Annotated in this window: 52 protein-coding genes (1 of these 52 cut by a window edge); 27 read left to right on the top strand and 25 right to left on the bottom strand. The window is 60.8% G+C overall.

The genetic code is table 11. The features are described 5' to 3' along the window. Positions 1-202 carry the 5' portion of a homoserine kinase gene (locus J3P81_RS24655; protein WP_434561458.1) on the bottom strand. It extends 749 nt beyond the left edge of the window, so 202 of the gene's 951 nt are visible here — the first part of the coding sequence; it begins with the start codon at positions 200-202; its stop codon lies off the left edge, out of view. 59 nt (positions 203-261) lie between these two features. Continuing rightward, positions 262-549: a DUF2782 domain-containing protein gene (locus J3P81_RS24650; RefSeq protein WP_030138994.1), complete on the bottom strand. Its 288-nt coding sequence runs from the start codon at positions 547-549 to the stop codon at positions 262-264. Positions 550-623: 74 nt separating this feature from the next. Between J3P81_RS24650 and polA the strand changes: the two genes are divergently transcribed. Further along, positions 624-3,392 (top strand): DNA polymerase I, encoded by a 2,769-nt coding sequence (gene polA / locus J3P81_RS24645; protein ID WP_434561456.1) that lies wholly within the window; start codon positions 624-626, stop codon positions 3,390-3,392. Positions 3,393-3,866: 474 nt separating this feature from the next. On the opposite strand, the gene yihA is transcribed toward polA, so the two are convergent. After that, positions 3,867-4,508, bottom strand: coding sequence for a ribosome biogenesis GTP-binding protein YihA/YsxC (gene yihA, locus J3P81_RS24640; protein WP_434561454.1), 642 nt, complete (start codon positions 4,506-4,508; stop codon positions 3,867-3,869). Between the two features lie 191 nt (positions 4,509-4,699). On the opposite strand from yihA, the gene J3P81_RS24635 reads away from it, so the two are divergent. From J3P81_RS24635 to J3P81_RS24605, 7 genes are all read left to right on the top strand, one after another. Continuing rightward, positions 4,700-4,990: a c-type cytochrome gene (locus J3P81_RS24635; RefSeq protein ID WP_420766022.1), complete on the top strand. Its 291-nt coding sequence runs from the start codon at positions 4,700-4,702 to the stop codon at positions 4,988-4,990. Between the two features lie 45 nt (positions 4,991-5,035). Next, positions 5,036-5,647 carry a c-type cytochrome gene (locus tag J3P81_RS24630; RefSeq protein WP_420766021.1) on the top strand — a complete coding sequence of 204 codons (612 nt, stop codon included), beginning with the start codon at positions 5,036-5,038 and terminating at the stop codon, positions 5,645-5,647. Positions 5,648-5,834: 187 nt separating this feature from the next. After that, on the top strand, positions 5,835-6,476 hold the full coding sequence (locus tag J3P81_RS24625; RefSeq protein WP_420766020.1) for a thiol:disulfide interchange protein DsbA/DsbL: 642 nt from the start codon (positions 5,835-5,837) through the stop codon (positions 6,474-6,476). A gap of 15 nt (positions 6,477-6,491) precedes the next feature. Then, a complete protein-coding gene (locus tag J3P81_RS24620) occupies positions 6,492-7,370 on the top strand; it encodes an endonuclease/exonuclease/phosphatase family protein (RefSeq protein WP_420766019.1) in 879 nt (292 codons plus the stop codon). Beyond that, complete coding sequence (locus J3P81_RS24615; RefSeq protein WP_434561452.1) at positions 7,367-9,400, top strand: diguanylate cyclase; 2,034 nt, start codon at positions 7,367-7,369, stop codon at positions 9,398-9,400. The genes J3P81_RS24620 and J3P81_RS24615 overlap by 4 nt, the downstream gene beginning before the upstream one ends. A gap of 90 nt (positions 9,401-9,490) precedes the next feature. Beyond that, complete coding sequence (locus tag J3P81_RS24610) at positions 9,491-10,270, top strand: N-acetylmuramoyl-L-alanine amidase (protein ID WP_434561450.1); 780 nt, start codon at positions 9,491-9,493, stop codon at positions 10,268-10,270. 75 nt (positions 10,271-10,345) lie between these two features. Then, positions 10,346-11,959: an EAL domain-containing protein gene (locus J3P81_RS24605; protein WP_420766122.1), complete on the top strand. Its 1,614-nt coding sequence runs from the start codon at positions 10,346-10,348 to the stop codon at positions 11,957-11,959. 7 nt (positions 11,960-11,966) lie between these two features. Here the strand turns inward: J3P81_RS24605 and J3P81_RS24600 are convergent, their stop codons facing one another. Together J3P81_RS24600 and algB are read right to left on the bottom strand one after the other, a co-directional pair. After that, positions 11,967-13,757: an ATP-binding protein gene (locus J3P81_RS24600; protein WP_434561448.1), complete on the bottom strand. Its 1,791-nt coding sequence runs from the start codon at positions 13,755-13,757 to the stop codon at positions 11,967-11,969. Positions 13,758-13,767: 10 nt separating this feature from the next. Further along, positions 13,768-15,114: a sigma-54-dependent response regulator transcription factor AlgB gene (algB, locus tag J3P81_RS24595; protein WP_420766015.1), complete on the bottom strand. Its 1,347-nt coding sequence runs from the start codon at positions 15,112-15,114 to the stop codon at positions 13,768-13,770. 437 nt (positions 15,115-15,551) lie between these two features. Here algB and J3P81_RS24590 point away from each other — a divergent pair, with 437 nt between their 5' ends. From J3P81_RS24590 to J3P81_RS24570, 5 genes are all read left to right on the top strand, one after another. Then, positions 15,552-15,839, top strand: a complete 288-nt coding sequence (locus tag J3P81_RS24590) for a hypothetical protein (protein WP_434561446.1) — start codon at positions 15,552-15,554, stop codon at positions 15,837-15,839. A gap of 78 nt (positions 15,840-15,917) precedes the next feature. Next, positions 15,918-16,082, top strand: a complete 165-nt coding sequence (locus J3P81_RS24585) for a DUF1328 domain-containing protein (RefSeq protein WP_003177151.1) — start codon at positions 15,918-15,920, stop codon at positions 16,080-16,082. 1 nt (position 16,083) lies between these two features. Beyond that, entirely contained in the window at positions 16,084-16,548 is a 465-nt protein-coding gene (locus J3P81_RS24580; protein WP_434561444.1) for an inhibitor of vertebrate lysozyme family protein, read from the top strand. Between the two features lie 692 nt (positions 16,549-17,240). After that, entirely contained in the window at positions 17,241-18,572 is a 1,332-nt protein-coding gene (gltP, locus tag J3P81_RS24575) for a glutamate/aspartate:proton symporter GltP (protein ID WP_434561442.1), read from the top strand. 190 nt (positions 18,573-18,762) lie between these two features. Continuing rightward, entirely contained in the window at positions 18,763-19,992 is a 1,230-nt protein-coding gene (locus tag J3P81_RS24570; RefSeq protein WP_434561440.1) for a nucleoside recognition domain-containing protein, read from the top strand. 43 nt (positions 19,993-20,035) lie between these two features. Here J3P81_RS24570 and J3P81_RS24565 read toward each other — a convergent pair whose 3' ends face one another. The 5 genes from J3P81_RS24565 to J3P81_RS24545 form a co-directional block, all read right to left on the bottom strand. Continuing rightward, on the bottom strand, positions 20,036-21,043 hold the full coding sequence (locus tag J3P81_RS24565) for a DUF5924 family protein (RefSeq protein ID WP_420766010.1): 1,008 nt from the start codon (positions 21,041-21,043) through the stop codon (positions 20,036-20,038). Positions 21,044-21,099: 56 nt separating this feature from the next. Continuing rightward, positions 21,100-22,488, bottom strand: coding sequence for a M16 family metallopeptidase (locus J3P81_RS24560; RefSeq protein ID WP_434561438.1), 1,389 nt, complete (start codon positions 22,486-22,488; stop codon positions 21,100-21,102). A 72-nt stretch (positions 22,489-22,560) separates the two neighbouring features. Next, positions 22,561-24,219 carry a Na/Pi cotransporter family protein gene (locus tag J3P81_RS24555; protein ID WP_420766008.1) on the bottom strand — a complete coding sequence of 553 codons (1,659 nt, stop codon included), beginning with the start codon at positions 24,217-24,219 and terminating at the stop codon, positions 22,561-22,563. A 336-nt stretch (positions 24,220-24,555) separates the two neighbouring features. Then, complete coding sequence (locus tag J3P81_RS24550) at positions 24,556-25,323, bottom strand: TerC family protein (RefSeq protein WP_420766007.1); 768 nt, start codon at positions 25,321-25,323, stop codon at positions 24,556-24,558. Between the two features lie 77 nt (positions 25,324-25,400). Next, positions 25,401-26,708 carry a CitMHS family transporter gene (locus J3P81_RS24545; RefSeq protein WP_039593443.1) on the bottom strand — a complete coding sequence of 436 codons (1,308 nt, stop codon included), beginning with the start codon at positions 26,706-26,708 and terminating at the stop codon, positions 25,401-25,403. Between the two features lie 564 nt (positions 26,709-27,272). On the opposite strand from J3P81_RS24545, the gene J3P81_RS24540 reads away from it, so the two are divergent. Further along, a complete protein-coding gene (locus tag J3P81_RS24540) occupies positions 27,273-27,932 on the top strand; it encodes an NAD(P)-dependent oxidoreductase (protein WP_434561436.1) in 660 nt (219 codons plus the stop codon). Positions 27,933-27,937: 5 nt separating this feature from the next. Here J3P81_RS24540 and J3P81_RS24535 read toward each other — a convergent pair whose 3' ends face one another. Further along, entirely contained in the window at positions 27,938-28,888 is a 951-nt protein-coding gene (locus J3P81_RS24535; protein WP_420766005.1) for a choline sulfate utilization transcriptional regulator, read from the bottom strand. A 114-nt stretch (positions 28,889-29,002) separates the two neighbouring features. Here J3P81_RS24535 and betC point away from each other — a divergent pair, with 114 nt between their 5' ends. The 3 genes from betC to J3P81_RS24520 all read left to right on the top strand — a co-directional run bounded on the left by betC (position 29,003) and on the right by J3P81_RS24520 (position 33,179). Next, positions 29,003-30,511: a choline-sulfatase gene (betC, locus tag J3P81_RS24530; RefSeq protein ID WP_434561434.1), complete on the top strand. Its 1,509-nt coding sequence runs from the start codon at positions 29,003-29,005 to the stop codon at positions 30,509-30,511. Between the two features lie 23 nt (positions 30,512-30,534). Next, positions 30,535-31,455: a choline ABC transporter substrate-binding protein gene (gene choX, locus J3P81_RS24525; protein WP_434561432.1), complete on the top strand. Its 921-nt coding sequence runs from the start codon at positions 30,535-30,537 to the stop codon at positions 31,453-31,455. A gap of 155 nt (positions 31,456-31,610) precedes the next feature. Next, positions 31,611-33,179: a SulP family inorganic anion transporter gene (locus J3P81_RS24520; RefSeq protein ID WP_434561430.1), complete on the top strand. Its 1,569-nt coding sequence runs from the start codon at positions 31,611-31,613 to the stop codon at positions 33,177-33,179. Positions 33,180-33,258: 79 nt separating this feature from the next. On the opposite strand, the gene aroE is transcribed toward J3P81_RS24520, so the two are convergent. Together aroE and hemF are read right to left on the bottom strand one after the other, a co-directional pair. After that, on the bottom strand, positions 33,259-34,080 hold the full coding sequence (gene aroE / locus J3P81_RS24515) for a shikimate dehydrogenase (RefSeq protein ID WP_434561428.1): 822 nt from the start codon (positions 34,078-34,080) through the stop codon (positions 33,259-33,261). A gap of 13 nt (positions 34,081-34,093) precedes the next feature. Continuing rightward, positions 34,094-35,008, bottom strand: a complete 915-nt coding sequence (hemF, locus tag J3P81_RS24510) for an oxygen-dependent coproporphyrinogen oxidase (protein ID WP_420766000.1) — start codon at positions 35,006-35,008, stop codon at positions 34,094-34,096. Positions 35,009-35,170: 162 nt separating this feature from the next. On the opposite strand from hemF, the gene J3P81_RS24505 reads away from it, so the two are divergent. After that, a complete protein-coding gene (locus tag J3P81_RS24505; protein ID WP_434561426.1) occupies positions 35,171-36,148 on the top strand; it encodes an NADPH:quinone reductase in 978 nt (325 codons plus the stop codon). Between the two features lie 262 nt (positions 36,149-36,410). Here J3P81_RS24505 and J3P81_RS24500 read toward each other — a convergent pair whose 3' ends face one another. The 3 genes from J3P81_RS24500 to J3P81_RS24490 all read right to left on the bottom strand — a co-directional run bounded on the left by J3P81_RS24500 (position 36,411) and on the right by J3P81_RS24490 (position 39,229). Next, positions 36,411-36,968 (bottom strand): L-threonylcarbamoyladenylate synthase, encoded by a 558-nt coding sequence (locus tag J3P81_RS24500; protein ID WP_434561424.1) that lies wholly within the window; start codon positions 36,966-36,968, stop codon positions 36,411-36,413. A gap of 60 nt (positions 36,969-37,028) precedes the next feature. Then, complete coding sequence (dprA, locus tag J3P81_RS24495) at positions 37,029-38,123, bottom strand: DNA-processing protein DprA (RefSeq protein ID WP_434561422.1); 1,095 nt, start codon at positions 38,121-38,123, stop codon at positions 37,029-37,031. An 80-nt stretch (positions 38,124-38,203) separates the two neighbouring features. After that, positions 38,204-39,229 (bottom strand): LysM peptidoglycan-binding domain-containing protein, encoded by a 1,026-nt coding sequence (locus tag J3P81_RS24490; protein WP_434561420.1) that lies wholly within the window; start codon positions 39,227-39,229, stop codon positions 38,204-38,206. A 155-nt stretch (positions 39,230-39,384) separates the two neighbouring features. On the opposite strand from J3P81_RS24490, the gene def reads away from it, so the two are divergent. From def to J3P81_RS24450, 8 genes are all read left to right on the top strand, one after another. After that, positions 39,385-39,891: a peptide deformylase gene (def, locus tag J3P81_RS24485; RefSeq protein ID WP_053126951.1), complete on the top strand. Its 507-nt coding sequence runs from the start codon at positions 39,385-39,387 to the stop codon at positions 39,889-39,891. A gap of 71 nt (positions 39,892-39,962) precedes the next feature. Then, a complete protein-coding gene (fmt, locus tag J3P81_RS24480) occupies positions 39,963-40,922 on the top strand; it encodes a methionyl-tRNA formyltransferase (protein ID WP_434561418.1) in 960 nt (319 codons plus the stop codon). Next, positions 40,919-42,229 (top strand): 16S rRNA (cytosine(967)-C(5))-methyltransferase RsmB, encoded by a 1,311-nt coding sequence (gene rsmB, locus J3P81_RS24475; RefSeq protein ID WP_434561416.1) that lies wholly within the window; start codon positions 40,919-40,921, stop codon positions 42,227-42,229. Before fmt ends, rsmB begins: the two co-directional genes overlap by 4 nt. A 24-nt stretch (positions 42,230-42,253) precedes the next feature. Next, positions 42,254-43,627, top strand: coding sequence for a Trk system potassium transporter TrkA (gene trkA / locus J3P81_RS24470; RefSeq protein WP_420765993.1), 1,374 nt, complete (start codon positions 42,254-42,256; stop codon positions 43,625-43,627). A 176-nt stretch (positions 43,628-43,803) separates the two neighbouring features. Continuing rightward, positions 43,804-44,115: a tetratricopeptide repeat protein gene (locus tag J3P81_RS24465; protein ID WP_434561414.1), complete on the top strand. Its 312-nt coding sequence runs from the start codon at positions 43,804-43,806 to the stop codon at positions 44,113-44,115. A gap of 225 nt (positions 44,116-44,340) precedes the next feature. Beyond that, positions 44,341-44,583 carry a hypothetical protein gene (locus tag J3P81_RS24460; RefSeq protein WP_434561412.1) on the top strand — a complete coding sequence of 81 codons (243 nt, stop codon included), beginning with the start codon at positions 44,341-44,343 and terminating at the stop codon, positions 44,581-44,583. 62 nt (positions 44,584-44,645) lie between these two features. After that, entirely contained in the window at positions 44,646-45,353 is a 708-nt protein-coding gene (locus J3P81_RS24455; protein WP_434561410.1) for a DUF2459 domain-containing protein, read from the top strand. 166 nt (positions 45,354-45,519) lie between these two features. After that, a complete protein-coding gene (locus tag J3P81_RS24450; RefSeq protein ID WP_434561408.1) occupies positions 45,520-47,712 on the top strand; it encodes a TonB-dependent receptor in 2,193 nt (730 codons plus the stop codon). A gap of 606 nt (positions 47,713-48,318) precedes the next feature. Here J3P81_RS24450 and J3P81_RS24445 read toward each other — a convergent pair. From J3P81_RS24445 to J3P81_RS24425, 5 genes are read right to left on the bottom strand one after another with little or no spacing between them, the layout of a single operon-like run. Continuing rightward, entirely contained in the window at positions 48,319-48,954 is a 636-nt protein-coding gene (locus tag J3P81_RS24445; protein ID WP_434561406.1) for an SCO family protein, read from the bottom strand. Beyond that, entirely contained in the window at positions 48,951-49,850 is a 900-nt protein-coding gene (cyoE, locus tag J3P81_RS24440) for a heme o synthase (protein ID WP_434561404.1), read from the bottom strand. Before cyoE ends, J3P81_RS24445 begins: the two co-directional genes overlap by 4 nt. Further along, the gene (locus J3P81_RS24435; protein ID WP_434561402.1) at positions 49,838-50,917 is read right to left on the bottom strand and encodes a COX15/CtaA family protein; all 1,080 of its coding nucleotides are present in this window, start codon (positions 50,915-50,917) and stop codon (positions 49,838-49,840) included. Before J3P81_RS24435 ends, cyoE begins: the two co-directional genes overlap by 13 nt. A 10-nt stretch (positions 50,918-50,927) precedes the next feature. Next, positions 50,928-51,521: a hypothetical protein gene (locus J3P81_RS24430; protein WP_434561400.1), complete on the bottom strand. Its 594-nt coding sequence runs from the start codon at positions 51,519-51,521 to the stop codon at positions 50,928-50,930. After that, entirely contained in the window at positions 51,487-52,224 is a 738-nt protein-coding gene (locus J3P81_RS24425) for an SURF1 family protein (protein ID WP_434561398.1), read from the bottom strand. The genes J3P81_RS24430 and J3P81_RS24425 overlap by 35 nt, the downstream gene beginning before the upstream one ends. A 70-nt stretch (positions 52,225-52,294) precedes the next feature. On the opposite strand from J3P81_RS24425, the gene J3P81_RS24420 reads away from it, so the two are divergent. Beyond that, a complete protein-coding gene (locus tag J3P81_RS24420; RefSeq protein WP_420765983.1) occupies positions 52,295-52,498 on the top strand; it encodes a twin transmembrane helix small protein in 204 nt (67 codons plus the stop codon). A gap of 24 nt (positions 52,499-52,522) precedes the next feature. Here J3P81_RS24420 and J3P81_RS24415 read toward each other — a convergent pair whose 3' ends face one another. The 4 genes from J3P81_RS24415 to coxB form a co-directional block, all read right to left on the bottom strand. Then, complete coding sequence (locus J3P81_RS24415) at positions 52,523-53,410, bottom strand: cytochrome c oxidase subunit 3 (RefSeq protein ID WP_420765982.1); 888 nt, start codon at positions 53,408-53,410, stop codon at positions 52,523-52,525. Between the two features lie 24 nt (positions 53,411-53,434). Continuing rightward, on the bottom strand, positions 53,435-53,986 hold the full coding sequence (locus tag J3P81_RS24410; protein ID WP_420765981.1) for a cytochrome c oxidase assembly protein: 552 nt from the start codon (positions 53,984-53,986) through the stop codon (positions 53,435-53,437). A gap of 121 nt (positions 53,987-54,107) precedes the next feature. After that, a complete protein-coding gene (ctaD, locus tag J3P81_RS24405) occupies positions 54,108-55,694 on the bottom strand; it encodes a cytochrome c oxidase subunit I (protein WP_420765980.1) in 1,587 nt (528 codons plus the stop codon). A gap of 82 nt (positions 55,695-55,776) precedes the next feature. Continuing rightward, positions 55,777-56,904: a cytochrome c oxidase subunit II gene (gene coxB, locus J3P81_RS24400; protein ID WP_434561396.1), complete on the bottom strand. Its 1,128-nt coding sequence runs from the start codon at positions 56,902-56,904 to the stop codon at positions 55,777-55,779. Between the last annotated feature and the right edge of the window lie 39 nt (positions 56,905-56,943).

Below are 56,943 nucleotides of genomic sequence, written 5' to 3'. Positions count from 1 at the left end.
GCAGCTCGATGAAGAACGGCATTTCCTGCACCGGGCCGCGCTCGACCAGGGTCAGGACGAATTCGCCCCGCTCAAGGCTGATGAAAAAATTGGTGTTTTCGCTGCCAGCGGCGATCCCCTGGAAGTCAAGCAGGCGGCCGAGCCCGTAAGGGGCGAGAAAGGTTTCCAGCTCGGGCCGAGCCAGGGGCGTGAACACAGACATGGTTAAAACTGCCAGTACGGGCGCTCTTCAGCGAGCGCCGGTTGAAGTCGAGAGCGGCATTACCACTCAAAGATTTTCCACGAAGGGATCAGCATATCCGGCTGGTCCGAGCGGATGAAATTTGCATCGGTGCCGTCGGCGCGTACCAGGAAATAAGGCTTGCCGTTCTTGGGCGTGACCTTGATCGCGTACAAAAAGCCGTTTTGCCGATATTCCTGGATGGTTTTATCGCCTTCGGTGCGGATGGTGACATCCGGGTCCGCCGAGGGAGCGTCATCCGCCGCCATGACGGCTATCGGGGTGAATGCAAACAAACCAGCGAGTAACAGGCGATTTAGTGTACGCATGATAACCTTGTCCCTTTGTCGTCAACGGTCCCGCTATTCTAGCCCCGGACCCGCCGAAAAGGTTGATCCTGCTCATGAGCCAAGCCCCCCTCGTCCTGGTGGACGGTTCTTCTTATCTGTACCGCGCCTTTCACGCGCTGCCACCGCTGACCACCTCCAAAGGCCTGCCGACCGGTGCGGTCAAGGGCGTGCTGAACATGCTCAAGAGCCTGCGCAAGCAGTATCCGGACAGCCCATTCGCGGTGGTATTCGACGCAAAGGGTGGGACATTTCGCGATGCGCTGTACGCTGAATATAAAGCCAACCGCCCAAGCATGCCCGACGACATGCGCGTGCAGATCGAACCGCTGCACGCCAGCGTCAAGGCCCTGGGTTTCCCACTGCTATGCGTGGACAACGTCGAAGCCGACGACGTGATCGGCACCCTGGCCCGTAGCAGTGCCGCCGCCGACCGGCCCGTGGTGATCTCCACTGGCGACAAGGACATGGCGCAACTGGTCGATGGGCACATTACCTTGGTCAATACGATGACCGGTAGTGCGCTGGACGTGGCTGGCGTGAAGGAGAAGTTTGGCGTCGCTCCAGAGCAGATCATCGATTACCTGGCGTTGATGGGCGATTCTTCCGACAACATCCCGGGCGTTCCGGGTATCGGACCGAAGACCGCGTCCGGCCTGTTGGTAGGCGTCAACGGCGGCCTGACCGAGCTGTATGCGCAACTGGACATCGTTGCCACGCTGCCGATTCGCGGCGCCAAGACGTTGGCTGCCAAGTTGGAAGAACACAAGGAAATGGCGTTTCTTTCCTACGAACTGGCGACCATCAAGACAGACGTGCCCCTGGATATCGGCCTTGACGACCTGCAGATGGGCTCGCCGGATCACGAAAAGCTCGCCGAGTTGTATACGCTGCTGGAATTCAAGAGCTGGTTCGAAGAGAACCAGCGCGACGCCAAGCGTGCCGGCCAGGATATCGTGGAAGTCAACGAAGAGCCGGCGGCGGGTATCGAGAAGAAGTACGAGGTCATCCTTGACCAGGCCAGCTTCGATGCGTGGCTGGCGAAGCTGGAGCAGGCGCCGCTGTTTTCCCTGGTGACACAAACCAATGGTGGGGATGCGCAGCACTCTCAACTGGTGGGGTTGTCGTTCTCCGTGGCCCCTTTCGAGGCGGCCTACATCCCGCTGACCCATTCCTACATGGGCGTGCCGGAGCAATTGGATCGCGACACAGTGCTCAAGGCGCTCAAGCCTTTGCTGGAAAATCCGCACAAGCTCAAAGTCGGTCAGCATGCCAAGTTCGAAACCAACATCCTGGCTAATTGCGCCATCGATGGCGACCAAAACAACGGCATCCTGGTGCAGGGCATCGTCTTCGACACCATGCTGGAGTCCTACGTACTGGATTCCACGGCGACCCGTCACGATATGGACAGCCTGGCGCTGAAATATCTGGGGCAGAGCAAGACCGATATCCAGGACATCGCCGGCAAAGGCGTCAAACAGCTGAGCTTCGACCAGATTTCACTTGAGCTGGCGGGCCCGTACGCGGCCGAAGACGCCGACGTGACCTTCCGCCTGCACCAGGCCTTGCAAGAAAAACTGGCCGTCACGCCAAGCCTGGGCAAGGTGCTCAACGAGATCGAAATGCCGTTGATGCCGGTCCTGGCGCGCATCGAGCGCCAAGGGGCGCTGGTGGATGCCAACCTGCTCGGCGTACAGAGTGTCGAGCTGGGTGACAAACTGGTGGCGCTGGAGCGTGAGGCGTTTGCCATTGCCGGTGAGGAATTCAACCTGGGCTCGCCCAAGCAATTGGGCGTGATCCTGTACGAAAAGCTCGGCTTGCCGGTGCTCAGCAAAACCGCCAAGGGCCAGGCATCGACCGCCGAAGCAGTGCTTGCCGAGCTGGCGGAGCAGGATTACCCGCTGCCCAAGGTGCTGATGCAGTACCGCTCGTTGAGCAAGCTCAAGAGCACCTACACCGATCGCCTGCCGGAGCAGATCAACAGCCGCACCGGACGCGTCCATACCAACTACCAGCAAGCCGTCGCCGCGACCGGGCGTTTGTCATCCATAGACCCGAACCTGCAGAACATTCCTATCCGCACCGCGGAAGGCCGTCGGATTCGTCAGGCATTCGTCGCGCCCAAAGGCTACAAGCTGTTGGCGGCGGACTACTCGCAGATCGAGCTGCGGATCATGGCGCACCTGGCTAAGGATGAAGGGCTGCTCCATGCCTTTCGCAACGACCTGGACGTGCACCGCGCCACTGCTGCCGAAGTGTTCGGCGTAGAGCTGGAGGCGGTGACCCATGATCAACGACGCAGCGCCAAGGCAATCAATTTCGGTTTGATCTACGGCATGAGCGCCTTCGGCCTGGCCAAGCAGATCGGTGTCGATCGCAAGCAGTCCCAGGCTTACATCGATCGCTACTTCACCCGTTATCCCGGTGTGTTGGAGTACATGGAGCGCACCCGCGCACAGGCCGCCGAACAAGGTTTCGTCGAAACCATTTTCGGACGCCGGTTGTACCTGCCGGACATCAACGCGAAAAACCCGGCCCTGCGCAAAGGCGCCGAGCGCACCGCCATCAACGCGCCGATGCAAGGCACGGCGGCCGACATCATCAAGAAAGCCATGGTTGCCGTGGATGGCTGGCTGAGCGCGTCAGGGCTGGATGCGAAAGTCATCCTGCAGGTCCACGACGAACTGGTGCTGGAAGTGCGTGAAGACTTGGTCGACCAGGTGAGTGTGGAAATCCGCCAGCACATGAGCGCCGCGGCTAAGTTGGACGTGCCGCTGCTGGTGGAAGTGGGCGTGGGCAATAACTGGGACGAGGCACACTGATTCCTCCGTGCTGAAACCTCCGAGCTCTTGTGGCGAGGGAGCTTGCTCCCGCTCGGCTGCGCAGCAGTCGTAAACCGGGCGATGCGGTCTACTGGAAAATGGACGGGCCTGCGGCGCAGGCCAGCGGGAGCAAGCTCCCTCGCCACAGGGGATTGGTGTAAGGATAGGGATATGGCCATCGCGAGCAAGCTCGCGATAGCGTCAGCCCAGGCAATCGATACCGCATTGAATCATCGCAAACCCAGGCGTGGCCTCGTTAGCTCTGAAATTTCCTACAGTTATTTCCAAAATAATCTGAACTAAAGTTGTGAATTACCACTCAGAGATTCTGAATGGCTGGTGAAGCCCTTCAATGCTCCTATGTTGTGTTAAGTGTTGGCAGATATCTGGACCCCGCCCTAGCGGTCCGGAACTTGGACCCCGAACTTCCCCCTCCCCATACGAAGTCCGGGGTTTTTTTTGCCTGCGATTTGGCTATTCAGCCGCCTCGCCGCCCTTGTCCGCCAGCTCCATCCAATCGGCCAATACCGTGTAGGCCTCTTCCAGCCCCATGCGCTTGGGGGCAGAGAACAACTGGATAGTAATCGTGTCGCCCCAACCCTTACGGATCTCCGATTGCACTTTGAGCAGGGTGTTCTTTGCCGCGCCGTAAGTGAGCTTGTCGGCCTTGGTCAGCACGATGTGCATCGGCATGCCGCTGGCAACGGCCCAATCGAGCATCAGCAGGTCGAAGTCGGTCATCGGATGGCGGATATCCATCATCAGAATCAGGCCTTTCAAACTCTCGCGGCTACCCAGGTAAGCTTCCAGGTGTCGTTGCCAGTGCTGCTTGAGCGGGATTGGCACCTTGGCATAACCGTAGCCCGGCAGGTCGACCAAACGGCGTTCATCGTCTAGCTTGAAGAAGTTCAAGAGCTGTGTGCGACCCGGGGTTTTCGAGGTGCGCGCCAGGCTTGCATGGGTCAGGGTGTTCAGCGCGCTGGACTTGCCAGCGTTGGAACGTCCGGCGAAAGCCACTTCGAAACCTTCGTCGTCAGGGCATTGATCGACTTTGGCAGCGCTGAGCATGAAGGTGGACTGTTGGCACAGGCCAAGGATGGGGTTCTTCAGTTGCATGGGATTTCCGATGTGGGCGGCGTCGGGAATGGACGCGGCAAGCTGTGTCGTTTCCGTTTCAGTGACGCCAGTATATAATGCCGCAGATTTTGTGTGCGCTTTGTCCCAGCGTAGGATGAAGCTCACGGGAGCGATAGAACTGAATTGCGCATCAGAACGCAGCTCGTTCCCAACCCTGAAAAGGTCGTTTTATGACGAAATGGCTGCTAGCTGCCGGTGTCTTGATGCCGCTTTACAGCGCTCAGGCTACACAGGATCCGGAAGCTGTGTACAACCGTGTTTGTGGTGCCTGTCATTCCGGCCAACTACCCATGGCGCCTCGCAAGGGTGACCAGGAAGCTTGGACGCCGAGGTTGGCGAAAGGTATGGGGACGCTGGTGCAACACGTGACCCAGGGTTTCAAGGCGATGCCGCCGCGTGGTTTGTGCATGGACTGCAGTGCCGAGGATTACCAAGCCATCATCCAGTGGATGAGCGAGTAAGCCCGGTCCATAACTCTTAACCCTTAGCCGTAGTTGGATTAGCTGATGAACAAACTGATCGTGAGTCTGCTGTTGACCTTGGGGATAACCGGCGTAGCCCACGCCGCTGGCGATGCCGCCGCCGGTCAGGCGAAAGCGGCCGTATGCGGGGCCTGCCACGGTCCGGATGGCAATAGCATGGCGCCCAACTTTCCAAAACTGGCGGGCCAGGGTGAGCGCTACCTGACCAAGCAGCTGAAGGAAATCAGGGATGGCAAGCGTGTCGTCCTGGAAATGACCGGCCTGCTGAACAACCTGAACGATCAGGATCTGGCGGACCTCGCGGCGTATTTCGCCAGCCAGAAGGGCAGCGTTGGCGCCGCCGATCCAAAACTAGTGGCTCGCGGCGAAGCGCTGTTCCGCGGTGGCAACCTGGAAAAAGGCCTCCCAGCCTGCACCGGGTGCCACTCCCCTGACGGCAAGGGCAATGCCGCTGCCGGTTTCCCACACCTGGGCGGCCAGCATGCCCAGTACATCACCAAGCAACTCACCGATTTCCGCAAGGAAGAAGGTGGTCGCGCCAACGATGGCGACGCGATGACCATGCGTACGATTGCTCGCAAGCTGAGCGACGAAGACATCGCGGCCGTTTCCAGCTACATCCAGGGCCTGCACTGAGGCCGTTGCAAGGGGGACATCTCTTGCAACGTTAACGCCCGATTAATCTATCGATGCAAACATCAAAAGGGTGGCTTTGGCCGCCCTTTTTTGTGGCCGCTGCCGTTACACTAGCGAAACTGAACCCGCCGGGCCCTGTCTGAAAAACACGCCTCGCGAGGCCACCTCATTTGTCCAGGAGTAAAGCATGCGTAATCTGATCATCAGCGCCGCGCTCGTCGCCGCCAGCCTGTTCGGCGTGACTGCCCAAGCAGCTGAAGCACCCGCCGCGCCTTATGTCGAATTGGCCAACCCGGTGCCGGTAGCAGTGCCTGGCAAGGTCGAGGTCGTGGAGCTGTTCTGGTACGGCTGCCCGCATTGCTACGCATTCGAGCCTGTGATCAATCCATGGGCTGAAAAGCTGCCTTCGGACGTGAATTTCGTGCGCATTCCCGCCATGTTCGGCGGCCCATGGGACGCTCACGGCCAGATGTTCCTGACCCTCGAGGCCATGGGCGTCGAGCATCAGGTTCACGCTGCGGTGTTCAACGCGATCCAGAAAGAAGGCAAGAAGCTCACCAAGAAAGAAGACATGGCTGAGTTCCTCGCAACCCAGGGCGTCGACAAGGATAAGTTCCTGGCCACGTTTGATTCCTTTGCTATTCAGGGACAGATCAAGAAGGCCCGTGAGCTGGCGAAGAAATACGAAATCACCGGCGTACCGACCATGGTCGTCAATGGCAAATACCGCTTTGACATCGGCTCCGCTGGCGGCGCGAACGAAGCGCTGCAACTGGCGGACACGCTGATCGCCAAAGAGCGAGCGGCCACCAAGGCTGCTGCCAACTAAGCCCGGCCCACGGCCATGGCCCGCTGGAGTACCGAGCGCATCGTTGGCCTGCACGAACCGCGGGTCAACGAGCACCATGTCGCCTCCACGGGCCTGCCGGCGGACAGCCGCCTGCGGTTGCTCAGTTTTAATATCCAGGTCGGCATCAGCACCGAGCGCTACCGGCACTACCTGACCCGGGGCTGGCAACATCTGCTACCCCATACGGGACGCGCCGGTAACCTGCAAAAGATAGGCGACCTGCTGAAAGACTTCGACCTGGTTGCCTTGCAGGAAGCCGATGGCGGAAGCCTGCGCTCCGGCTACATCAATCAAGTCGAACACCTTGCCCATCTTGGTGCGTTCCCCTACTGGTACCAACAACTCAATCGCAACCTCGGCCGGCTCGGCCAGCACAGCAACGGCGTGCTGAGTCGCCTGCGACCGTGGGCGATCGAAGACCATCCGCTACCAGGCCCCAAGGGGCGTGGAGCGATCCTGGCGCGCTTCGGCGAAGGTCCGGAGGCGCTGATTGTGGTGATGATGCACTTGGCTCTCGGGGCTCGCACCCGAACGATGCAGTTGGCCTACATTCGCGAACTGATCGGCGGCTACAAGCACCAGGTGCTGATGGGCGACATGAACACCCACGCCAATGACTTGCTCCAGACGTCGCCTCTGCGCGACCTTGGCCTGCTCGCCCCGCAGCTCGAAGCCACGTTTCCCAGCTGGCGCCCCCAGCGCTGCCTGGACCATATCCTGCTGAGCCCGACCTTGACCCTCGAACGCGTCGAAGTATTGGCCCAGCCCATTTCCGATCACCTGCCGGTCGCGGTCGAAATACGTCTGCCGGGTTCGCTCACGGCCGACGCATTCCCTGCGCTGAGTCCTTCCCCTTGCGGACCCGATGAATGAGCGACGACGCCGAACGCTGGAGAGAGAAGTACCTCAAGAGCATCGAACAACAGGAAAAGCTTGAGCGCCGCTGGGACGCTCGGCTCGACTTGCTGCGTCGAGGCCTGGTGCGCAGCACCTTGGCCGCCGAGGGTACCGACCGGGCCGTAGACCAGTGCATGAAAGAGATGCGCGAGGTGGTGCGCACCGACGACATGGACGCCGCCCTCGCCGCCTTGCTGCCGCGCCTGGAGAAAGCCGTACTCGATTCCGAACAGCGTCGCGAGACGCGTGTGGACCAAATGAGCGCCGCGTTGACCGCGTTGGTCGCCCAGTTGCAATCCTTGCCGCTGCCTAAGGAAGTCAGCCGGCCATTGAAGAAGTTCTCCAAGCAATTGGATGCCCGGGTCGGCCAGGCGCGGGAAATCCCATTATTGCTCAGCGAATTGAGCGGCTTGCAGGGCAAGGCGCTGAGCGCGCTGGAAACGCCGGATCAGCCGAGCCGGCCCGGTCTGCTGCAACGGCTGTTCGGTGGGCACGGTCACGATGAGGTGCCCGTCCAGCCCCAGCCGTCCGAGCCGACCCGGTCCAGCCCGACGCCTGAGACGGATGCCGCGGCGCTGGCGCCTGCGCAACCGGCAGTCGAGACGGTATCCATCGCACCTGCCCCCACCCCATTAGCGGAGCAAGACCACGCAGCCACCGTGCCAGAAACGGGGCCGGTCGCGGTAACGGAGCCGGCAGATGAACCGCAAGACGAGCCTGCACCGCAGCCCGAGCTGGAAGCCAGCACCCAGGTAGCCCAGGCCGCCGTCGAACCATCCCCGGTCCTCGCCGAGCACGCCGAACCCGGAACCGTGCTGGAAAACCCGGACGAGCTGGTGCCAGAGGCGTCAACGCAGCCGCTTGAGGAAATACCCCTTGCTGTCGAAGAGCCCGTCGAGCTCCCCGCATCGGTCGATCCCGATGAGGCTCATTACGCCCTGCCAGACTCGCCGGAACCCTCCTACAGCTCGGTCGCCAGGCATATCGAAGACACCCTGCTGGGCTTGCTTGGCGATCTGACGTTGCCCGAGCGTCATCGGCCCCAGGCGGAAGCCATGCGAGAGCGTTTGCGCAACGGTTTGAACTGGTATGAGTTGTTGCCGATCCTCGACGATCTGGCGGTGCTTATGTTGGCGATCACTGACAGCGGCCAGCACGAGTTTGAAGCTTATCTGCAACGACTCAACGATCGTCTGGAGTCATTCCAAAGCACGCTGCAAGCCGCCAGCGATGACCATGCCGACAATCTTTCGGCCTCCAGGGAAATGGACTCCCAGATCCGCGAGCAAGTGGATGGCCTGCAGAGCAGCATGCAGCAAGCCGATGACCTGGAAGGCCTCAAGCAAGTGCTGGAAAACCATTTGGAAGGGCTGCTGGGTACGATGGATGAACATCGCAAGCAGCGTGACCAGCGTGAGAAGGACGTTTCGATTCGCCTGAAAAGCCTGGCCGAGCGCGTTGCGTTGATGGAGCAGGACGCTCTGATCGTGCGCGAGAACCTGGAGGAGCAGCGGCAAAAGGCCTTGATCGATCCGCTGACCGGCCTGCCCAACCGCGCAGCCTGGAGCGAGCGTCTCGAACGGGAAGTCGACCAGTGGCAGCGGCACGGCAATAGCCTGTTGATCGCCATGCTCGACCTCGATCACTTCAAGCGGATCAATGACAACTACGGTCACTTGGCCGGCGACCGTGTACTCAAGCTCATTGCCTCGGTCCTGCGCAAGCGTATCCGCGGTAGTGACTTCATCGCCCGCTTTGGCGGCGAGGAGTTCGTCCTTCTGGTGCCAGACACGCCTCTCGCGGCCGGCGCAAAACTGGCCGAGGTATTGCGCGCGGCCATCGAGGCCTGTCCGTTTCATTTCAAGGGCGAGCCAGTGACAATCACGGTGTCGATGGGCATGACGGCCTTCAAGCCGGGGGAACGCAGCGAGCTGGTGCTCAAACGAGCCGATGAGGCGTTGTATCGGGCAAAAAATGCCGGGCGTAACCGAGTGGAGCTAGGCTGAGCAATTGTTCCATTTTATTAAGGGCATCGGATCATCCCTAGGTGATACGTTACACTGTTGCATTATCTTCCTGCGTGCATGTTCTTTGCCATGAAACTTATCCCGCTTCTTGCTTCGCTGCTCCTACTGGCCGGTTGTGCGAGCGGCCCCCGGCTCGATACCAGCCATCCATCGGTCAACCACGACAGCCGTGCCCAATACATCGTGGTGCACTACACCTCGGCTTCGCTTGAACGTTCGTTGTCCCTGCTGACCCACGGCGAAGTCAGCGCTCACTACCTGATAGGGGACGATAAGGACGCGACCATCTACAAGCTGGTGGACGAAAACCGGCGCGCCTGGCACGCCGGGGAAAGCGAGTGGCAAGGCCGGACCTGGCTCAACTCCAGCTCCATTGGGATCGAGATCGTCAATCCGGGCTATATCGACACGGCAACCGGCCGCCTCTGGTACCCCTACAGCGAAGCTCAGGTGCAATCGTTGATCGCCTTGCTCAAGGACATCACCCGGCGTAACGCGATCAACCCGGTCAATATCATTGGCCATAGCGACATTGCCCCCAACCGCAAGCTGGATCCCGGTCCGTTGTTTCCCTGGAAGCGACTCGCGCAGGCAGGCCTGGGCGTCTGGCCGGACGAGGGAGCGGTCGCGCGCCAGCAGGCTGCCTATGGCGATCAGTTGCCGGCCGCGAGTTGGTTCCAGGCCGAGCTGGCCCGCCTTGGCTACCCGACACCTCGCACCGGCGAATGGGATGTCGCCACCCACCAGGTACTGGCCGCCTTCCAGATGCGCTACCGGCCGGCCCGGTTCGATGGCTCGCCAGACGCGCAAAGCGCGGCGATTTTGCAGGTGCTCAATCAGACAAAATAATGACGCTCGTCTGACTAATCGAACCAAATCCAAAACAGAAGCTATAACTCATTGGTAACTTTCGGATTACTGATGATGACGGCTGCGCGCGAAACCCTGCAGAGCTGGCTCCATCGCCCTATTTTCCTGGCGATGACGGCGGCTGCCCTAAGTACCGTGTTGTTGCTGGCGGGCAGCCTGTTTGTCGTCATGCAACAGATCCAACAGCGTGAAAGCGATCAGATGAATGCCCAAGGCGAGCGTTTCCTGCAGCGCCTGGAACAACTTTTCGGCCAACTGCGCGAAAGCCTCGATGACCTGCAGGCACAACCGCTGCGTGGCTGTAACGACGACATGATCGCCACCTTGCAGCAGGTGAGTTTCAATTATCGCTTCGTCTACGAGGCGGCTTATATCGACAGCTCCGGCATGTGCTCCAGTCGTCCGCGCCAGAGCGCTTTGTCGCTGGCACGAGCGCCTGACTTGCGGGGCCCCGCCTACAGCTATTGGCTCAATACCACCACGGAGCCCGACGAGAACCGTGCTGCGTTGATGTTGGGGCGCGGAAATTTCCGAGTGGCAACGTCTCGCGGCCACCTGACCGATGTGGTCGACCTGCCGCCGGGCAGCAGCCTGCTCGTCGTCCTGGATGCTGGCGAGCGGGCCATTCCAGTCCTAGGCACCGAACAGCGCTGGCCACCGACGGAGCCGTGGCCACCGAAAAGCAAAAACGCTTTGCAAGTCACCAAGCATCGGTTGATCTACCGAATGCCGACCGATAACCCGGAATACCAATTGGTGCTGATTGCGCCCCGTAACGGCGTACGCATTCCGGCTAACGCCTGGTGGATGCTGCCTATCAGCCTGGTGCTGGGGCTGGGCATTGGTTTCCAAGTCTTTTTACTCGCGCGCCAGCGTCAGTCCATGGATGCCGAGTTGCACGGTGCTATCCGACGCGGCGAGTTGCAGGTGCTCTATCAACCGATCTTCGATCTGCACAGCCGCAACTGCGTAGGCGCCGAGGCCTTGCTGCGCTGGCGCCGGCCGGACGGCACCCTGACCAGCCCGGATCTGTTTATTCCGATGGCGGAGGACACCGGGCAGATCCGCCAGATCACCGATTTTGTCCTCCAGCGGTTGTTCGACCAGTTGGGCCAGCTGTTGCGGGCCAATCCGCACCTCTACATTTCCGTGAACCTGGCGGCCTGCGACGTGATGGTGCCGCGCATCGGCGATGTGATCGCCCGGCTGCTGGCGATGCATCGTGTGTCGGCGCACCAGATTGCCTTCGAAGTCACCGAGCGTGGCCTGGTCGACGTGCTCGTCGCTCGCGATAACCTGCAATCGTTGCGCGACGTAGGGCATCAGGTATTGATCGATGACTTCGGCACCGGCTATTGCAGCCTGGCTTACTTGCAGACACTGCCGGTGGATTGCCTGAAGATCGACAAGGCGTTCATCGACGCGCTGGGGCACGACGCCGCCAGCAGTGGCGTGGCCCCGCACATCATCCGCATGGCCCACGCGCTGGAGCTCAAGGTCATCGCCGAAGGCATCGAGCACGAGGCACAGGCGTCTTATTTGAGCAGCGAGGGCGTGAAGTTCGGTCAGGGATGGTTGTTTGCCCACGCGCTCAGCGCGGTGCAGCTCATCGAGTTGATCACTCGCGGTCGCCGTCTAGTCGGGCGACGCATGGATGATGAGGCGTGAAGCGCCCTCAGACCGTCAGGGCCATGTAGAACTGGGTGCCCTGCCCTGGCCTTGAGTACACGCCCATACGTCCTCCGTGAAGCTGGACGATCTCCTTGCACAGGGCCAGGCCGAGGCCGGCGCCGCCCTTTTTGCGCCCAACCTGGACGAAGGGTTCGAAGATCCGTCCTTGCTGGCCATAAGCAATCCCCTCGCCGTTATCTTCGACGCTGATGATTACCCGTTCGCCATGGCGTCGGGCTTGCAATCGGATCTGGCCGTCATCGTTGGTGTGGCGCATCGCGTTATCGATGAGGTTGTCCAGCACTCGGTCCAGTTGCGCCGCATCGGCATGCAGGCGCGGCAGCGGACCCTGGATCTCGACGAGTAATTCGATACCTTTCGCTTGCGCTTGTGCGGCAAAGCGCATCCTGGCGGCTTCCAACAGTTCTTCGATGGAGCATGGCGCCAGGGTGAGTTTCTGCAAGCCGTTCTGGTAGCGAGAGAAGTTGAGCAAGTCATTGATGAGCTGCATCAACCGCTGCATTTCCTCGTTGACGGTATTGAGTAGATCCGCTTCACGGGACTCTCGAGGAAAATGCATGCGCTCCTGCAGCAGTCCGAAGGCCATGTGCATGCCAGTCACGGGGGTGCGCAATTCGTGGGAGGCCCGCAGGACGAATTCACTGCGCACCCGTTCGAAGGCGCGTTGCTCGGTGACGTCATGCAGCACCATCACCGCGCCGAGAATCTGCCCTTGGGTATGGATGACCGGCGTGAGGCTGTAGGTCAGCACACGCGACTCGCCATCGACTTCGATGCTCAGGTCGTCCGGCGCCCGCTCTTGTGTGCCGCCGCGCATGACCAGCTGCAACTCGTCGTCCAGCTCGACCCGTCCAAGCGCTTCCCCGAGCCCTTGTCCCAGTCGCTCCTGGTCCCAGCCCAATTGGCGTTGCGCCACGGGGTTGAGATGCTCGAGCCGACCTTGGCGGTCAATCATCAACAAGCCATCGTCAATGCTGTCGAGTACCGCTTGCAGGCGTTGCTGGCCGGCGAGTAGCTCCTCCACATTGGTCGCCTGATGTTCGCGCAGCGCCTGGGCCATGATGCCGAAGCGCCGGCTCAGCAAGTTCAGCTCCGCCGCCGAGGAGATTGGCAGCGTCACTTCGAAATTGCCTTGACCTATATCGTCAGCCGCCGCGACCAACGCCTCGATCGGCGCGCCAAAGCGCCGGGCGATGCCATGGGCCGTCACGAAGCCGATGATCAGCACCGCCAGCCCCACCAGCCCCAGCAGGCCTGAAATCAATAGAGCACGTTCGCGGGCGCGGTCCTGGGTTTCGCTGATTTTGTTCAGGGCATGGCGATAGCCCTCGATCAAGCCTCCACGTAATACGTTGAACTTATCGGTGAGCGCCTGAATGTTGGCAAGATGTTTGGGTTGCTGCAGAGAAGCATCGAAAGCCGCGAGAAAGCTGATGTAGTCGGCTCTGGCGCGGCTGAAGCTGGTGGCGGGTTCGTCCGATCGCTGTTCCTGAGCGATGCCTTCGTCCAGCAACTCGAAATACTGGCGCTTGGACGCTTCCAGCGCCGCCAGGTTGGGGGTTTCGTCGAGCATGATCATCAACTGGTCGCCCAGTGTCTGACGGAGCTTGAGGCCCAGGTCCAGCAGCACGAAGTTGTCGCGAACGGATTGTTCTTGGGTGTTGGCCATCTGCATTACGCTGACCAGTCCCAGCAATAGCCCTAGCAGCGCCACTGTGATCAGCGCCGAAATGCTGAGGAACAACCGTGTGCGCAGCTTCATCGCCAGTTTCATAAGGTGCTGCTCACAGGTTGTATTGCTTGCGTTTGCGATACAGCGTGGACGCGTCGATGCCCAGGGTCTTGGCGGCCTGGTCAAGGGTGTCGGCAGTGGCGAGCACTGCACCGATGTGCGCCTTCTCCAGTTCGTCGAGACTCAGCGCGGCACCGATACGCGGAGCGTTGTTGATCGGTTGCTCGGCCATGCCCAAGTGACTGATTTCAACCTTCTCCTGAGGGCAGATGATGCTGGCGCGCTCGACCACGTTGCGCAGCTCGCGAATGTTGCCCGGCCAGCGGTAGCCTAGCAGCGCTTCGCGTGCCTCATCGCTGAAGCCCCGTGCCGGACGGGCGTATTCTTTGACGAAGCGCGCCAGGAAGCGATCGGCGAGGGTCAGGATGTCCTCGGCGCGTTCGCGCAGGGGTGGCAGGTGCAGGGTAATGACGTTCAGGCGGTACAAGAGGTCCTCGCGAAACCGTCCATCGCGCACCATGTCCTCCAGATTGAGGTTGGTGGCGGCGAGGATGCGGACGTCGGCACGTCGGGTCACCGGATCGCCAACCCGCTCGTATTCCTTGTCTTGGATGAAACGCAGCAATTTTGGCTGCAACGCGAGGGGAAAATCGCCAATTTCGTCTAGAAACAGCGTGCCGCCGTCCGCTTGGTTGACCCGCCCCAGCGTGCTTTCGCTGGCACCCGTGAACGCGCCGCGGCTGTGGCCGAACAACTCGCTTTCCATCAGCTCGGTGGTCAGCGATGGGCAGTTGATGGTGACGCAGGACTTCTTCGCGCGCTTGCTCCAGCCGTGGATCGCCCGCGCCAGTTCGCCTTTCCCGGTGCCGGACTCGCCGAGGATCAGGATATTGGCGTCCGTGCTGGCAACCTGCCGAGCGGTTTCGAGGACAACCTTCATCGCTGGGCTGTGGGAGTCCAGGCCGTCCTTAGGCTTACGCATTTCTCCTTCCAGGGCTTCGAGCCTGGCGGACAGTTGGCGTACCTCCAGTTGCTTGGCGGTCGCCAGCCGCAGTTGGTCCGGGCTGCAAGGCTTGACCAGATAATCGGCGGCGCCGGCCTGGATCGCATCGACGGCCGTGTCCACGGCGGAATGAGCTGTCACGATAACGACGCGCATCCAGGGTGCCTGGATTCGCATCTGTCCCAATACGTCGAGACCGTTGTCTTCGCCCAGGCGCAGATCCAGGAAGCACAAGTCGAATACCTGGCGTTGCAGCAAGGCTTCGGCCTGTGCGGCACTGTTGGCGGTAGCGACGCTATAGCCCTCGTCTTCCAGGCAATAACGGAAGGTACGCAGGATGGCGGACTCGTCGTCTACCAGCAGAATGCGGCCTTGATGCTCGGTGGCGGATTCCATCTTTCCTACGCTCCTTAATGAATGATGATGATTAGTGTCAGAAAAATCGGGCAAGTTGCATGGTCCATTCTGATCGAATATTACCCACCGAATCGGAATCTGTGGACCTCCTTCGTCTAAAAGACTGATTTTCGGCCAATTTTCAGCGCTGCCGGCGACAACGGTTCGGCTCGCTCATTCCGACATCCGTTTCCGACCCGCAATTCAAAAAAGAAATCGGCCGCAGACCTTTATCTCAATTCGTGCATAACGCACGACGCTCGCCAGGCCCATCGTGCAGGATGCGCTCCCGCGAATGGTTGCTGTCTTCCTAACTCTTTGATTTAAAAGGGTTTTATTGTCATAAAAAATCTGGCATGCCAGCTGCAATGTTCTGGTCAACGTGGCGCTGAGGGCGCCTCAACCAGATCACCGCTAGGGTGGGGAGGAGTTTCAGGATGAATCGTCAAGTTGCCGCCCAATTTCGCATTACCCGCCTGCATATCCAGCAGGGGCTGTGGGCTTTTGTCGCGTTGCTGGTCACGCTCGTGGCGGGTCAGCAATTGATGCTCTGGCATGAAAGCCAGAAGCCGGAAGCTCCACTGGTATCCACCTACCGTGCCCCGCAAACCCATTTCAGTGCCGCCAGTACGCTGGCGCAGGAATCCGCTTCGATGCGGATGATGGAAGTTGACCAGCCGCAGCCTCTCTCGGAAATGCCTCGTGAAGAGCGCTGGGTGTTCTGATTCGAACCGGTCGTCCGTTGCACCGGAACCATCATTGCCAGATTCGTTACTAAATAGAAAAGCGTAAGGAGAATCACCATGTTGAGCTGGGCTATTACCTTCCTGATTATTGCCATCATCGCCGCTGTATTGGGCTTCGGTGGTATCGCAGGCACCGCCACGGGCATCGCCAAGATTCTCTTTGTCGTGTTCCTGGTGATGTTCATCGCATCGTTCTTCTTTGGCCGTCGTGGCCGAGGCTGACATGAGCGTGGCTCTTAAAGGACTGGCCGCCGCCCTGCTGTTGGGCGGCAGTGCCATGGCAATGGCTGCCAACGACGGTCAAATGCGGGTCAACCAATTGCTGCAGTCGGACACGCAATATCGCGAGACTTGGCAGCAGGTCGTCAAGAAGGAAGAACGTCTGCCCGAATGGGTGATGAACCTGACGGGCGATGCAGAGCAAATGAACGCGGTCGAAGAGGACGGCGACAAGTATCTGGTCGGACCGTTGTGCGAGACTCAGGCCACTTGCAAGAGCAAACGCCTGTTCGTCGCTTTCAGCTTCGATAAAGACGAAGCTTATGCCCTGTTGGTGGAGGTGCCCGCAGGCCTTCCGGCCGATAAGTCGCCGACCCGTCACGCGGACTATCGTTTTCTTGGCAATCCCGATGAAGGTATGCAAGAACTGTTAATGGAACAGCTCAAGAAAGATCCTAACTGGTACTGATTTCTTGAAGCGGGAAGAGCAACGCTGCTTTTCTCTCTGCGAAGCCCGAGGAGGGCCGAAGCATGACCAGGGGGCTGGGACGTTCTGACCACACAGGGTCGGAGTGACCTACGGGCACAAGGGGTGCCTGCGAAAGGGCCGGGTCAGGTAAAAGCTGCGACGCAAGTTCGCGAAGTCGTGACGGCTTGGCGAACTTGCGTAGAGCTTATCCCCACGCTAGAGCGTCTCGCTGCTCTTGCGCCAATATCCGCCATCCGGCCGCGACACATTGTCCAGTTTGTTCCCCACGAGCTCGAACCGTTACCGTATATCGGAGAATGAGTGCCAGGGTTCTTGTCTCCGACCGGAGCTTCGACCCGCTCCATCCATCGTCTTTCCAAGCAATCCGAATAACGCCCGGCTACGCTGAAATGGCCGCATCACGGCACTTTTGCCTGCTCCAATGGCGTATTCGAACTGTTTGGGACGCACGTTTCGTTTTGTAAAACTCATGCCGATTCGGCATAGGGTAGGCGTTTACGGCATTAGACGATCCCCCCTTGCATCGCAATAGTTGCGCCTTTTTTCGCCTGCTGGTGAGCTGCCTTTGGCGCTCAGGGTGACCTTATACGGGGCAGCGGCATGGGTTCGAACCGCCGTCTGGCGGTCCGTTGATGCGGCTGTCCGAGTCAAACTGAAGTAAGGGTAATGATATGAAGAAGGCAAAACTAAGCCTCGCCTGGCAAATCCTCATCGGTCTGGTGCTCGGGATTGCAATCGGCGCGCTGCTCAACCATTTCAGTGCCGAAAAGGCCTGGTGGATCAGCAACGTGCTGCAACCGGCAGGCGATATCTTTATCCGTCTGATCAAGATGATCGTGATTCCCATCGTGATCTCCTCGCTGATCGTTGGCATCGCCGGCGTAGGCGACGCCAAGAAACTCGGGCGGATCGGCTTCAAGACCATCGTCTATTTCGAGATCGTGACCACCATCGCCATCGTCGTCGGCCTGCTCCTGGCGAATTTCTTCCAGCCGGGCAACGGCATCGACATGAGCACCCTGGGTACGGTGGATATCTCCAAGTACCAGGCCACGGCGGCCGAGGTCCAGCATGAGCATGCGTTTGTCCAGACGATCCTCAACCTGATCCCGTCGAACATTTTCGCGGCCGTCGCTCGCGGCGAAATGTTGCCGATCATCTTCTTCTCCGTCCTGTTCGGCCTTGGTTTGTCCAGCCTGCAATCGGACCTGCGCGATCCTCTGGTGAAGATGTTCCAGGGCGTGTCGGAGAGCATGTTCAAAGTCACCCACATGATCATGAAGTACGCGCCGATCGGTGTGTTCGCCCTGATCGCCGTGACGGTGGCCAACTTCGGTTTCGCTTCCCTGTTGCCGCTGGCGAAGCTGGTGATCCTGGTTTATGTCGCCATCGCCTTCTTCGCCTTCGTGGTGCTGGGCCTGATCGCTCGGGTGTTCGGCTTCTCGGTGATCAAGCTGATGCGCATCTTCAAGGATGAGCTGGTGCTGGCCTACTCCACCGCCAGTTCCGAAACGGTGTTGCCGCGGGTTATCGAAAAGATGGAAGCGTATGGGGCGCCAAAGGCTATCTGCAGTTTCGTAGTGCCTACCGGCTACTCGTTCAACCTCGACGGTTCGACGCTGTACCAGAGCATCGCCGCGATCTTCATCGCCCAGCTCTATGGCATCGACCTGTCCATCGGCCAGCAGTTGATGCTGGTATTGACCTTGATGGTGACCTCCAAGGGCATCGCTGGTGTGCCGGGCGTGTCCTTCGTGGTGCTGCTGGCCACACTGGGCAGCGTTGGCATTCCACTGGAAGGCCTGGCGTTCATCGCCGGTGTCGACCGCATCATGGACATGGCCCGTACGGCGCTGAACGTGATCGGCAACGCCTTGGCCGTGTTGGTCGTTTCCCGTTGGGAAGGCATGTACGACGATGCCAAGGGCCAGCGCTACTGGAATTCTTTGCCGCACTGGCGCAGCAAGGAGCCGTTGCCGGCAGGGGAAACTTCCAGCCGCTGAGGCATGCCTTAAGGCCCCATCGCGAGCAGGCTCGCTCTCACAGAGATCACTCAATCATTGTGGGAGCGAGCCTGCTCGCGATGGTGGCGGCACATGCAACATCAAGCCAACCAGACCCCGGAGAAATCCGGGGTTTGTCGTTTCGGCCAGCCCCGCTATCATTCGCCGCATCTTCCGGGGGACTTAACCGATGCTCAATGGCCTGTGGCTTGGCTTCTTTATCGTGGCAGCCGTGTCCGCACTGGCGCAGTGGCTGATTGGCGGCAACGCCGGGATCTTCGCCGCCATGGTGGAAAGCATCTTTGCCATGGCCAAGCTGTCGGTGGAAGTCATGGTCCTGCTGTTCGGCACCCTGACCCTTTGGCTGGGGTTCCTGCGCATCGCTGAAAAAGCCGGCATCGTCGACTGGCTCGCCAAGGCCCTCGGGCCGCTGTTTCTTCGTTTGATGCCGGAAGTCCCAGCCGGTCACCCGGCGATTGGCCTGATCACCCTCAATTTCGCGGCCAATGGCCTGGGCCTGGACAATGCCGCCACGCCCATCGGCCTCAAGGCCATGCGCGCCCTGCAGGACCTGAATCCCAGCCCGACCATCGCCAGCAATGCGCAGATTCTGTTTCTGGTGCTCAATGCATCGTCGCTGACCTTGCTGCCGGTGACCATCTTCATGTACCGCGCCCAGCAAGGCGCGCCGGACCCGACCCTGGTGTTCTTGCCGATCCTGCTCGCCACCAGTGCCTCGACCCTGATGGGGCTGCTGTCCGTGGCATTCATGCAGCGTCTGCGCCTGTGGGATCCGGTGGTCCTCGCCTACCTGGTCCCGGGCGCGCTGGCGCTGGGCGGCTTCATGGCGCTGCTGGCCACGCTTTCGGCCACGGCGCTGGCGGGGCTGTCCTCGATCCTCGGGAACCTGACTTTGTTTGGCTTGATCATCCTGTTCCTGGCGGTGGGCGCGCTGCGCAAGGTCAAGGTGTACGAAACCTTCGTTGAAGGCGCCAAGGAAGGGTTCGATGTTGCCAAGAACCTGCTGCCGTACCTGGTGGCGATGCTGTGTGCCGTCGGTGTGCTGCGGGCTTCCGGAGCGCTGGATTTCGGCCTGGACGGTATTCGGCACCTGGCCCAGTGGGCTGGCTGGGACACGCGTTTCGTCGATGCGTTGCCCACTGCCATGGTCAAGCCGTTTTCCGGCAGCGCCGCCCGGGCGATGCTGATCGAAACCATGAAGACCTCTGGGGTAGACAGCTTCCCTGCCCTGGTGGCGGCGACGATCCAGGGCAGCACCGAAACCACTTTCTATGTGCTGGCGGTCTATTTCGGCGCGGTGGGCATCCAGCGAGCGCGCCATGCGGTGGGGTGTGCCCTGCTGGCGGAGCTGGCCGGTGTGGTGGCGGCGATCGGGGTTTGTTACTGGTTCTTTGGCTGACTTGTGCAAGCGAGCCTGCTCGCGATAGGGCCTGACGAGCCCTTTATTCCGTCACCTTGAACCGCAGCACGCCGATCATCTGGCCATTCTCGGTCAGCACCCGCACTTGCCATTTGCCTGTCGGGTCGCCTGGGAAATTCTGCTTGTGGGTCCAGGCGCGATAGCCTTCCTTGCGCCCTCCGTGAATGTCCAAAGCGATGCGGTCCACTTCTTTGCCGTTGAATTGCCAGACATGATAGATCCGCTCGTCCAGGCCTCGCGGCGCATTGATGGCGGTGTAGGCGTACAGGCCATTGCTGCGAATCTGGGCGGCGCTGACTTCCTTGAGGCTGGCGCCAGGCGTGCGATCTTCCACTTGGGTGCTGATCGCTACCTCGGTCATCCAGAGCGTGGCGGGCGGTACCCAGGAGCGCAGCACCCAACCGGCGGCGCCAATGCCCAAGGTGATGCACAAGATGGCCAGGGCGTTGCGCACAGTACGGATCGGAAAGATCGAAGCCAGGCTCGGGAATGACAACAGCATGGCGATGCCCAGTGCCAGCTTGAAGCTCTGGTCGGTGGTCAGGTGCAGGATCACTGGCAGCGCGGTCAGCAACGCCGCGAACAGCGTCAGGGTGTGCAACGCCAGGAAAGCCCATCGCCGCGGCGCCAGCCATTTGTAATACAGGGGGTCGGTGATCGAGACCAATGCCGCCGCCGCGAGAAGGCCAGTGAAGATCAGTTGGCTGCTGTTCCAGGTGGTGGTGATGAAGAAAAACGGCAAGACAAAAAACAGGCTTTCCTGATGAATCATTTGCGTGGCGTAACGCAACAGCGGCTGGGGAATTTCCCGTTTGAAAATCCGTGTGAACAACCGGGTCAGGCTGTTCTCCAGCATCAGCCAGAGCCAGCTCACCAGCATCATGATGGCGATCCAGGTCGCCAGGCCTTGCTGGCGATCCACCAGCATGAAACTGCCGACCCCGGAAATGAAGCCGCCGAGCGCGATGACCCCTGGGTAGCGCTTCATCAGTTCGATAATGCGCTGGATTAAATGAGTCAGGTTCGGCATTCGGCAGGTTCACGCTAAGTCGTAGGAAAAATCCCTGACAGGGTACCACTGTGAATTCATTCCGGGTCCCGTCGATGCCTGCGCCGTATCAGCCAGGCCACCAGCCCCAGCAGAACCGCCACCAACCCGCCGAGTGTCCAGACAAGTTCGTCATCGCTGAGCAGCGGCTTCTCGATGCGCAAATAGCCTGGGTCCTTGAGCAGCTCACGCAGGGCCAGGTTGGCCTGTTCCAGGCTGACTGCCTGCAGGCGCTCGGCTGGGTTGGCGAAACGGCCGTCTTCGTAGTCGCCCAGGGCGCTCCAGTAATAGTCCGCCAGTGCGCTGTTGCCTTGGACGGCCCAGGACTGATGGGCAATGGCGGCACGCTTTATCCGCACGAAACTCTCGGGGTCCAGGCCGTCCCTCAACAACGTGTTGCGCAGCGTCTCGAGCGCGTGTTCGGCCTGGGGCAGGTCCTCGCGGGCCAGGTCGGCGTTGAGGCTCAGGAAACCGACGCCGCCGAAGACGTCCCGCTCCACCCACGGGCCATAGGACAGGCCGTCAGCCAGGCGCAGTTGCCGGTAGAGCGCCCAATCCAGGTAATCCTTGAGCAGGTCGAAGGTTTCATCATGTTGTTGCTCCAGCACCGGCTCCGGGAACAGCCAGTGAAGCTTGGCGCTGTCGCCGACCAGCCCACGAATCAGGTTGCGCTTGGTCACCGCGCTGTAGCGGATCTGCGCCAGCGGTTCATGGACGCTGGGTTCGACCGGTTCGAGCTCGCCGAAGGCTCGTTCCAGATAGGCCGGCAGCAGTCGATCGAGGTCACCTACGACGATCAACGTCATGTTATTGGGCGCGTACCAAGCCTTGCGCACCTGTTCCAGTTGGGCGACGGTAAAGCGTTCGACCTCGGCCCGTTCCGCACAACGCAAGCCCAGTTCCACGGCCAGTTGGTTGCTGGCTTTGTGGCCCAGGTCCTGGCGGTCGAGCCAGCGTTGCAGATGGGTGTAATGGCCGCCATCCTCGCGCTCTACCACCCGTTTGGCCGCTTCCAGATTCTTTGCGTCAATTCGGGTACGGGTCAGCAATGCCAGCAACAAGTCCAGGACTTTGCGTTGATTGCGCGCTGGCGCCTCGATGACAAACGTCGTGTCGGCGTTGCTGGTGAAGGCGTTCCATTCGCCACCCAGCGCCTGCATGCGCTCTTCCAGGCCGCCCTCGCCGGTATCGTCGACGCCGCTGAACAGCACATGTTCGAGCAGGTGTGGCAGTTCCTTGTCGGCGCAGCTGAAATCATCGAGGCCCACGCCGACCACCAACCGAATTGCCACATGTCCACGTTCCGTGCCGGGCTTGAGCAACAACTGCATGCCGTTGGGCAACGTATATCCCTCGACCTGGAAGCGATCCTGGGCAACGACGGGTAGGGAACCGAACAAAAGCAGGACGAGTAGCAGACAACGCATGGCGGGCTTCCTGGCGGCTTGTAAATCCATGGTCCGGGGACACACTTGTTGACTGGCCGAGACGCCAGTCGTTCAAGGCGAATGGGTGATGTCGGACATTTCGTCGGCGGACAGGGCGCCGATCTCGGATGTTTCCAGCACCACATAGGCGCTGCCGCAGAACAACGAATTCAAGCGCCGCATGTCGGCGATCAGTTCCAAGTGAAGGGAACTCGTCTCAAGGCTTTGCACGACTTTGCGCTGCAAGCGGCTGACATGGGCGTGGGCCATCCGTCGTTCCTGCGCGCGAAAGCGCCGTTTCTCGCGCAGCAATTGGCGAGCACTTTCCCGATCGGCACTGAGGAAGACCGACAATCCCAGGCGCAGGTTAGCGATCAGATGGCTGTGCAGCCCCGCCAACTCTTCCAGGCCCACGTCAGAGAACGAGCGGCGTTGGGAGGTCTTCTGCTGCTGGACCTTGCGCAACATGCGTTCGATGAGGTCACTGGCCAGTTTGAGGTTGATCGCCAGCTCGATGATTTCCGCCCAGCGGCGACTGTCCTGTTCACTGAGATCTTCACGAGGCATTTGCGCCATGTAGAGCTTGATGGCGCTGCACAGCGCTTCGACGTCATCGCTCATGCTGCGCAGTTGTTGAGTGATCGCCGTTTGCTCGCCTCGCAGGACGCCGAGCATGGCCTCGAGCATGTTTTCGATCAGATCACCAATGCGCAGGGTTTCCCGCGCGGCGTTCGCCAGCGCCAGGCTTGGTGTGGCGAGGGCGGCGGGGTCCAGGTGCCGTGACGTGGCTTTGCCATTGGCTTGCGGTCGTTCCGGCAGCAGCCAGGCACAGAGCCTGGCCATCGGTCCGACGCTGGGCAACAGCACCAGGCAACGCACGGTGTTATAGAGCAAATGAAAGCCAATGACGGTTTCCTGGGGGCTGAAATCCAGGCCGTCCAGCCAGCCCACCAGCGGGTCGAGTACCGGAATGATCAGCAGCAGGCCGATCAGCTTGTACAACAGGCTGCCCAGCGCCACCTGGCGTCCGGCGGCGTTCTGCATGCTGGTGCTGAGGAACGCCAGCACGCCGCTGCCGATATTGGCACCGATCACCAGGCCGATGGCGACTGGCAAGCTGATCACCGCAGCGCCGGCGAGGGTCGCGGTCAGCAAAACCGCCGCCAGGCTGGAATAGGAAATCATTGCGAACAGCGCACCCACCAAGGCATCGAGCAGGATGTCGCCGGTCAACGAGGCGAAAATCACCTTCACGCCTTGGGCCTGGGTGATCGGCGCGGCGGCTTCGACAATCAATTGCAGGGCCAGGATGATCAGGCCCAGGCCGATGGAGACCCGGCCCATCTGGCCGACGCGGGTCTGTTTGCGCGACAGGAAAAAAATCACTCCAAGGAAGATCAGCAGCGGCGACAGCCACGACAGGTCCAGGGTCAGCACCCGGGCCATCAATGCGGTGCCGACGTCCGCACCGAGCATGGTCGCCAGGGCAGGGGTCAATGCCATCAGGCCCTGGCCGACGAAGGAAGTGACGAGCATCGCCGTGGCATTGCTGCTCTGGACCATGGCCGTGACCATGATGCCGGCGATGAACGCCAGCCAGCGCCTGGACATGTTCTGGCCAATGACATGGCGCAGGTTCGAGCCGTAGACCCGCAAGATGCCGGTCCGGACGATATGCGTGCCCCAGATCAGCAAGGCCACGGCGGAAAGTAGATTCAGCAGGGTCAGCATGAGGAGCCCCCCGTTAGCGTCCCAGATGGACAAATTGACGGTGCCACATCGTTTTACTTCTTGTACTTAAGCTGTAGTTGCCGAATGGTCCGGGCGCCAGCATTGCACAGCTGAAGATGGGTTTGAAACAAAACTGTCATAAAACAGTTTCCTCGAAAACACCCCGCCCCCTGTAGGAGCGAGCCTGCTCGCGACGGCGGCAGCACATCCAACATCTTTGTTCCAGGCGATCGCTTTCGCGAGCAAGCTCGCTCCAACAGGTTTTGCATTCGAGCGTTTTTTGCAGGCATGAAAAAGGGGCTCACAAGAGCCCCTTCGTTTCACTGCCCTACATCTTTACTGACCCGGGACATCCTTGCGCAGTTTCACCGGATCCTGTTGCTTGCGCTTGCGAGCAATCGCTGTGCGCATCTTGATGTTGATCGCTTCCACCGCCAGCGAGAACGCCATGGCGAAGTAGACGTAGCCCTTGGGCACGTGCACGTCGAACGATTCGGCGATCAGCACGGTACCGACCACCAGCAGGAACGACAGCGCCAGCATCTTCAGCGACGGGTGCTTGTCGATGAACGTGCTGATGGTGCCCGAAGCCAGCATCATCACCAGGACGGCAACGATGATCGCCGCCACCATGACCGGTACATGGGAAACCATGCCCACGGCGGTGATGACCGAGTCCAGGGAGAACACGATGTCGATGATTGCGATCTGGATGATGGTGTAGATGAAGTTGCCACCCTTGACCGACGGCTCATCGCTGCTTTCTTCCTCGCCTTCCAGCGCGTGGTACATCTCCTGGGAGCTTTTCCACAGCAGGAACAAGCCACCGAAGAACAGGATCAGGTCACGACCGGAGATGCCCTGGCCGAACACTTCGAATAGATCGGCGGTCAGGCGCATGACCCAGGTGATCGACAGCAGCAACAGGATCCGAGTGATCATCGCCAGCGCCAGGCCGAAAATCCGGGTGCGCGCCTGCATGTGCTTGGGCATGCGGCTGACCAGGATCGAGATCATGATGATGTTATCGATGCCCAGGACAATTTCCAGGGCGGTCAGGGTAAAGAAGGCAACCCATATTTCCGGGTTGGTCAGCCATTCCATGTGAGTTCCTTTGAGCGAGTGTTAGGCCGCGCCGCGCCTTCGGTTGACCGATAGGGGCGACGCAGCGGGCATTGCTTTTATAGAGTGCTGAACAGCGGAAAAATCCCCATCAGCAAGGCGGCGAACATTATGCACAGGCAAACCAGTACTGCCCACTTCAAGGTGAAGCGCTGGTGATCGCCGAATTCGATACCGGCCAAGGCTACCAGCAGGTAAGTCGACGGAACCAGCGGGCTCAGCAGGTGGACGGGCTGGCCAACGATGGAGGCACGGGCCATTTCGACGCCAGTGATGCCGTAATGGCTGGCCGCTTCCGCCAGAACTGGTAACACCCCGTAATAAAATGCATCGTTCGACATGAAGAAAGTGAACGGCATGCTCACCAGCGCGGTGATGACCGCCAGGTACGGGCCGAGGAAGTCCGGGATGACCGCCAGCAGGCTCTTGGACATGGCGTCGACCATGCCGGTGCCGGACAGGATGCCGGTGAAGATCCCCGCCGCGAAAATCAGCCCGACCACCGCCAGGACGCTGCCGGCGTGGGCCGCGACGCGATCCTTCTGCTGCTGCAGGCACGGATAGTTGACGATCATCGCAATACTGAACGCCACCATGAACAGCACGGGCAGCGGCAACAGGCCGGCGATCAGGGTGCACATCAAGACCAGGGTCAGCGCGCCGTTGAACCAGATCAGCTTCGGACGGCGGGCGTCCGGGAACTGGGAAACGCTGATTTCGCTGTGGTCCATTTCGTCGCCCGCCAGGTGCAATTCACCCAGGCGCGCACGCTCGCGTTTGCCGTACATGTAGGCAATCGCCAGGATCGCCACGACGCCGGCCAACATGGCGGGAATCATCGGCACGAAGATGTCGGACGGATCCACATGCAGCGCACTGGCCGCCCGGGCGGTCGGGCCGCCCCAGGGGGTCATGTTCATCACGCCGCCGGCGAGGATGATCAGGCCAGCCATGATCCTTGGACTCATGCCGATGCGGCTGTAGAGCGGCAGCATCGCGGCCACGCAGATCATGTAAGTGGTCGCGCCGTCACCATCAAGGGAAACGACGAGCGCCAGAACGGCGGTACCGACCGAAACTTTCAACGGGTCGCCCTTGACCAGCTTGAGGATCTTGCGCACGGCCGGGTCGAACAGGCCGGAGTCGATCATCAGGGCGAAATAGAGAATCGCAAACATCAACATCACCCCGGTAGGGGCGAGCTTGGTGATGCCTTCGAGCATCATCGGGCCGATCTTCGGCGCAAAACCGCCGAACAGGGCGAACAGGATCGGGATGATGATCAAGGCGATCAGCGCGGAAAGGCGCTTGGTCATGATCAGGAACATGAACGTGATGACCATGGCAAAGCCAAGGAAAGTCAGCATGGGAAATACTCCAGGCGTGGCGCGGCGGGCAAAGGCGAACCGGTCAGGTCAGCGCAGGATGCAAAGCACGGGGCGGACGGATGGAGTGGGCGCAACGGGATGGGTAGCAGCGGACATCAGAATCACCATTGTTGTTGTTAAAAAGGCCGCACGAGCATCAGCAAGCTCGTTGTAGGCCACCGGTCTGTTGCCGGTAGGTGAGGCGATCCTAATCGCGCAAGCTTTCAGCAGCCTTTCGCAGGCCGACCGTATGACCAATGCATGAAGTTACTTTGTGGCGAGGGGATTTATTCCCGTTGGACTGCGAAGCAGGCCCAAAAGAGCAGACCTCATTCTTTTGAAATTTCGCAATGACAGGTTTCAGGGCCGCTCCGCGCCCAGCGGGGATAAATCCCCTCGCCACAAAAGCGATCAGCGTTTCACTTTGAAGGCTGAAAGATTCAAATACACGTGGGCGTGGTAGCCCTTGATCCGTTGCATCGGTCAATCCTTGATAAAGAGGCGAACCCTCTTGGTTTTCCGCGGGTCAGAGCCTTTACACGCGGGAAAAAAGGAACGCCAGCCATGAAAAACGCGGAAACCCCGGTTATCAAAGTGGTGCTTTATGGCGCCATGAGCAGCCTCGGCAGTGCGTTGATGGCTGAACTGCTGCGACGACAGCATGAAGTAATCGCCATTCTGGATGACCTTACCGCCCTGGCCCCACGCCCGGGACTGCGGGCCAAGACCGGCGATCTGTTCGACCCGGAGCGGGTCAAGCAAAGCGTCGCCGGTGTCAGCGCCGTCGTGTGCCTGTTGAACGCACCGGGATTGCCGATGAACAGCGAGCAGGTGGAGCGCACATTGATTCCCGGCCCGGTGGAGCAAGTCCTGGCGGTAGATGCGTTGATTGCCGGCATGCAAGCGGTGAACATTTCACGGTTGTTTTTGGTGGGTGACTTCGCGGTGCTCGACGAAGAACAAGCCGACGACGACTTGCAGCGCCATGCCGCCGAAGAAGTGCTTGATGCTCTGAAGAACAGCACGCTGCAGTGGACCCTGATCAACGCGCCTTATGCCGCGCCAGGCTTGGGCATCGAACACTTCAGCCAGGTCAGTACCAGTCTCGAGCCGGGCCTGGCCGAAACCCTGGAGCGGCTCAACCGCGTGGCCGTCGGCATCGCCGATGAGCTGCGCTTGAACCTGCATGTGGGCGAGCACGTCAGTTTTGTCACGGCCGTGTAGGCGTATCAAACGGCGATGGAAGGCAGCGGCAAGCCAGTGAGCGACTCGGCGCTGTTGGCCTGTTCTTCCATCAACCAATCCACGAACAACTTGATAAGAACACCGCGGCGCTTGCGCTGGGGCAAGACCACGTAATAACCCAGCCGGGACAGCACCGTTTGGGCGATCGGACGACACAACAATCCTTGGGCCAGCAAGTTATCCACAAGGTGTCGCCAGCCGATGGCGACGCCCTGGCCGCCGATCGCCGCCTGGATGAGCAGCGTGTAATTGTCGAAGCGCAACTGCCCGGGCGCTGGCGGCGAGTTGATGCCTAATTCGCGAAACACACCACTCCAGTCGAACCAGTTGCTGCTGTTGCCCGCGCGCAGGTGCAGCAACGGGAATTCCGCCAAGGCCTGGGCGGGCAAGGGCAGGGGACGTTCTCCGAGCAGCAGCGGACTGCACACAGGGAAAACTTCTTCGCTGAACAGCCAGCGACTTTCGCCTTGTTTGAAGCGACCATCGCCGAACAACACTGCAACGTCGATATCGGTACGGAGCATGTTGTGGTTGCGCTCGCTGGTCACCAAGCTCACATCTACCTGGGGATTGGCGGCGTGAAACCGATGCAGCCGAGGCATCAGCCAATAAGCGGCAAAGGCAAAGTCCGTCGCCACTTGCAGCACTTCGTGCTGGTGCTGGGCGGTGATCGCGTTCAGACCCGCATCGATGCTTTGCAAACCGGCCTGGACTTGCTCGAACAGCAGCGTGCCGGCTTCAGTCAGCTCGATGCCTCGATAGATGCGGTCAAACAGCCGCGTGCCCAGCTGTTCTTCCAACCGTTTGATCTGCTGGCTGATGGCCGGCTGCGTGGTGCCCAGCTCGATCGCGGCCGCGGTGAAGCTTTGCTGGCGAGCCGCTGATTCGAAGACACGGAACAGGTCCAGGGAGAGGTCACCCAAGGCTTCATACATAAGCTGTGCTTATCCTAGTCATTGTCTTGCATGGGCTTTACCCCAAAACTCAGGGGCTACATGCTCAATCGCAGCACTATCGCATAACTGCCTACTATGGAATGCCGCGAATACATGAAGCGCAAGAACATTCTTTTCATCATGGCCGATCAAATGGCCGCGCCAATGTTGCCGATCTATGGTCCGTCGCCCATCAAGCTGCCGAACCTGTCTCGCCTGGCCGACCAGGGCGTGGTGTTCGATGCCGCGTATTGCAACAGTCCGTTGTGCGCGCCGTCACGCTTTACCCTGGTGAGCGGCCAGTTGCCAAGCAAGATTGGCGCCTACGACAACGCGGCGGATTTCCCAGGGGACGTTCCGACGTATGCCCACTACCTGCGCCGCCTCGGCTACCGCACGGCGTTGTCTGGCAAGATGCATTTTTGCGGACCGGACCAGCTGCACGGCTACGAAGAACGTCTGACCAGTGACATCTATCCTGCCGACTACGGCTGGGCCGTGAATTGGGATGAGCCGGATATGCGGCCGAGCTGGTATCACAACATGTCATCGGTGTTGCAGGCCGGCCCGTGCGTGCGGACCAATCAGCTGGACTTCGATGAAGAGGTGGTGTTCAAGGCCCAGCAATACTTGTTCGACCACATCCGCGAGGACGGCGACCAGCCGTTTTGCCTAACGGTATCGATGACACACCCACACGATCCGTACACGATTCCCAAGGCATTTTGGGATTTGTATGACGACAACGAGATCCCACTGCCGCAAACCCCGGCGCAGGCTGAACTCGATCCGCATTCCCAGCGCCTGCTCAAGGTCTATGATCTTTGGGATAAGCCGCTGCCTGTGGATAAGATCCGCGATGCTCGTCGAGCGTATTTCGGGGCGTGCAGCTACATCGACAGCAATGTCGGCAAGTTGCTGCAAACCCTGGAGGACACCGGGCTGATCGACGACACCATCGTCGTCTTCTCCGGCGATCATGGGGATATGCTCGGCGAAAAGGGGCTGTGGTACAAAATGCACTGGTTCGAAATGGCCGCTCGGGTACCGTTGTTGATCAGTGCCCCGGGGCAGTTCGCCAATCGCCGTGTCGGTGCGGCTGTGTCCACCGCCGACCTGCTGCCGACCCTGGTTGAACTGGCCGGCGGTACGCTGGAGCCAGGTCTGCCACTGGACGGCCGTTCGCTGGTGCCGCATCTGCAAGGGCAGGGCGGACATGATGAGGTCTTCGGCGAATACATGGCTGAAGGCACGATCAGTCCGTTGATGATGATCCGTCGCGGCCCGTGGAAATTCATCTATAGCGAGGATGATCCATGCCTGCTGTTCGATCTACGCAACGATCCCAAGGAGCAGCAAGACCTCAGCCAATCGCCCGAACATCAGTCACTGTTTGCTGATTTTCTCGCCGAAGCGCGGGCCAAATGGGACATTCCGACGATTCATCAACAGGTACTCGCCAGCCAGCGACGTCGACGTTTCGTCGCCCATGCGCTGACCCTGGGCAAACTCAAGAGCTGGGATCACCAGCCGCTGGTGGACGCCAGCCAGCAGTACATGCGCAACCACATCGATCTGGACGATCTGGAGCGCAAGGCCCGTTATCCACAACCCTGCCAATAAACCAATAACGTAAGGGGAAGCACATGCAAAAGTTATCCACAGTACTGGCCGCCGGGCTGTTGGCGTTGAGCAGTGTTTCGGCGTGGGCCGAGCAAAGCTGCGAGACGGTCAAAATGGCTGACCCGGGCTGGAGCGACATCGCTGCGACCAACGCCATCACCGGTTTCCTGCTGGAAGGCATGGGTTACAAGCCCAAGGTCGATACGCTTGCCGTGCCGATTACGTTTGGCGGCCTGAAAGATGGTCAGGTCGATGTGTTCCTGGGTAACTGGATGCCGGCGCAGCAGGGCTTCTATGACAAATTCGTGGCCAACGGTGATGTTACGCAACTCGCCAAGAACCTTGATGGCACTGAATTCACCCTGGCGGTGCCCGATTATGTCTGGGACGCAGGCGTGCATAACTTTGCCGACCTGAACAAATTCGCGGACAAGTTCGACAAGAAGATCTACGGCATCGGGTCCGGTGCCCCGGCCAACCTTTCCCTGAAAGAAATCATCAAGACCAACGATTTCGGCATGGGCGAATGGAAGCTGGTGGAGTCCAGCGAACAGGCCATGTTGGCGGAAGTCTCCCGGGCGGTGAAAAAACAGAAGTTCGTGACCTTCCTCGGCTGGACCCCGCACCCGATGAACGTGCAGCTGAAGATGCACTACCTCAAGGGCGGCGAGAAATATTTCGGCGACACCGGCAGCGTGTACACCTTGACGCGCAAAGGTTATGCACAGGCCTGCCCGAACGTTGGCAAACTGCTGACCAACCTGAGCTTCACCCAGGAAATGGAAAACAGCATCATGGCTGAGGTGGTGACCAAGAAAGTCAGCAACGCCGACGCGGCCAAGGCCTGGATCAAGGCTAATCCAACGGTGCTGGATAAATGGCTGGATGGCGTGAAGACCGTTGACGGTAAGGACGCGCTGGCGGCGGTGAAGGCCAAGCTCTGACAGCTGCGCCGGGCTCTTGTGGCGAGGGAGCTTGCTCCCGCTCGGTCGCGCAGCGGCCGCAGAATCGGGCCTGCTGCGCAGTCCAGCGGGAGCAAGCTCCCTCGCCACGTTGGTTCACCTGATACTCTTGCGCCAAACCCCATTCTTGAGGCCCCATGGCAATCCCCACGCGCCATTCGCTGTTTCCATTCCTGAGCTGGCTACCCCGGCAGACGCGCGCCAGTGTCGGCCGTGACCTGGTTGTCGGCCTCAGCGGTGCGATTCTCGCGCTGCCGCAGTCCATTGCCTACGCCCTGATTGCCGGATTGCCACCCGAGTACGGACTGTATGCGGCGATCGTGCCGGTGCTGATCGCCTGCCTGTGGGGTTCGTCGTGGCATTTGATCTGCGGTCCTACGGCGGCGATCTCCATTGTCCTGTACGCCACGGTCAGTCCCCTGGCCGTTCCGGCAACCCAGGACTACATCACGCTGATCCTCTTGCTGACGGTCTTGGCGGGTATTTTCCAATGGCTGCTCGGGTTGTTGCGGTTCGGGGCGCTGGTCAATTTTGTCTCGCATTCGGTGGTGCTGGGTTTCACCTTGGGCGCAGCGGTGGTCATTGCCTTGGGGCAGCTGCCGAACCTGCTGGGCCTGGACCTGCCGAACGAAGCCACGGCGTTGAAAAGCTTGCTTATGTTGTTCAACCACATCGCAGCTGTGGATAAGCCTTCGCTGTTGTTGGGACTGGGCACCCTGGCGCTGGGCATTGTGCTCAAGCGCTTGCTGCCGCGCTGGCCAAGCCTGTTGATAACTTTGGTCATCAGCAGCCTGGTGGTCTGGGTGTGGCCGGCGATGTTCGGGCATGTGGCGTTGGTTAGCGCCTTTGTCGGGCGCCTGCCGCCGTTCACACCGCTGCCGCTGGACCTGGAATTGATCTTGCGCCTGCTGCCCGGTGCCGTGGCGGTGGGCATGCTCGGGCTGGTGACCAGTCTGTCCATTGCCCGGTCGCTGTCGGTCCGCTCCGGGCAGTTGCTCGATGCGAATCAGGAGGTGAGGGCGCAGGGTCTTTCCAATATTGTTGGAGGATTTTTCGCAGGATCGTTGTCAGCCGGTTCCTTCACTCGCTCGGGCCTCAGCTACGAGGCTGGGGCCTGTTCGCCCCTGGCCGGGATGTTTTCGGCATTGTGGGTAGCGCTGTTTGCCGTTGCCGGCGCGAAATTGATCGCGCACATTCCGATTCCCGCCATGGCCGGCAGCATCCTGCTGATCGCCTGGGGCCTGGTGGACCATCGCGGCATCCGGGCGTTGTACCGGGTGAGTCGCTCCGAATTCCTGGTCATGGGCCTGACCTGCCTGGCCACGCTGTTGCTGGAATTGCAAACCGCTATCTACGCCGGCGTACTCGCCTCGCTGTTTTTCTACCTCAAGCGCACCTCCCAGCCACGTGTATACCATAGCCGCGAAGGCGAGGCGGACATCTTGCGGGTGGGCGGCTCGATCTTTTTCGGCGCCAGTCATTATTTGCAGGTGCGTTTGCAGCGTATGCAGGCGCAACGGGTGGTGATCGACGCCCAGCAGATCAACTTCATCGATTATTCGGGCGTGGAAATGCTCCATCAGGAAGCCCGGCGGTTGCGCGGCCAGGGGCGTAGCCTGACCTTGCGTGGGGCAAGACCGCAGGTGGTGGAGGAACTGCTGAAACTGGAAGGAGCGCAGGCGTGCCCGATTCACTTCGAAGAATAGGACACAAGGCAGACATACTCAGTGGCGAGGGAGCTTGCTCCCGCTGGGCTGCAAAGCAGCCCTAGAGGGTCTGTCAGTCTTATAGCGCCAACTGACGACGCAACTCGGCCAGCACCGGCGCCGTATCCGGGCGTACCCCGCGCCACAGGTAGAACGCTTCGCCCGCCTGCTCGGCCAGCATGCCCAGGCCGTCCATCGCCACCGCCGCGCCATGTTCTCGGGCCCAGCGGCAGAAGGATGTCGGCTCCTTGCTGTACATCATGTCGTAGCAGAACGTCTGGCCCGGCTCGATCAGGCTTGCGGCAATCGGCGGTACATCGCCCGTCAGGCTGGCGGACGTGGCGTTGATGACCAGGTCTACCGGCTCCTTCAACCAATCAAAACCACTGGCCGAGACCGGGCCCAGGTCGGCGAACAGCTCAGCCAGCAACTCGGCTTTTTCCACCGTCCGATTGGCGATGATCACCGACGCCGGTGCTTCGGCCAGCAGCGGTTCCAAGGCGCCGCGCACCGCACCGCCGGCGCCGAGCAAGAGGATGCGCTTGCCCTTGAGGCTGAAACCGGCGTTGACGGTCAGGTCCCGCACCAGCCCCGCACCGTCGGTGTTGTCGCCCAAGAGGCGGCCGTCGACCAGTTTGCTCAAGGTGTTGACCGCCCCGGCGCGCTGCGCCCGGTCGGTCAAGCTGTCAGCCAGGCGGAAGGCGTCTTCCTTGAACGGCACGGTGACGTTCGCCCCACGGCCCTCGCGGAAAAATTCCCGGGCGCAACCGGCAAAATCCTCCAAGGGTGCCAGCAACGTGCTGTAGTCCAGCACCTGCCCGGTCTGCTCGGCAAACAGGCGATGGATCATTGGCGACTTGCTGTGGCCGATCGGGTTACCCATTACAACGTAGCGGTCCATTGATAATCCCCGTTCAGACCGTGGCCAGCCAATCGCGATCCTGCAGGAAGTACTCGGTCAGGCGAGCCTCTTCGCTGCCCGGTTCGGCTTTCCAGTCATAACTCCAGCGGACCTGCGGCGGCAGGGACATCAGGATCGACTCGGTACGCCCGCCCGATTGCAGGCCAAACAGCGTGCCTCGGTCATAGACCAGGTTGAATTCCACGTAGCGTCCACGGCGGAACTCCTGGAATTCCCGCTGCTTGGCCGTGAACTTGTCATCCTTGCGACGTCGCACGATTGGCAGGTACGCATCGATGTAGGCATCGCCAATGGCGCGCATGAAGGCGAAGCTGGTGTCGAAGTCCCACTCGTTCAGGTCATCGAAGAACAGGCCGCCGATGCCCCGGGGCTCGTTGCGGTGCTTGATGTGGAAGTAGCTGTCGCACCAGGCCTTGTAGCGCGAATAGATATCCGGGCCGAACGGTTCGCAGGCTTGCTGGGCAATGCGGTGCCAATGCACGCAATCTTCTTCCACGCCGTAATAAGGCGTCAGGTCGAAGCCACCGCCAAACCACCAGACCGGCTCCTCGCCTTCCTTTTCGGCGATGAAAAAGCGCACGTTGGCGTGGGACGTCGGCACATGGGGGTTGTGGGGGTGGATAACCAGTGACACGCCCAGGGCTTCGAAGCCGCGCCCGGCCAGCTCAGGCCGGTGGGCACTGGCTGACGGTGGGAGACCGCTGCCGAAGACGTGGGAAAAGTTGACGCCGCCCTTTTCGATCACCGTGCCGTTTTCGATCACTCGCGTACGACCGCCACCTCCGGCTGGCCGGGTCCAGGCGTCCTCGACGAAGCGAGTGCCACCGTCCTCGGTTTCCAGTGCCGCGCAGATGCGGTCTTGCAGGTCCAGCAGATAGGCTTTCACGGCCTCGGTGCGAGTAGTCATGACATCACCTTGATCAGGGCTACGCTGCTCGGCGTACAAGGCCGCCGGCAAAATGGGCGCACAGGATAACACCGCATCCGCCCACACCACAGTTGACGTGGATCAAGCTTAGGAGTCCGATAGCAGGCTTGGTAAAAGTCACACAATAAGGAGAAAGTGAAGATGGCCAAACGCATCCAGTTCAGTTCCCACGGCGGCCCAGACGTACTTGAGTTCGTGGATTACCAGCCCGCCGAGCTCGCTCCGCAACAGGTCCGCGTGAGCAACAAGGCCATCGGCCTGAACTTCATCGACACCTATTACCGCAGTGGCCTTTATCCGCCACCGGCCTTGCCGTCGGGGCTCGGTGCGGAGGGCGCGGGTGTGGTCGAGGCCGTTGGTTCGGACGTCACGCGTTTCAAGGTCGGTGACCGCGTCGCCTACGGCAGTGGTCCGCTGGGGGCGTACAGCGATGTCCACGTATTGCCCGAGGCCAATCTGGTCCACTTGCCCGAGGCCATCAGCTTCGAACAGGCTGCCGGGGTAATGCTCAAAGGCCTGACCGTGCAATACCTGCTGCGTCAGACTTACGAGCTCAAGGGCGGCGAGACTGTTCTGTTCCACGCCGCCGCCGGTGGCGTGGGCTCCTTGGCCTGCCAATGGGCCAAGGCTTTGGGCGTAAAACTGATCGGCACTGTCAGCTCGGCGGAAAAAGCCGCCATCGCCAGATCCCATGGCGCCTGGGAAGTCATCGACTACAGCAAGGAAAACGTCGTACAGCGCGTGCTGGAATTGACTGACGGCAAGAAAGTCCCAGTGGTGTACGACGGGGTTGGCAAAGACACTTGGCTGACGTCGTTGGATTGCACGGCGCCGCGTGGCCTGGTGGTGAGCTTCGGCAATGCTTCTGGTGCGGTGGACGGCGTGAACCTGGGGATTCTCTCGGCCAAGGGCTCGCTGTACGTCACCCGCCCGACCCTGGCGACCTACGCCAACAATGCCGAAAACCTGCAGCGCATGGCCGATGAGCTGTTCGGGATGATCGCCAGTGGCAAGCTCAGCGTGGATATCAATCAGCGATTCCCGCTGGCTGAAGCGGCCAAGGCGCATACCGAATTGTCGGCGCGGCGGACGACGGGGTCGACGATCCTCCTGCCCTGATCCAGTGGCCGCTAAAAGACCGGTGGGAGCGAGCTTGCTCGCGATAGCGGTGTATCAGTCAACATCTATGCTGACTGACCTGACGCCATCGCGAGCAAGCTCGCTCCCACAGTTGCTTTGTTCATAAATACTGCGTGAACACAAAACCCTGTGGGAGCGAGCCTGCTCGCGAAAGCGGTGTATCAGCCAACATCGATGCTGGCTGACCTGACGCCTTCGCGAGCAGGCTCGCTCCCACAGTTGATTGTGTGCTGACAATAAGTCAGTCCGGGCGCACCACCTTGCCCGTCGCCAAATCACGAATCACGCTCGGGTTCTTGCGCCCGCCCAGGTTACCGCCCAGCACCAGATCGAGCTGGCCGCGGAAATACTGTTCGACGCGGATGCGCGTGCGCGCCGCCGGCCGGCCTTGTGGGTTGGCCGACGTGGAGACCAGCGGGCCGATCAACGAGCACAAGTCACGGACGATAGGATGATCGCTGACCCGCAGCGCAACGGTGTCATGCACGCCGGTGATCCACTCCGGCAACAGATCCTGGTGCGGCACCAGCCAGGTATTGGGCCCCGGCCAGGTGCTGGCCATGCGGTCCATCCAGGTTTCGGGGAAGTCTTCGAACAGAAAGTCGAACTGGCGAATGTTGTCAGCCACGAGTATCAAGCCCTTGTCGGGCCTTCGGGACTTGATCGCCAACAGACGCTCCACCGCATCCTCGTTCCACGGATCGCAACCCAGGCCCCAGACCGCTTCGGTTGGATAGGCAATCACCGCCCCGGCGCGAATTTCTCGCGCGGCTTGTTGCACACGCCAACTGTTGACCATGAAACATTCTCCGCAACGCAAATAAGGCTGTGGGCAGTTTACCGATCTTCCCCATAAAACCTAGCGTGCGAACCAACGACCGTTGTCACAAATGGCGCGTCCCTCCATTTCCAGCTCGGTCAACGCCGCCAGCACCTTGGGCAGACCCCAGCCGCTGGCGTCGGCCAACGCCTCGCTGCTCAGCGGTGCGGCATGCAGCAGGCGCAGCAGCGGATGGGTCACGGGCACAGGCTCGGCGGCCAGCGGCAGCCGCTGCCAACCGCGCAATGCTTCGAGAATGTGCTCGACAGTTTCCACCAGCGCCGCCCCGTCGCGGATCAATTGGTGACAACCTCTGGCCCCAGGATGATGAATCGACCCTGGAATGGCATACACCTCGCGACCCTGTTCCGCCCCCAGCCGGGCGGTGATCAGCGAACCGCTCGCGACACTGGCTTCGACCACGAGCACGCCGAGGGATAAGCCGCTGATGATCCGGTTTCGACGCGGGAAGTTGCCGGCGTTGGGCGCTGCGTCCAGCGGAAACTCCGATATCACCGCGCTGCCCTGGGCAATCATTGCCTCCGCCAGCCGTCGATTGCGCTGTGGATAAAAATTTTCGAGGCCGGTGCCCAGCACGCCGATGGTTTGCCCGCCGACATCCAGTGCCGCTTGATGGGCAGCGGCGTCGATGCCCAAGGCCAGGCCGCTGGTAATGACAAAACCGGCGCCGGCCAGGCTTCGAGAAAACGCCGCCGCCGTATCCATGCCCGGGCGGGATGCCCGGCGACTGCCGACCATGGCCAGCTGCGGTTTTTCCAGGATCGAGGCGTCGCCCGCGACCATCAGCAGCGGGGGCGCGTCGCTGATCTGGGCGAGCAAAGCGGGGTAGTCAGGCTGGTCCCACATCAATAAATGCTGGGCCGGACCGTCTAGCCAGGCCAATGCGTGGGCGGCACCGTCGCGTATTTGCGGGGCGCGTCGGGCCTCGGCGCACGTGGCCGGCAACCCCAGCGCCCGCCATGCGCTGGCCGGTGCGCTGATGGCTTTGGACGCTGAGCCAAAAGCCTCCATCAGGGTCATGAAACGTTTAGGCCCCAGTTCCGGCAAGCGATGCAAGCGCAGACGGGCCTCCAGTTCCGCAGGCGGAACCGAAGCAGATTCAGGCAATGGCATGTGATCAATCCTTGATCGTTATAGCCCCGTTCAAGCGGGAACAAGCTGTGGATAACTCTGTTGGTAACTTGTGAGACACGTTACGGATTGCGCACCTTGTCGAGTATCGCCAGCGATCGCGAGGCGTACAGCACCAGGCCATAACTGAGTTTGTCGTAGGTGCGGAATACCATCAGCAGGCCGGCGCGTTCGTCCGGGATTTTCACCGCTGCACCGGTGATACGGTCACGCACGGTTTCGCCGGTCTTCATCACGGCCAGAACGTTGCCCTCAACCAGCCCGTCGCGCCGCCCCTTGTTCAGCGTCACCACGTCCATCGCGCCGATCTGCGTTACGCCACGGGGTACGTCGAGGATGAGCCCCTGGATGTCCGATTTCGGCGCGCTGGGCATGAAAGTCGAATTGATCGAGCGCTCTTCGCCGCTGAACAGGCGATCGCCCAGGCGTACCTCTTGCGTGGTCCGTCGCAGGGCCAGTGTCGTGACATCGCCTTCGGTGGCAACGATTTCACCGCTGCCGATGTCATCGGCATTGATGCCCAGAAACTCCTTGGTCTCGGGATCGGTGTAGACCTTACCCTGGCGGAAGATGCCATAGGCCGGCTGGCTCGTGTCGAAGTCGCCGCGGGCGAAGATCCGGTCGCCGGTGCCGCTGAGCACTCGTTCGGCGTCGCCTGCAACGACGTAGGGTGCCTTGTTGAAATCTTCCGCCGTGTCGACGATGCGGTTGCTCAGCAAAAAACTGTTAATGGCCTGCAGCGGGATGCTCGGGATCGCGTCAGCCACCGGTGAACTGCGAATGCGAGGCGACAGCTTGATGGTGCCGCGTGAGGTGCCGCGATTGAGGGTCAGGCGCGGCTGGCCGTTGATGTAGACCAGCGACAGGGTGTCGCCGGGGTAGATCAGGTTGGGGTTTTCGATCTGCGGGTTGGCCTGCCACAGCTCGGGCCATTTCCATGGTTCGCGCAGGTATTTGCCGGAAATGTCCCACAGCGTGTCCCCCGTCGCCACTGTGTATTGCTGGGGAAAACCTTCCCGAAGTTGCACTTGCCCGTGCGCGATACCGGCCGAAGCCAGGAGCAGCAGGGCGAGTAGTGATTTCCTCATGCGGTGAATCCCTTTATTATGTGCGTTCGCGTAAAACGCCAGAGCCCCCGTGGCTCGCTCTGTTTCAAGAGCAACGTTTTACAACGGTAGCCTGCATCCCAATACACGCCAGGCAAGCCACCCGACTTTACTTCACACGTGCATTTATCAAGCTTATGGCCATTTTGAACATTCTCGAATTTCCGGACCCGCGCCTGCGCACTATCGCCAAACCGGTGGCTGTAGTGGACGACGAAGTGCGTCAGCTGGTCGATGACATGTTTGAAACAATGTATGAGGCGCCAGGCATCGGCCTCGCCGCGACCCAGGTCAACGTGCACAAGCGTATCGTCGTCATGGACCTCTCCGAAGACCGCAGCGAGCCCCGGGTGTTCATCAACCCCGAGTTCGAAACGCTCACCGACGAGATGGAGCAGTACCAGGAAGGCTGCCTTTCGGTGCCGGGCTTCTACGAAAACGTCGACCGTCCGCAGAAGGTCAAGATCAAAGCCCTGGACCGCGACGGCCAGCCTTACGAGTTGATCGCCGAAGGCCTGCTGGCGGTGTGCATCCAGCATGAATGCGACCACCTCAACGGCAAGCTGTTCGTCGATTACCTGTCTAATCTCAAGCGTGACCGGATCAAGAAAAAACTGGAGAAGATCCATCGCCAGAACGCTTGATGCCCCTCTTCAAAGGCTTGCCGCGGCAAGCCTTTTTCTTTTTGCGACTGCTTTGTAACTGAGAGCTTCCCATGACTGAGCCACTGCGCATCGTCTTTGCCGGCACTCCCGAATTTGCCGCCGAACACCTCAAGGCCCTGCTGGCCAGCCCCCATGAAATCGTCGCGGTCTATACCCAGCCGGATCGTCCTGCCGGTCGCGGACAGAAACTGATGCCCAGCCCGGTCAAGCAGCTTGCCTTGGAGCACGGCTTGCAAGTCCTGCAACCGCCGACCCTGCGCGATGCCCAGGCCCAAGCAGAACTGGCGGCGCTGGAGCCGGATTTGATGGTGGTGGTTGCCTACGGCCTGATCCTGCCGCAAGTGGTGCTGGATATCCCGCGCTTGGGTTGCATAAACAGCCACGCCTCGCTGCTGCCGCGCTGGCGCGGTGCCGCGCCGATCCAGCGCGCCGTGCAGGCGGGCGATGCCGAGAGCGGCGTGACCGTCATGCGCATGGAAGCAGGCCTGGACACCGGGCCGATGCTGCTCAAGGTCAGCACCCCCATTGGCGCCGAAGACACCGGTGGCAGCCTGCACGACCGCCTCGCGCTGATCGGCCCGCCAGCAGTGGTCCAGGCCATTGCCGGCCTGGCCGCCGGCACGCTGGAAGGCGAAGTGCAGGATGACAGCCTCGCCACCTACGCGCACAAACTGAACAAGGACGAAGCCCGCATCGACTGGAGCCGCCCGGCCGTTGAGTTGGAACGCCTGGTGCGCGCCTTCAACCCTTGGCCGATCTGCCACAGCATCCTGAACGGCGAAGCCCTGAAAGTGCTGGCGGCCAGTTGCGCCGAAGGGAAGGGCGCACCGGGAGAAATCCTCAGTGCCAGCAAGGACGGCCTCGTTGTCGCGTGTGGCGATCAAGCATTGTGTCTGACACGTCTGCAATTGCCCGGCGGCAAGGCGCTGGGCTTCAGCGACTTGTTCAACAGCCGTCGTGAGAAATTTGCCGTCGGCACCGTCCTCGGCCAAGTGGCGGACGCTTCATGAACCCGCGTCTGGCCGCCGCCAAGGCACTTGCCGCGGTACTCAGCGGGAAAGCCTCGCTGAACAGTTCCCTGCCGACCCAACTGGACAAGGTCGAAGATCGCGATCGCGGCTTCACCCAGGACCTGGCGTTCGGCACCGCCCGTTGGCAACCGCGCCTCTCGGCCCTCGCGGCGAAGCTGTTGCAGAAACCGTTCAAGGCCGCCGATGCCGACGTCGAAGCGCTGCTGCTGGTGGGGCTCTATCAACTGCTCTACACCCGCGTCCCCGCCCACGCCGCCATCGGCGAAACCGTGGGCTGCGCCGACAAGCTGAAAAAGCCCTGGGCCAAGGCCCTGCTCAATGCCGTGCTGCGCCGCGCCCAACGGGAAAGCGAAACTCTGCTGGGTGAACTGGAACACGACCCGGTGGTGCGCACCGCCCACCCGCGCTGGTTGCAGAAATCCCTCAAGGCCTTCTGGCCCGAGCAATGGGAAGCCATCTGCGCGGCGAACAATGCCCACCCGCCGATGATCCTGCGGGTCAACCGTCGCCACCATACCCGCGATGCCTACCTTGCGTTGCTGGGCGAGGCGGGCATCCCGGCCATCCCGTGCCAGTACAGCCGCGACGGCATCGTCCTGGAAACCCCGGGCGATGTGCGTGCACTGCCGGGCTTCGCCGAGGGCTGGATCAGCGTCCAGGACGAAGCCGCGCAATTGGCCGCCGACCTGCTGGAGCTGGCGCCCGGCCAACGGGTGCTGGACGCCTGTTGCGCGCCGGGTGGCAAGACTTGTCACATCCTCGAGGCCGAGCCGAAACTGGCCGGCGTGGTGGCCGTGGACCTGGAAGCCAAGCGCCTGGTGCGAGTGAAGGAAAACCTTGAGCGCCTGGGCCTGGACGCCGAACTATTCGCCGCCGACGGTCGCGACACGGCTGCGTGGTGGGACGGCAAGCCGTTCCAGCGCATCCTGTTGGACGCGCCTTGCTCGGCCACCGGCGTGATCCGTCGCCATCCGGACATCAAGCTCACCCGGCAGCCGGACGACATTGCCGCATTGGCCGTGTTGCAAGGCGAACTGCTTGATGCCATGTGGTCGACCCTGGACGTGGGCGGCATGCTGCTCTACGCCACCTGCTCGACTTTGCCGACGGAAAACACCGAAGTGATCGAAGCATTCCTCGCTCGCACGCCGGGTGCCCGTGAGCTGGACATTGCCACCCAGGCTGGCATCAAGCAGCCCCATGGCCGGCAGTTGTTGGCCCAGGAAGGCGGGCACGACGGGTTCTATTACGCCAAGCTGATCAAAATCGCCGCCGCACGCGGTTAAAACCGATTCGATAGGAGTGACTGGATGAAAATCATCATCCTGGGTGCAGGGCAGGTTGGCGGTTCGCTGGCGGAACACCTCGCCAGCGAGGCCAACGACATCACCGTGGTCGACACCGACGGCGAACGCCTGCGCGACCTCGGCGACCGTCTCGACATTCGTACGGTACAAGGGCGCGGCTCCCTGCCGACGGTATTGCGCCAGGCCGGCGCCGACGACGCCGACATGCTGGTGGCGGTGACCAACAGCGACGAAACCAACATGGTCGCCTGCCAGGTCGCCCACACGTTGTTTCACACCCCGACCAAAATCGCCCGGGTTCGCGAAGGGGCCTACCTGACCCGCGCCGACCTGTTCGACAACGAAGCGATCCCGGTGGACGTGCTGATCAGCCCCGAGCAGGTGGTGACCAACTACATCAAGCGCCTGATCGAACACCCCGGCGCCCTGCAAGTGATCGATTTTGCCGAGAGCAAGGCGCAACTGGTGGCGGTCAAGGCCTACTACGGCGGACCGCTGGTGGGCCAGCAACTGCGCCAATTGCGCGAGCACATGCCCAATGTCGAGACCCGCGTGGCAGCGATTTTCCGCCGTGACCGGCCGATCCTGCCCCAGGGCGACACCGTGATCGAAGCCGATGACGAAGTCTTCTTCATCGCCGCCAAAGCGAATATTCGCGCGGTCATGAGCGAAATGCGCCGCCTCGACGAAAACTACAAACGCATCGTCATCGCCGGCGGCGGCCAGATCGGCGAACGCCTGGCCGAAGCCATCGAAAGCCGCTACCAGGTCAAGATCATCGAGATGAACCCGGCACGCTGCCGCTACCTCTCCGACACCCTCGACAGCACCGTGGTGCTGCAGGGCAGCGCCTCCGACCGCGACCTGCTGCTGGAAGAAAACATCGCCGACGCCGACATCTTCCTGGCCCTGACCAACGACGACGAAGCCAACATCATGTCCTCGCTCCTGGCCAAGCGCCTGGGGGCCAGGAAGGTCATGACCATCATCAACAACCCGGCCTACGTCGACCTGATCCAGGGCGGCGACATCGACATCGCCATCAGCCCGCAACTGGCAACCATCGGCACCTTGCTGGCCCACGTACGCCGCGGCGACATCGTCAGCGTCCACTCCCTGCGCCGCGGCGCGGCCGAAGCCATCGAAGCCATCGCCCACGGCGACGCCAAATCCAGCAAAGTCATCGGCAAAGCCATCCGCGACATCGGCCTACCGCCCGGCACCACCATCGGCGCCATCATCCGCGACGAAGAAGTGCTCATCGCCCACGACGACACCGTGATCCAGACCGGCGACCATGTGATCCTGTTCCTGGTGGATAAGAAGCACATTCGTGATGTGGAGAAGCTGTTCCATGTGGGGTTGAGCTTCTTCTGATCCAGGCTGTGCAGTGGCAGTCATGGCCTCATCGCGAGCAAGCTCGCTCCCACAAAGGCTCGCTGTCGTTCACAAATATTGTGATCGACCGAGATCCACTGTGGGAGCGAGCTTGCTCGCGACAGCTATCTAACTCCCAGCAGATCCATCACTGACACAACAGATAAGGACGCCCCATGCTCGACTCCCTGGAAAAAATGCTCGCCAAGGGCATGGACAACGCCCTCCTGCGCTTCGGCCTCGGCAAAGGCTACCTCGACCTAGGCGAATTCCCCCGCGCCGCCGAACACCTCCAACGCTGCGTCGAATTCGACCCCAAGTATTCGGCGGCGTGGAAACTACTGGGCAAGGCTCATCAGGGCCAAGGCGATGCTGCGGCGGCCCGGCAAGCCTGGGAACAAGGCCTGGAAGCCGCCCGCGCCCACGGTGACAAACAGGCTGAAAAAGAAATGGCTGTGTTCCTGAGGAAGCTGGATCGCCATTCCTGAATCCACACAAAACTGCTTTTGTGGCGAGGGAGCTTGCTCCCGCTTGACTGGGCTGGCGCTCCAGTGCGCAGCACTCACAAAAAAGCCTACCGCGTTCTCAATACCAGCCCATCAAGCAGCCAACACGATCTGTCTGGCTGCTTACTGACAGGCTTTCACCGCTTCAGCATCGGCCCCCAACGCACCCTCTCGATACTGATCACCAAGACCTGACCGGAGACATACATGTCCGAAATTACTCAATTGGTCATTGCCTTGGTGTTGTCCTTTCTGCTTGATCGATTCCTCAAACCGTATCTGCTGCGCAAGTGGCTAGGCGTGGTGTTGGTGGCGGCGGGTGTGGTTGGCTGCTTTGTGGCAGGTCAGACTCGTGTGTTGGGGTTTGATCTGGGGTTGCTGTCGGTTTTTGCCGTGGTGATAGGGATGGGATTGTTCATGAAGCGGCGGCGGTTTGAGGAGGTTAGCTGAGGGGGGATGGCGGATGGATTAATATCAGGTAATAAATCCGTTCCCTTAAGTGGTCCCTGTGTATGCGCATTGCAGTGTTGGCCCTGGTCCTCACGCTGTTCGGCTGCGCTAGCGCGTCGGACCCGCCGAGGGGCGAGGGTGGCGGTTGGCGGTCCTTCTATGTGGTGAATCATGGCCTGCATACTGGGTTGGTGATTGCACGCTCCGATCTGCTTCAAGTGCTTCCCGCACTGGTCGAAGCATTCAGCGAAGGCGACTTCGTTGAGTTCGGCTGGGGTGACGAGGATTTCTACCGAGCCCCACAAGCCACCTTGAGCCTCGCCCTGGGAGCCTTGTTCGGGTCGACGGCAACCGTGCTGCATGCGGTCAAGATTGACGGGGACCCGAGGCGGCGTTTCGCCGCAAGCGAGGTCATCGAGGTGCGGGTGACGGAGGACGGCTACCGACGACTGCTAGCGTTCGTGGCCGGGACCTTCACCCGCTCAGCGACGGGCACCTTGGTGGTGCTCGGGCCTGGCCTGTATGGAGAGAGCCGGTTCTACCAGGCCGAGGGTCACTATTCGCTGTTTTATACCTGCAATACCTGGGTCGCAGAGGCGCTGGCCGCGAGCAACTGCCCAATGTCGCCCGTAGCGGTGATTACGGCGGGGAACGTCATGTCGCAGTTGCGCCGAGCGACAGCGGTCGGCGCTTTTTGCGGGCTTGCTCCCACAGTGGGCGGCGTTGGGCTCGGTGTTCGGTTCGACACATCCCCCCTCGTGTGGAAGTGAGAGCAAATTTCCCCTTCCTGGTAGCCAGTCCCTGTGGCGATTAAGGCGCTTGATGCCGACAGAACCGCTTCCGGATCTTTATAGCAACATGCCCGTTGGTATGGATAATCTATCTGCGAATCATTAGCATTAGCGGCATTGGCCGTTTCCCCGCAGGTACTCACTCATGCTATTTCCATCTCGCCTTACGTTGCTCGCTGCGTGCTGCTCAGTCAGTTTTCTTGCCCAGGCGGCAGCGCCTATTGAATTGGGCGTGACCGACGTTACTGCCGATGCGATTAAAACCAATTCCAACACGCTATCGGCGCCCTATGCGGGGGGGCAGGTGGCGAGGGGAGGCCAGATGGGGGTGCTGGGCAATCAGGACAACATGGATGTCCCGTTCGTGATGACCAGTTACACCTCGCAGTTGATTGAAGATCAGCAAGCGGAAGACGTGGGTGATGTGCTGCTCAATGATCCGTCGGTGCGTCAGTCCTATGGGTTTGGTAACCAATCCCAAGTGTTCGTGATTCGAGGCCTGCCGCTTGCCAGCGACGACATTTCCTACAACGGGCTGTACGGCGTTTTACCGCGCCAAATTCTGTCGACGGATGCGATCGAGCGCGTCGAGGTGTTCAAGGGGCCCAACGCGTTCATCAACGGCGTCAGCCCGACGGGTTCGGGTCTTGGGGGCGGTGTCAATTTGCAGCCCAAGCGCGCGGAGGATGTCCCGACTCGTCGCTATACGCAGGACATCAGCACCGATGGCCGCATGGGCGAGCATTTGGATATCGGGCAGCGGTTCGGCGAGGACAATCGGTTTGGCGCCAGGTTGAACCTGAGCCAGCGCGAAGGTGAAACAGCGATCGACAACCAGGATCAGCGCACAAAGTTGTTCGTTGCTGGCTTGGACTATCGAGGTGATGACTTCCGCGTTTCCACCGATTTCGGGTACCAGAAACAGCGTATCAACGGACTGCGTAACTCTGTGAACATCGGCAACGCCACGCGCATTCCCACGGCTCCGGATGCGAGTCACAATTATGGACAGGACTGGACTTACTCCGAAACCGAAGACACCTTCGGCATGGTTCGTGGCGATTGGGACTTGAACGAAAACTGGACCGCCTACCTGGCTGGCGGTGTAAAGCACACCCGAGAAACTGGGGTATACGCCACACCGACGCTGGTCGGCAATAACGGTGTCGCGACGATCGGTGGCTCAGAAATTCCACACAACGAAGACAACACATCGTTTAGTGGCGGGCTGAACGGGCGCTTCAACACGGGACCTGTTTCCCACCAGGTTGCGATCGGCGGCTCAACGATCTGGACCGAGCAGGAAAACGCCTACACTTTCTATCGTCCCGTTACCGGCAACAGCAATCTCTACGACACCCCAACGCTACCCAAGCCGACCGCGGTGTCCAGCACCGGCGGTGAAATGGGCGATCCCGGGGTGACCGGCAAAACCCGCAACCGTAGCCTAGCGATTTCCGACACGTTGGGCTTGTTCGATGACAAATTGCTGGTCACTTATGGTGTCCGTCGTCAGCAGTTGCGTGTCGAAAACTATAAGTACGATGGCACCACCTCAAACGGTGTAGCCAATCCAGCAAACGACGGCAGCCGTAGCACGCTCTACGATGAAGCCGTTACCACGCCTGTCTACGGCATTGTCTACAAGCCTGTGGAGAGCGTGTCGCTCTACGCCAACCGAATCGAAGGCCTTGCAAAAGGGCCAGTGGCGTCCGGTTCAGGCATCACCAACCTGGGCCAAGCCTTTCCCCCGGGCCGCACAAAACAGTTGGAAGCGGGCATCAAGCTGGACATGCAAACCTTCGGTGCCAACGTGGGTGTTTTCCGTATCGAGAAACCTTCCGATGGCTACGTCGACAACGCGCAGAACCTCTATGTGCGTGACGGTGAGCAGGTCAACAAAGGGCTGGAGATCAGCGTATTCGGCGAGCCCATCGAAGGTCTCCGGTTGATGGCCGGCGGCACCCGAATGACGTCCGAACTCAAAAACACCGCTGGCGGTTTCAACGATGGCAACCACGCCATTGGCGTGCCAACGTTCCAGCTCAATGCCAGCGTGGATTGGGATGTCCCAGGCCTCGAAGGCGCCGCGCTCAGCGCGAGGATGTTGCGCACGGGCGGGCAGTACGCGGATCAGGCTAACAACTTGAGCTTGCCGACCTGGAACCGGTTCGACGCGGGCGCACGTTATAAGATGAAATTCGTAGAGAAAGACCTGACGTTGCGCGTCAATGTGGAAAACATTACCGACAAGAACTACTGGGCCTCGGCGAACGGCGGCTATCTTTCGCAGGGTGATCCGCGCTTGGTGAAGTTTTCGGGGACTATTGATTTCTGATCAGAAGCGGAACGTGGAGCGTCCCTGGCGACATCCATGGGAGCAAAGCTTGCTCGGATAGTGGAGACCAGCCAAACCTGTATCGACAGACCTGCCCCAATCGCGAGCAAGCTTTGCTCCCACAGATTTCGGCATTTCTTCAGGTAAACCGCATCGTCTGGTTTTGCGACTGCTGCGCTCGAGACGTCTGACCGGCCGAGCGGGAGCAAGCTCCCTCGCCACGGGCGGTGTCTGGGCTGGCGTCATCGCGAGCAGGCTCGCTCCCACAGGGGATTGAGGCTGTTGCAGATACCGTGTTCACCGCCGCCTGGTGTGGGAGCGAGCTTGCTCGCGAAGAGGGTGTCCACATTCAATATTGATGCAAGCTGACCCGCCGCTTTCGCGAGCAAGCCCGCTCCCACAGTACGTGGCGTTGGGCTGGATGTTCGGATCGACACTAACCCCTGTGGCGAGGGAGCTTGCTCCCGCTGGCCTGCGCAGCAGGCCCCTGCATTCCCTCAGGCAACCGCATCGTCCGGTTTTGCGGTCGCTGCGCAACCGAGCGGGAGCAAGCTCCCTCGCCACGGGGAGATGCATTATCAGGAAGCAAGTGGCCTCGCCTTGGCTTCATTTGCGCTTAAGCATCTCCGGCAACTGCGCCACCAATTTCTGATTATTCAACGGCGCCCGAATAAACCCGCGTTGCTTGCCGTCCGGTCCAATTACGGCAAGGTTGCCGCTGTGATCGACGGTGTAGTTGGGTTTGCTGGTGTCCGCCGGGATGAACGGGATGCTCACCGCATTCGCCAGTTTCTGCAGGTCTTCCACCGATGAAGCGGTCAAGCCTTTGAATTGCGGATCGAAGTAACCCAGGTATTGCTTGAGTTGCTTGGGGGTGTCGCGGTTCGGGTCGACGCTTACCAAAACGACCTGCAACTTGGCCACAGCCTCGGGCGGCAGTTCGCTTTTGATCTGGCGCAGTTGGGCGAGAGTGGTTGGGCAGATGTCCGGGCAGAAGGTGTAGCCGAAGAACAGCAGGCTCCACTTGTCTTTCAGCCCATCCATCGCCACGGGCTGGCCGTCCTGGTCGGTCATTTTCACGTCCGGCAGGTTGCGGCTTTGTGGCAGCAGGATGATGCCGGCGTCGATCAATGCGGTCGGGTCACCCTGGCCTTTGCTGGACAGCACCTTGTTGATGGTCAGGCCGAGGATCAGTGCGATCACGGCCGCGAGGATGAAGACGGTTTTCTGGGTTCGAGTCATAGGCTCAACAGTAAGTAGTGATCAACGAGCAGGGCGATGAACAGCAGGAACAAGTACCAGATAGAGTACTTGAACGTATTGATCGCCGCGTGCGGCCGACTGCCACGGTACAACACCACGGCCCATTGCAGAAACCGGGCACCCAGCACGAGCGCACAAACCAGGTAGATCAAGCCGCTCATCTGGATCACGAATGGCATCATGCTCACCGCCAGCAGCACCAAGGTGTACAGCAGGATGTGGATCTTGGTGTAGTGCTCGCCGTGGGTCACCGGCAGCATCGGAATGTCGGCCTTGGCGTATTCCTCCTTGCGATGAATCGCCAGGGCCCAGAAGTGCGGCGGTGTCCAGGCGAAGATGATCAACACCAGCAACAGCGGTTCGGCGCTGACGTGTCCGGTGGCCGCCACCCAGCCCAGCAGCGGCGGAGCGGCGCCGGCGAGGCCGCCGATGACGATGTTCTGCGGCGTTGCCCGCTTGAGGAAGCCGGTGTAGATCACGGCGTAACCGAGGAGCGAGGCGAGGGTCAGCCAGGCGGTCAGTGGGTTGGTAAAGATCAGCAACATGGCTTGCCCGGCGACGGCCAGCGCCAGGGCGAAAGTCAGTGCAGCGGCGGGCGAGACCCGCCCTTCGGCCAGCGGCCGCTTATGGGTGCGGGCCATCACCGCGTCGATACGCCGATCCACCACGTGGTTCACCGCGGCCGCGCCACCTGCGCACAGCGCGATGCCCAGGTTGCCGAATACAAGGACCGTCCACGGCACTCCGGCGCGGGTCGCGAGAAACATGCCGACCAGCGAGGTGATCAGCATCAATACCACCACTTTGGGCTTGGTCAGCTCCAGGTAATCGCGCCAGATCGCCTGGCTGTGGCGTTCACCGGTCAAGGTTGCCATGGCATCTCTCCTTTAATCGTAATGGGGGCGACGCCGTGTTCGGGCGGATTGAAGCGCCAGCGCAGCGGGGCGTGGTGCCGTACCCGGACCAGGCTGGTGCGGGCGTGATAATTGACCAGCACCAGGGTCAGCAGCAGGGCGGCGCCCCCGGCGTTGTGGGCCACGGCCACCGGCAGCGGCAGATGAAACACGACGTTGCTTATACCTAATGTAATTTGCGCGACCAGCGCGGTGAGGACCAGCCCCGCCAGTCGGGTCATGCCCACCGTCTTCAGTTGCCAAGCCAGCCCAAGCAGCACCACAGTCACCAGTAACGCGCCGATGCGATGGGTCACATGGATGGCGGTACGGGCGTCGCTGTCCAGTTGCCCGCCCAGGTAGTTCGGGCCGATGTGCTGGGTCAGGTGAAAGCCGTTGGCGAAATCGGCGGGCGGCATCCATTCACCATGGCAGGTGGGGAAGTCGATGCAGGCCACCGCGGCGTAGTTGGAACTGACCCAGCCGCCCAAGGCGATCTGGCCGATCACCAGCAGCAGCCCGGCCGTGGCCCAATGTTGCAGGCGCTTGGGCACGGTCAGCGCCGGCAACACGCCGGACAATCTCAGCGTGAGCAGAAACAGCAGGCTCAACGTCGCGAACCCGCCCAGCAGATGACCGGTGACCACTTGCGGCCAGAGCTTCAACGTCACGGTCCACATGCCGAACGCCGCTTGCGCGAACACAACGGCGAGGAGAAACAGTGGCAATTTCAATGGCAAGCCAGGGTGACGACGGTTCGTCCAGGCCCGGGCGGCCAGCGCGGCAATCATCAGCGCCAAGGCACCGGCGAAATACCGGTGGACCATCTCGTTCCAGCCTTTATGGGCCTCAACCGGGGCGTCGGGGAAATGCAATTCGGCATGGGCCAGTTGGGCTTCGCCCTTGGGTACGCTGATGAATCCGTAGCAACCTGGCCAGTCGGGGCAACCGAGGCCGGCGTGAGTCAGGCGGGTGTAGGCGCCTAACAGTACGACAATCAATGCCAGCAACGTGGCGAACAGCGCGAGGCGAAATCCAGGCTTGGCCATGTCGATGTCCTCATCCGATGTTCGACAGTTTCAGCAGGTGCCGCAGGTCGTTGAGCAAATCCTTGCCCTTGACCCGGGCGTCGTAGCGCAGCACCAGGTTGCTGTGGGGATCGATGATCCACAGCTGGGCGCCGCCGGAACCCTGGGCGCCTTTCTGATAGGCAGGCAGATCCAGTGGGTAGCGTTGCAGCTGGGGATATTCGCGCTGCAGCTGGGCGTCGTACTCGCTGTCCAGTGGTTGCGCGATGGCCAGGGCATGGCTGGCGCGGCCGGCTTCGCGGCCCAGGCCGATCTGCACTTGCCGGGCCAGGTAGACCAACTGACGGCAGTCCACCGAGCACTCTTGAGGGGCCGTCACCAGGATCTGCCAGCGCTGCTCGTCGGCCTGCACGCCGATGTCGGCGCGAGACTTGCCGTTGCCGATCAACTCGCCGTGGTAGCTGCGGCTATCGGGGACCCAGAACTGGAATTTGTACATGCCGGTGGCGAGGATCATCGGGCCGATCACGCCCAGCACAATCAACAGCAATTGCACGCGGCCCTTGCGGCGGCTGCGTGCATCGGGCGCTTCAGACGTGTTGGTTGGATTCATGGTGCTTCCCATGGTGTCTCCCTGCGTTGTGCCATCCGAGATAGAGGAAAAGGCCGAACAGCGCCGCCGCCATGGCGAACCACTGCACGGCATAGCCGAGGTGTTTTTCCGGACCCATGGCAACCACCGGCCAATCGGTCTGGTAGGCGCCGGGGCCGCTTTGTTGTCTTAGTTCGTAAGCGAAGCCGCCACGGTCCAGTTCTGCCCAGAGTTTCTGCGGCTCGATGGTGGTGACCAGCCGCGGCCACGGTGCGCTTGCCGGGTCGGCGTGAAGTTGGAACGTGGCGCCGGGTGCGACGTAGACCCAGGCTTGAAGGTCGACAGTCTGTTCAGGTGTGCTGAAGACTGGCGGGGTGCGGCGATCCGGCCAGGGCAGCCAGCCACGATTGACCAGCAGCCAAAGCCCGCTGGCGTGATCGAGGAACGGCTGCAGCAGTTCGACGCCCACCTTGCCGTCGTGCTGGCGGTTGTCCAGGAGCAGGCTGTGATCGGCGTCGAATTGGCCACGCAGGCTGACCGGACGAAAGGCCGGATCCGTCGTTTCCGAAAGCTCGACGCTGTCCATCGGCTTGGCCACGCGGCGCTCGGCATAAGTGTCCATGAGCACACGTTTCTGTTCGCCCCGGCTCATTTGCCAGAACCCCAGGCACACCATCACCGGCACCAGCACGGCCACCACGAGTGACGGCACGATGCCCGGCCGGAAGCCTTTCATGGCGCCGCCCTAAGGCTAATGAACGGGATAGCTATACTCACGTGCATCGCGTCCCCCCGGAGTGTTTCCAATGCTCAAAGCAGCCATCGCCCTGATGCTGATCGCCACGGTTGCCAGCCTGTTCAGCGGCTTGTTTTTTCTGGTCAAGGACCAAAGCGATTCCAATCGCCTGGTCATCGCCCTGGCAATTCGCGTGGCCTTGGCCGCTGTGACCGTCGGCTTGATTGCCTGGGGCTTTTTCAGCGGCCAGTTGGTGTCGCATGCTCCTTGGTAAAGAGTCGCCCTGATAACGGCTGCCTCAGAGTATGTAGACGAAGAAGAACAAGCCGATCCACACCACATCGACGAAGTGCCAGTACCAGCTCGCGGCCTCGAAGCCGAACTGATGCTCGTTGTCGAAGTGCCCCCGCATGATGCGCATCAGCATCACGAACAGGATGATCGTGCCGATGGTGACGTGGGCGCCGTGGAAACCGGTGAGCATGAAGAACGTCGCGCCGTAGATCCCCGAGCCCAACGTCAGGCCCAGCTCTTTATAGGCGTGGATGTATTCCTCGGCCTGGAAGCCCAGGAACGCGCAACCCAGCAGCACGGTGATCGCCAGCCACACCTTCAATGCGCCGCGATGGCCTTTTTTCAGGGCGTGGTGGGCGATGGTCACGGTGACGCTGGAACTGACCAGCAGGATGGTATTGAGCAGCGGCAAGCCCCAAGGGCTGATCACGTCCTTGGGCGGTGGGAAGAGTTTGGGATCCGGGTTGTTCAACAACGGCCAGACATATTCGAAGTTCGGCCACAGCATCTCCGACAAACCCTTGCTGCCTTCACCGGCCAGGCCGGGCGCCGACACCACCCGGACATAAAACAGCGCGCCGAAGAACGCGACGAAGAACATCACTTCGGAAAAGATGAACCAGCTCATGCCCCAGCGAAACGAGCGATCGAGCTGCGCGCTGTACAGCCCGGCGCGGCTTTCCTTGATGACGGCGCCAAACCAGCCGAACAACATGTAGGCCACCAACAGGCCGCCGACGAAAAAGATCAGCGGGCCGTTGGAGTCCGGGCGTGCCGCCTTCAGGTCGTTGAACCAGGTCGCCAGCCCATACACCGTGACGAACATCCCGACCGTGGCGATGATCGGCCATTTGCTCTGGGCCGGAACGTAATAGTGCTCATGAGTTGCCATTTATTGTTCTCCTTATCGGGCACGCTATCGGTCAGTGTTTAGAGCCACCGGAGGATGACGAGCAGTGATATCGAACAGCGTGTAGGACAGCGTCAGATGCTTCACTTCCTTGGGCATGTCCCGGTCGACGATGAAGCGCATGGGCATCTCGATGCGTTCGCCGGGTTGCAGCACTTGCTGGGTAAAACAAAAACATTCGGTCTTGTGGAAATACGCCGCCGCCGTGCTCGGCGAGATGCTCGGAACTGCCTGGGCGCTCATCGGCCGGTCGGTGGGATTGTGGGCGACGAACACCATTTCGTTCACTGCCCCCGGCTTGACCACCAATTGATCGCCCTTGGGGTAGAAATCCCAGACCATGTCCACCGCGTTGGTCGACAGGAACTGCACCCGCACCTGCCGTGATTCGTCCACCGTCTGCACGCCTTCGTACTGCCCACCGGTCTTGCCGTTGATGCCGAACGCCTTGCACATCACGTCGTAGATCGGCACCAGGGCAAACCCGAAGATGAACATGGCCACCACTACCAGCAGCAGGCGGGTGACCAGTTTCTTCAGTGAGATTGAATCAGCCATGGTTCCCGCTCCTCACCGAAAACCCTGTGGGAGCGAGCTTGCTCGCGATAGCAGCGACTCGGTGCGTCAGACACACCGCCATCGCGAGCAAGCTCGCTTCCACACAAGGCCCCGGTGTCATCTATTTCACTTCCGGCGGCGTAGTAAACGTGTGATACGGCGCCGGCGACGGCACGCTCCACTCCAGCCCTTCGGCGCCATCCCACGGCTTGGCCGGGGCTGGCTCGCCGCCGCGGATGGTCTTGATCACGATGAACAGGAAGAAGATCTGCGTGGTGCCGAACATGAACGCGCCGATGGACGAGACCATGTTGAAGTCGGCGAACTGCAGGTTGTAGTCGGGAATCCGCCGGGGCATGCCCGCCAGGCCCACGAAGTGCATCGGGAAGAACGCCATGTTCATGCCGATGAACGAGAGCCAGAAGTGCAGCTTGCCGAGGGTTTCGTCGTACATGTGGCCGGTCCATTTCGGCAGCCAGTAGTACGCCGAGGCGAAAATCCCGAAGATCGCGCCTGGCACCAGCACGTAGTGGAAATGCGCGACCACAAAGTAGGTGTCCTGGTACTGGAAGTCCGCCGGGGCGATGGCGAGCATGAGCCCGGAGAAGCCGCCGATGGAAAACAGGATCACGAACGCCACGGCGAACAGCATCGGCGTCTCGAAGGTCAGCGAGCCCTGCCACATGGTGCTGGCCCAGTTGAACACCTTCACCCCGGTGGGCACGGCGATCAACAGGGTCGCGTACATGAAGAACAACTCGCCCACCAGCGGGATGCCGACCACGAACATGTGGTGCGCCCAGACGATGAACGACAGGAACGCAATGGCGGCCGTGGCGTAGACCATCGAGGTGTAGCCGAACAATGGCTTGCGCGAGAACGCCGGGATGATCGAGCTGACGGCACCGAAGGCCGGCAGGATCATGATGTACACCTCGGGGTGGCCGAAGAACCAGAACACGTGCTGGAACAGCACCGGGTCACCGCCGCCGGCGGCGCTGAAGAAGCTGGTGCCGAAGTGGATGTCCATCAGCATCATCGTTACGCACCCGGCCAGCACCGGCATCACCGCGATCAACAGGAACGCGGTGATCAGCCAGGTCCAGACGAACAGCGGCATTTTCATCAGCGTCATGCCGGGGGCGCGCAGGTTGAGGATGGTGGCGACCACATTGATCGCGCCCATTATCGAGCTGATGCCCATCAGGTGGATGGCGAAGATGAAAAACGTCACGCTTTCCGGCGCATAGGTGGTGGACAGCGGCGCATAGAATGTCCAGCCGAAATTCGGCCCACCCCCCGGTGTGAACAGCGTCGAGACCAGCATCAGGAACGCCGCGGGCAACAGCCAGAAACTGAAGTTGTTCATGCGTGGCAGGGCCATGTCCGGCGCGCCGATCATCAGCGGCACCATCCAGTTGGCAAGGCCGACGAAGGCCGGCATCACCGCGCCGAAGACCATCACCAGGCCATGCATGGTGGTCATCTGGTTGAAGAACTCCGGCTGTACGATCTGCAAACCGGGCTGGAACAGCTCGGCGCGGATCACCATGGCGAACGAGCCGCCCAACAGGAACATGGAGAACGCGAACCACAGGTACAGCGTACCGATGTCCTTGTGGTTGGTGGTCAGCACCCAGCGCATCAGGCCCTTGGCGGGGCCGTGGGCGTGGTCGGCATGACCGTGGTCATCGATCACAGCACTCATGTCCTTTCTCCTTCGAACCAATGGGCTGGACGGCGCGGGGCAACGCGCCCCGACCGGTTGCGGGAACAGACGTCAGGCCGGCTCATTGGCTTTCTGCCTGTTTGAGTTCCAGCACTTCTTTGGGCGTGACCATGTCGCCCTTGTTGTTGCCCCAGGCGTTGCGTTCATAGGTCACGACCGCGGCGATATCGACTTCCGACAACTGCTTGCCGAACGCGGCCATAGCGGTGCCGGGCTTGCCATGGAAGACGATACTCAAGTGATCCTTGATTGGCCCGGTGGCGATTTTCGAGCCCTTGAGCGCCGGGAACATCGGCGGCAAGCCCTGGCCTTCGGCCTGGTGACATGACACGCATGTGGTGTGGTAGACCTTGTCGCCACGCTCGACGAGTTCTTCGCGCGTCCACTCCTTGCTGGTCAACTCTTTAAGCTGCGCGGCTTCGGCCTTGCGTTCGCCCAGCCATTTCTCGTAGTCGGGTTTGCTCTTGACCTCTACCACGATCGGCATGAAGCCATGGTCCTTGCCACACAGCTCGGCGCATTGGCCACGATAGATGCCGGGCTTGTCGACGCGGGTCCAGGCTTCGTTGACGAACCCTGGAATAGCGTCGCGCTTGACCGCGAAGGCCGGCACCCACCAGGAGTGGATCACGTCGGCGGAGGTCACTAGAAAGCGCACCTTGGCATCGACCGGCAGCACCAGCGGCTTGTCGACTTCCAGCAGGTAGTGCTCGCCCTTGGCGCTCTGGTTGTTGATCTGTTCGGCGGGGGTCGCCAGGTTGCTGAAGAACTCGACGTCCTGGCCCAGGTATTTGTAGTGCCACTTCCATTGATAGCCGGTGACCTGGATGTCGATCTCCGACTCGCTGGAGTCGTACATCTTGATCAGCGTGGCTGTGGCAGGGATCGCCATCAGCACCAGGATCAGGAAGGGCACGATGGTCCAGAGGATTTCGACGCGGGTGTTTTCGTGGAAGTGCGCGGCATTCTGGCCGGTTGAGCGGCGGTGCATCATCATCGACCAGAACATGGCGCCGAAGACGATGATGCCGATGACCACACAGATCCAGAAAATGGTCATGTGAAGGTCGAACACTGCATTGCTGATCTGTGTCGCTCCAGGCGCCATATTCACAGTCCAGGCCGCTTGCGCCTGACTGAAAATCGACCACAACAGGAGGCCCATCCATACGTGTGGATGTCGCGTCATTGCGGGTTCCCCTTATCGTTCTTGTTATCCCGTAGGCGT

Source organism: Pseudomonas sp. R1-6 (assembly GCF_051132115.1).
Classification (GTDB): Bacteria; Pseudomonadota; Gammaproteobacteria; order Pseudomonadales; family Pseudomonadaceae; genus Aquipseudomonas.
This window is presented reverse-complemented; position numbering and strand designations above follow the sequence as displayed.

Excerpts from the sequence above, each read along its gene's own strand:
- J3P81_RS24650 (WP_030138994.1), bottom strand. The coding sequence starts at position 549 with ATGCGTACACTAAATCGCCTGTTACTCGCTGGTTTGTTTGCATTCACC.
- polA (WP_434561456.1), top strand. The coding sequence starts at position 624 with ATGAGCCAAGCCCCCCTCGTCCTGGTGGACGGTTCTTCTTATCTGTAC.
- yihA (WP_434561454.1), bottom strand. The coding sequence starts at position 4,508 with ATGCAACTGAAGAACCCCATCCTTGGCCTGTGCCAACAGTCCACCTTC.
- J3P81_RS24635 (WP_420766022.1), top strand. The coding sequence starts at position 4,700 with ATGACGAAATGGCTGCTAGCTGCCGGTGTCTTGATGCCGCTTTACAGC.
- J3P81_RS24630 (WP_420766021.1), top strand. The coding sequence starts at position 5,036 with ATGAACAAACTGATCGTGAGTCTGCTGTTGACCTTGGGGATAACCGGC.
- J3P81_RS24625 (WP_420766020.1), top strand. The coding sequence starts at position 5,835 with ATGCGTAATCTGATCATCAGCGCCGCGCTCGTCGCCGCCAGCCTGTTC.
- J3P81_RS24620 (WP_420766019.1), top strand. The coding sequence starts at position 6,492 with ATGGCCCGCTGGAGTACCGAGCGCATCGTTGGCCTGCACGAACCGCGG.
- J3P81_RS24615 (WP_434561452.1), top strand. The coding sequence starts at position 7,367 with ATGAGCGACGACGCCGAACGCTGGAGAGAGAAGTACCTCAAGAGCATC.
- J3P81_RS24610 (WP_434561450.1), top strand. The coding sequence starts at position 9,491 with ATGAAACTTATCCCGCTTCTTGCTTCGCTGCTCCTACTGGCCGGTTGT.
- J3P81_RS24605 (WP_420766122.1), top strand. The coding sequence starts at position 10,346 with ATGACGGCTGCGCGCGAAACCCTGCAGAGCTGGCTCCATCGCCCTATT.
- J3P81_RS24600 (WP_434561448.1), bottom strand. The coding sequence starts at position 13,757 with ATGAAACTGGCGATGAAGCTGCGCACACGGTTGTTCCTCAGCATTTCG.
- algB (WP_420766015.1), bottom strand. The coding sequence starts at position 15,114 with ATGGAATCCGCCACCGAGCATCAAGGCCGCATTCTGCTGGTAGACGAC.
- J3P81_RS24590 (WP_434561446.1), top strand. The coding sequence starts at position 15,552 with ATGAATCGTCAAGTTGCCGCCCAATTTCGCATTACCCGCCTGCATATC.
- J3P81_RS24585 (WP_003177151.1), top strand. The coding sequence starts at position 15,918 with ATGTTGAGCTGGGCTATTACCTTCCTGATTATTGCCATCATCGCCGCT.
- J3P81_RS24580 (WP_434561444.1), top strand. The coding sequence starts at position 16,084 with ATGAGCGTGGCTCTTAAAGGACTGGCCGCCGCCCTGCTGTTGGGCGGC.
- gltP (WP_434561442.1), top strand. The coding sequence starts at position 17,241 with ATGAAGAAGGCAAAACTAAGCCTCGCCTGGCAAATCCTCATCGGTCTG.
- J3P81_RS24570 (WP_434561440.1), top strand. The coding sequence starts at position 18,763 with ATGCTCAATGGCCTGTGGCTTGGCTTCTTTATCGTGGCAGCCGTGTCC.
- J3P81_RS24565 (WP_420766010.1), bottom strand. The coding sequence starts at position 21,043 with ATGCCGAACCTGACTCATTTAATCCAGCGCATTATCGAACTGATGAAG.
- J3P81_RS24560 (WP_434561438.1), bottom strand. The coding sequence starts at position 22,488 with ATGCGTTGTCTGCTACTCGTCCTGCTTTTGTTCGGTTCCCTACCCGTC.
- J3P81_RS24555 (WP_420766008.1), bottom strand. The coding sequence starts at position 24,219 with ATGCTGACCCTGCTGAATCTACTTTCCGCCGTGGCCTTGCTGATCTGG.
- J3P81_RS24550 (WP_420766007.1), bottom strand. The coding sequence starts at position 25,323 with ATGGAATGGCTGACCAACCCGGAAATATGGGTTGCCTTCTTTACCCTG.
- J3P81_RS24545 (WP_039593443.1), bottom strand. The coding sequence starts at position 26,708 with ATGCTGACTTTCCTTGGCTTTGCCATGGTCATCACGTTCATGTTCCTG.
- J3P81_RS24540 (WP_434561436.1), top strand. The coding sequence starts at position 27,273 with ATGAAAAACGCGGAAACCCCGGTTATCAAAGTGGTGCTTTATGGCGCC.
- J3P81_RS24535 (WP_420766005.1), bottom strand. The coding sequence starts at position 28,888 with ATGTATGAAGCCTTGGGTGACCTCTCCCTGGACCTGTTCCGTGTCTTC.
- betC (WP_434561434.1), top strand. The coding sequence starts at position 29,003 with ATGAAGCGCAAGAACATTCTTTTCATCATGGCCGATCAAATGGCCGCG.
- choX (WP_434561432.1), top strand. The coding sequence starts at position 30,535 with ATGCAAAAGTTATCCACAGTACTGGCCGCCGGGCTGTTGGCGTTGAGC.
- J3P81_RS24520 (WP_434561430.1), top strand. The coding sequence starts at position 31,611 with ATGGCAATCCCCACGCGCCATTCGCTGTTTCCATTCCTGAGCTGGCTA.
- aroE (WP_434561428.1), bottom strand. The coding sequence starts at position 34,080 with ATGGACCGCTACGTTGTAATGGGTAACCCGATCGGCCACAGCAAGTCG.
- hemF (WP_420766000.1), bottom strand. The coding sequence starts at position 35,008 with ATGACTACTCGCACCGAGGCCGTGAAAGCCTATCTGCTGGACCTGCAA.
- J3P81_RS24505 (WP_434561426.1), top strand. The coding sequence starts at position 35,171 with ATGGCCAAACGCATCCAGTTCAGTTCCCACGGCGGCCCAGACGTACTT.
- J3P81_RS24500 (WP_434561424.1), bottom strand. The coding sequence starts at position 36,968 with ATGGTCAACAGTTGGCGTGTGCAACAAGCCGCGCGAGAAATTCGCGCC.
- dprA (WP_434561422.1), bottom strand. The coding sequence starts at position 38,123 with ATGCCATTGCCTGAATCTGCTTCGGTTCCGCCTGCGGAACTGGAGGCC.
- J3P81_RS24490 (WP_434561420.1), bottom strand. The coding sequence starts at position 39,229 with ATGAGGAAATCACTACTCGCCCTGCTGCTCCTGGCTTCGGCCGGTATC.
- def (WP_053126951.1), top strand. The coding sequence starts at position 39,385 with ATGGCCATTTTGAACATTCTCGAATTTCCGGACCCGCGCCTGCGCACT.
- fmt (WP_434561418.1), top strand. The coding sequence starts at position 39,963 with ATGACTGAGCCACTGCGCATCGTCTTTGCCGGCACTCCCGAATTTGCC.
- rsmB (WP_434561416.1), top strand. The coding sequence starts at position 40,919 with ATGAACCCGCGTCTGGCCGCCGCCAAGGCACTTGCCGCGGTACTCAGC.
- trkA (WP_420765993.1), top strand. The coding sequence starts at position 42,254 with ATGAAAATCATCATCCTGGGTGCAGGGCAGGTTGGCGGTTCGCTGGCG.
- J3P81_RS24465 (WP_434561414.1), top strand. The coding sequence starts at position 43,804 with ATGCTCGACTCCCTGGAAAAAATGCTCGCCAAGGGCATGGACAACGCC.
- J3P81_RS24460 (WP_434561412.1), top strand. The coding sequence starts at position 44,341 with ATGTCCGAAATTACTCAATTGGTCATTGCCTTGGTGTTGTCCTTTCTG.
- J3P81_RS24455 (WP_434561410.1), top strand. The coding sequence starts at position 44,646 with ATGCGCATTGCAGTGTTGGCCCTGGTCCTCACGCTGTTCGGCTGCGCT.
- J3P81_RS24450 (WP_434561408.1), top strand. The coding sequence starts at position 45,520 with ATGCTATTTCCATCTCGCCTTACGTTGCTCGCTGCGTGCTGCTCAGTC.
- J3P81_RS24445 (WP_434561406.1), bottom strand. The coding sequence starts at position 48,954 with ATGACTCGAACCCAGAAAACCGTCTTCATCCTCGCGGCCGTGATCGCA.
- cyoE (WP_434561404.1), bottom strand. The coding sequence starts at position 49,850 with ATGGCAACCTTGACCGGTGAACGCCACAGCCAGGCGATCTGGCGCGAT.
- J3P81_RS24435 (WP_434561402.1), bottom strand. The coding sequence starts at position 50,917 with ATGGCCAAGCCTGGATTTCGCCTCGCGCTGTTCGCCACGTTGCTGGCA.
- J3P81_RS24430 (WP_434561400.1), bottom strand. The coding sequence starts at position 51,521 with ATGGGAAGCACCATGAATCCAACCAACACGTCTGAAGCGCCCGATGCA.
- J3P81_RS24425 (WP_434561398.1), bottom strand. The coding sequence starts at position 52,224 with ATGAAAGGCTTCCGGCCGGGCATCGTGCCGTCACTCGTGGTGGCCGTG.
- J3P81_RS24420 (WP_420765983.1), top strand. The coding sequence starts at position 52,295 with ATGCTCAAAGCAGCCATCGCCCTGATGCTGATCGCCACGGTTGCCAGC.
- J3P81_RS24415 (WP_420765982.1), bottom strand. The coding sequence starts at position 53,410 with ATGGCAACTCATGAGCACTATTACGTTCCGGCCCAGAGCAAATGGCCG.
- J3P81_RS24410 (WP_420765981.1), bottom strand. The coding sequence starts at position 53,986 with ATGGCTGATTCAATCTCACTGAAGAAACTGGTCACCCGCCTGCTGCTG.
- ctaD (WP_420765980.1), bottom strand. The coding sequence starts at position 55,694 with ATGAGTGCTGTGATCGATGACCACGGTCATGCCGACCACGCCCACGGC.
- coxB (WP_434561396.1), bottom strand. The coding sequence starts at position 56,904 with ATGACGCGACATCCACACGTATGGATGGGCCTCCTGTTGTGGTCGATT.